Genomic DNA, 57,671 nt, shown 5'->3' with positions numbered 1-57,671 from the left:
CTTGACGGTGGCGACGTAGCCCTCGGCGTCCTGCATGAGGCGCCGCGCGCCGGTGGGCAGGTCGTAGACCATGTAGGGCACGCCCAGCTTCAGGCGCGGGAAGTCGATGACGTTGAGGTCGGCGAGGTAGCCGGCGGCCACGACGCCGCGGTCTTCGAGGCCCACGGCGCGGGCGGTGTCGAGGGTCTGGGCGCGGATGGTGCGCGCGAGGTCCAGCTTCGGCCCGCGGGTGCGGTCGCGGCACCAGTGGGTGAGCATGAAGGTCGGCAGGCTGACGTCGCAGATGGCGCCCACGTGCGCGCCGCCGTCCGAGAGGCCCGAGAGGCAGTTCGGGTTGGTCAGCATGGCGTGGACGTTGTCGAGGCTGCCCTCCACGTAGTTGTGCATCGGGAAGAACAGGAAGGCGCGGCCCTCGTCGGCGATCAGCGCGTCGTAGACCAGCTCGTCGGGGTCGACGCCCAGCGCCCTGGCCCGGGCGCCCAGGCTGGTGGCGGGATCGGGCTCGTAGTCCACCGCGCCGCCCTCGATGGCGTACATCTTGTGGTGGGCGCCGGCGAGCGAGTTGATGAACGGGTGGCCCTTGGCCGGCGCCTCGGCGATGAGGCGCGCGCGGAAGGCCGGGTCCTTCATCCGCGCGACCTTCTCGCTGAGCGGCAGGTCGGCGATCCCGGCGTAGGACGGGCGGCTGATGAACGGGTGCGCCGAGCCCTGGAGGCCCAGCATCAGGCCCACCGGGCGTCCGGCGACCTGGGCCTTGATCGGGTAGCCCTCCGCGACCGAGGCGTCCATGCGGGCCATGAGCTCGCGCCAGCGGTCGGGGACCACGTCGGCCTGCACGAGCGAGAAGCTCAGCGGCTGGCCGGCGATCTTCGTCAGATCGCGGATGAGGGCGAACTCCTCGTCCATGTCGGCGAAGTCGCTGACCCATTGCAGGACGCCCGAGCCGGCGTCGGCGAGGCCGGCCGCGATGGCCTCCATCTCGGCGCGGGCGGCGCCGATGGTGGGGGTGAGGTCGCCGTCGGCGGTGCGGTGGACCATGGTGCGGGTGGTGGAGAAGCCCAGCGCCCCGGCGCGGACGGCCTCGGCGGTGAGCGCGCGCATCCGCCGGGTCTCGTCGGGCGTGGCCGGATCGCGGTTCGCGCCGCGCTCGCCCATGACGTAGACGCGCAGCGCGCCGTGCGGGACCTGGACGGCGACGTCGATGTCGTGCGGCAGGGCGTCCACCGCGTCCATGAACTCGGCGAAGCTCTCCCATTCCCACGACAGGCCCTCGTGCAGGGCCGCGCCCGGGATGTCCTCCACGCCTTCCATGAGGCGGATCAGGGTGTCCTCGTCGCCCTTGCGGACGGGCGCGAAGCCCACGCCGCAGTTGCCGGTGACGACGGTGGTGGCGCCCAGGGTGGACGAGGGGGTGAGCCGCGAGTCCCAGGTGACCTGGCCGTCGTAGTGGGTGTGGATGTCGACCCAGCCGGGGGTGACCATCAGGCCCGCGGCGTCGATCTCCTCGCGGCCCGCGCCGTCGACCCGGCCCACGGCCACGATGCGGTCGCCGCGGACCGCGACGTCGCCGACGACGGGCGCCCCGCCCGAGCCGTCGAACACCGTCCCGCCACGGATCACCAGGTCGTACTCGGCCACGATACGCCTCCTCTCAAGCGCCCGCATCATCGCCCGTGGCGGCGCGAGGGGGAAGGCTGACGCGGGGGCGCCTCTTCCTTTCCCGCTCGCGGGAAGGGAAGTCAGGCCTTGGCGAAGCGGACGGCGTTGCGCTCGCGGGCCTTGGCGGCTTCGACGTCACGGTCGCGGGGCGGGGCCTGGGTCTCGAGGTCTTGCAGCAGGTGGTGGGCGATGTGGGCGACGTCGTGGACCGCGCGGTCGAACGCCTTCCTGTTGGCCTTCGAGGGCGTGTTGAAGCCTGAGAGCTTGCGGACGAACTGCAACGCCGCGGCCTGGATCTCGTCGTCCGTCGCCGGGGGGTCGAAGTTGAACAGGGTCTTGATGTTGCGGCACATGGCGGTCGTCCTCCGGTCGGCGCTCGGCTCATGACTTGGGGCCCGCTCGCCACGCCGCAAGCGGGACCACGGGCCCGGCTCCCGGCATTCGCCGGACCAGGGGTTCGGTCAGGCCTTCTCCGGCTCGGGGGCGGCGCGGCCGAGGCCGCCGAGCTGCCAGCCCACTTCCTTGGTCATGCGGTCGTAGAAGCTGACCTCGTAGGCCTCCTCCGGCGTCTCGCGGACCATGCGGTCCATGATGATCGCGTCGTCGCCGACCAGGATGCGCCAGCGCTCTGCCTTCACGCCGTCCAGGATGATGGTGGCGGCCTGCGCGGCGCTGGTCGGCGCGTCGTCGCGGAAGCGGCGGGCCTGCTCGACCATCATGGCCTCGATGGCCTCGTCGGGGATCTGCGTCGGGTCCATGCCCATGCGCTCGATGCGCCGGCGGGCCGTGGCGAGCTCGTCGGGGGTCAGCTTGTCGCTCCAGTCGCCGCGGGTGACCTTGCGCGAGTTGCCGGCGATGTCGGTGCCGATGTGGCCGGGCATGACCACCGAGCACTTCACGTGCGGGGCGTTGCTGCGCAGGTCGGTGATCAGCGCCTCGGTGAAGCCCTTCACCGCGAACTTCGCGGCCGCATAGGCCGAGTGGGAGATGTTCGGCCCCAGGCTGGCCCAGAAGCCGTTGACGCTGGCGGTGTTGACGATGTGGGCCTCGTCGGCGGCCAGCAGCATCGGCATGAAGGTGCGGCAGCCGTAGTAGACGCCGTACCAGCAGACGTTGAACGTGCGCTCCCAGTCCTCGCGCTCGTCGGGGTTCACCATCGAGCCGCCGCCGCCGATGCCGGCGTTGTTGAACAGCAGGTGCAGGCGTTCGGTGTCGTGCAGCCGGGCCGCCTCGTCGCGGAAGCGGACGAGGTCGTCCTCGCGGGCCACGTCGGCGCGGTGGGCGGTGATCTTCGCGCCCTGCGGGACGCCGTCCGCCTGACACAGGCGAATGGTCTCGGCCATGTTCTCCTCGGAGACGTCGCACATCGCCACCGAGCAGCCCTCGGCGATGAGCTGGCGCGCGAGCTCGCGGCCCATGCCCGTGCCGCCGCCCGTGATCACCGCGAACTTGCCGGCGAAATCCCTCATGACCTTCGTCCTCCCGCTTTTGCCCGAGGCTAGCGCAGCCCGCGCCTGACGCCACGTCAGAATGGCCGCCGCCGACGTGCCTGGGGGCGTGCAGCGGGTGCGGCCGCGGTAAGGCCGTGCTCCCTTCTGCTCCTCGTCATGGCCCGGCTTGTCCGGGCCATCCATTGGGCTGTGAGTCACCGGAGATGTGCAGCGGCGACGCCGAGAGGACTTTCGAACTCACCGCCCAGTGGGTCCCCCGGACAAGAGCCGGGGGACGACGTTCAGGGGATGACGTTCAGGGGATGGGGTTCAGGGCTGCGTGCCGGCGCTGGCGACGGCCGCGCGCTGTCCGCCGCCGCAGTCGCGGGCGGCGGCTTCTTCGGCGAGGCGGTCGAAGCGGGCGTCGAAGGCGTCGACGAGGCCAGGGTCGGCGCTGCGGGCCAGGATCTCCTGGTTCATGATCCGCGAGCCGAAGTTGTAGTTGAGGCTGCCGAACCAGGCGGTGCGCACCTGCTTGTGGTCGACGATCACGAACTTGGCGTGCATCGGGTAACCGTCGGGGTCGCAATAGCGGCGGATCTCGACGCCGGCGTCGCGCAGTTCGCTGACCACGCCCTTGGAGACGCGGCGGCGTGTGTCGTGGACCACGAGCTCGATCTTCGCGCCGCGCTCGGCGGCCTTCACGAGCTGGGCGGCGAACGGGCCCTTGTCCATGTGCGAGACCGCGGCCTTGACCTCGTCGCCGGGACCGAGGCGGGCCAGCCGGCGCTCGACCACGTCGGTCCGCAGGCGCGGGTAGTAGTAGAAGGCGAAGTCGCCGACCCGCTTGGCCTTGTTGGCGCGCCTGCCGAACCGGAAGGCGAAGCGGCCTTCCCACAGGCGCATGGCCTGGGCCTCGAGCGCCTTCACGGCGTCGGGGTCGCGGAAGTCGACCAGCAGGTTCTCGCCGCGGTCCTGGTCGCCGATGTCGTTCATCAGCTCGGGGTCGTCGACACCGCCGGAGGGGTTGTACGAGCCGATGAAGGCGGCAGGCTCCGGCCCGCCGGAGAAGGCGTAGATCTTGGCGTGCAGGTGCTGGCCGGGGAGCCACGAGCGGTGCAGGCGCAGGTCGCTGCCGAGCCCGGCCTTCAGGCGCTCGATCGTGGGGCCGTTGACCGATCCGCGCCGGGCGCGGCCCTCCAGCACCAGCCGCACCTTCACGCCGCGCCGCCTGGCGGCGACCAGGGCGTCGGCGAGGGCCGGATCGCGGAAATAGTAGGTGGCCCAGGTGATCTCGCTGCCCGGCGTGGCGGCTTCGATGCGCGCCAGCAGAAGGTCGCGCAGCGCCTGCGGCGGCTGGTCGACGCCGCCGTAGTAGAGCGTCGCGGCGGCGGGCGCCGGCGGCGGAAGGACGGGTGCGGGACTGTCGAGCAAGACCGGACTCTTGTGGACGCCAGTCGCTAGACAACCCGGCAGCCGCCGAAGTGCAAGGGCGCCGCGGCTTACAAATGTGTCAGATGGGCCGGATCAGGGGTCTCGACGGGCAGCGAGACCTCCACCCACAGCGGATCGGCGCCCGCGCCGGCATACGTCAGCCCGAACAGCGAGTTCGCGAAGGCCTGCTCCTCGTCCGCCCGCTTGCCGTCGCCTTTGAGGATGCGCTTCGCCGTGAGGTCCTCCAGGCGCTGGGCGAGGGGCCGGAAGGGCATCGCCCAGCCGGTGGGATTGTGGCGGGTCTTCTGCTCGCCCGCCACGTCCTCGACGACCGGTATCATGGCCGCCAGGTGCGGACTCGTCATGAGCTCGAGCCCCTGGTCGCGGGCGGTCGCGTTGTGGCTGCCGTGGTGGCCGACCTTGTAGAGCACCACGCGGCCCAGGATGTCGGCGGCGCTCTCGGTCCCGACCGCGCTGGCGGTCCTGGGATAGCGCTGGTCGTGCCAGGAGAGCCAGTTCCCGACCTGGGCGTCGGCCGGGAAGAGGAGGACGTGCCTGTCCCGGGTCTCGATGGCGAGCACCAGCGAGGTGTTGTTCACGTCGCCGTCGATCTTCATGGCCAGATGCTCGGCGGTCTCGAGCCACTCGCCATCGATGCGGCGGCGGCTGGATTCCTTCGCCCGGTAGAGACGCTCGGTCAGGTGCTTCGAGGTCCTGGACTCGCGCCGCCGGAAGCGCGGGGAGAACGGCAGGTCGGCCGGTCCCGCCAGGCCGGGGTCGCCCTTGGCCAGGCCGAGGCGCAGGCGGCTCTCCAGGGGCGCGGCGTCGCCCGGCCGCAGGAGGTAGACCTCGCGCCCGCCGTCGCGGCTGGGGTCCAGTTGGAGCAGCCGCTCCGCCTTGCGAGGGGGCCCCATCACCTTCGCGGTCAGCCGCTCGCCCAGGCCGAAGGTCACCACGTCGCCCGGCTCCAGGTAGGAGACCTTGCCGGTCGCCCGATGGCGCAGCCAGTCGATCGCGTTGGCGCAACTGCGGGGCCTGTCCCTGGCCGGGTCGTAGGCCGGCTTCGGCTTCGAGGTCCCGGCCGCCGCCCCGAGACCGTCGGGCTCGGGCGCCCATGCCTCGATGTCGGCGTCATAGAACTGCAGGAGGTCGCGGATGACGCTCAGACGGGCCTGCGCGTCGCCATCGACCCCGAACGCCGTGGATCGATCCGCGATGAACTTCAGGGCCGAGAGCGCCTTGCGGCCGCGCGCGCGGATGTCCTTGGCCTGGTCGTCGTCGGGATCCTCGGTCCAGGCCACCCAGACGTCGCCGAACTCGAAATCGTCGCGGAAGGCGTCGTGGCCGAGGATGAAGCCCGACAGGTGGTCGTAGTGCTCGTGCGTGGCCACCACCAGATCGAGGCGCGACCTGCCGTCGGCGCCGCGGGTGTCCTTCTGAAGGCTGGCGATGGCCTGCTTCAGGCGCGCGGCGCCCTTCCCGGTCTGCGGCTTGGCGCCGGCCGCGCCGATGCACTGCAGCACGCCGCAGTCGATCAGGGCGTGGAACCGCTGGTCTCCGATCTGGTGGCGCAGCAGGAAACAATCGCCGAGAAGGCCACGATACATCCGGACCGACACGGTCTCGCTGGGCGCCGGCATCGTCCTCAGCCCCGATGCAGCATCGCGAACGGCTCGTTCGCGAACTGGCGGTTGTAGGTGAAACCCAGGGCGTCGGCGTTGAGCAGGAAGTCCCGCTGCCGCGCCAGCCGCCGCTCGTCGCTGATCGACTTGCGGATGACGTAGCGGAGCGCCCCCTCGCGAAGGTCGATGATCAGGGTCGCGCCGCCCCGGAAGGTGAAGTCTTCGCTCCGGGACGAAGCGGCCTGTTCGTCGCGCGCCTTCTGCTCCCCGGGATCGAGGAAGCCGGCCCGGCGCTGCGTGACCTCGATCACGAGCTGGCGGACGTCCTGCCCGTCAGGGCCTGCGCGGCGCGTCGTGCGCACGCTATGCACCTCGACCTTCAGCCCGAAGAAGCTGCCCTCGATGGTGTAGAGCGGGCTCGCGCCGCGGCGCGGGCGGCCGTTCCGGCCGAGCCGGGCCGACGGCCGCTGGAAGTAGAGCCCGAGGGTGTCCTCCCAGGCGACGTCCACCGTCGGGTCGGTGCTGAGGCCCGGCACCTTGTCGCACTGCAGGAAGCCCAGCAACGCGTCCCACTGGTCGATATGGCTGCCGGCGCGCCGGAGTTCCTCCTGCAGAACCCGGATCTCCGCGTGCGGGACCTTCAGGCTGATGAGATTGCGGCGGATGCCCTCCATCAGGCGGTCGGCGACCGCGCTGCGGTCATCCGCCCCGCCGGCCGACGCGGGCGGGTCGTCGTCATCGTCGCCGCGGTCTCCGCGCTCGGCGTAGGGCAGCCCGGTCGCGGTGTCCGCCGAGAGGATCGCCCTCGCCTCGGTCAGCAGCCGGTCCAGCGTCTCGCTTTCGCGGGAGCCACGGTCGCCGACGGTCATGTAGGGCTGGCTCAGCCAGTACCAGACCTTGCGGCGGTTGCGCTCGGAGATCGGCGCGATCTCGTGGCGCTTGTAGATCGGCATCAGGTTCAGGCCGGCCCTCAGGATGTCGTCGGTCGCCAGCAACTCGGGCGGCTCGTCCCACAGCAGGTTGTCGGGCGACATCGACAGGCACGCGTCGGGGAAGATGCCCCGCCGGCGGAACGCCTCCACGAACGCCAGGCGGTAGTTCAGGCGGTCGTCGGGGATCAGGTCGTTGTCGGCCGTTATGACGGCGCGCAGGAACTCGCCGAACTCGACGTCGACCGGCGGCAGGTAGTCCAGCGCCCGGATGCACATGCGCAGGACATGGTCGGCGCTCCTGGTGGCCTCCTTGGTGAGGCGGGCGACGAGGTCGGGGTGCAGGTGCTGGCTGGTTCCGAGGCGGGTGCCGCTCATCCGCAGCAGGTCCTCGGTGCGGGCGGTGTAGATGCTGAGGAAGGCGTCGAAGACCGCCGCCACCAGGATGGCGCCGCGCTCGTGCGCTTCGGTCGTGGTGGCGATGAGGTCGGGATCGGGATCCTTGTCGATATAGTCCCGCAGCGAGGCGCGGCCGGTGGTGCCCTTGGCGAACTGGCCGGCCAGGCCGCTCAGGAGGCCGCTCTGGTCCAGCCGCCCGCCGCTGTCGGCGATGAAGTCGTAGACCGCCTCGTAGAGCTGGAAGTGCGAGAACAGCGCGGCGATGTCGGCGAAGGCCTCGTGGAAGGCCAGGCTGTCGACGCTGGTGGGCTCGGAATAGCGCGGGTGGATGCCGTCCAGGATGGCGTGGGTCGTCTCGTGGACGATGATGTCGTGCGACAGCGCGCTGAAGATCCAGCTCGCGCCGGCCGAACGCTGCCTGGCGTTGAAGTAGCCGAACAGCAGGGCCCGCTTCTGGGGGCTGTAGTAGGCGTTCGCCTCGCGCAGCGCATGGGGATAGACCCGCAGCCTCGGGGTCGGATCGTACGTGCGCCTCTCGCGGTTCCATTGCGGCCGCCAGATCACCCTGCGGCCCAACGCCCGCTCGAACAGCTTGATGGTGTTCATCACGACCGCGAACACCATCTGCTGGTGGAACCGCGGGTCGCCCTCGGAGGGCGGCAGGCCGTCCTGCGCCAGCACCTCGGGGGCGTTGAGGTCGATGGGCTCGTAGAACTGGTTGCTGCTCGGATCGACGTCGATGACTTCGAGGTATTCGTTGATCGGCCCGGGGAATATCCGCTCTTCCGCGCCCTTGCCGTCGATCTCCTCGCCCCGCCGGGCCGCCTCCTCCCAGGGGAGCGAGATCGTGGCGTGGCTGAACTTCGCCGAGGCGAGGTCGAGCGAGGCGTTGGGGTCGAAGGCGTAGACGCGCAGGCGCCTCGCCGGCGGCGGACGGAACCGCGCGCTCACCTGACGAACGTCCCGTCGCGGTTGAACGGCAGTCGGGGCGCGGGCTCGAGACGGTCGAAATAGGAGCGCATCGAGGAGTCGCAGAGGCTGTAGCCGTGGTTGGCGAGGCGGGCGAAGGCCTTCAGGCCCAGCGACCAGAGCCGCACCTCCTCGCCCTGGGCGGCGCGGATGTCGTCGTCGGGCGGGCGCACGGGCGAGGGCTTGGGGTAGTTGTCGTTGAAGTTGCGCAGCGGCCAGTAGCCGACCTTCCGGTGGCCCAGCTTGGCGAGCAGCATCAGCGGCCGCTGGCGGTTGTTCTCGGCCTGGCGGTGCATGAGGCCGATGATGCGCAGCATCAGGCCGGCCCAGTTCGACGGGTGCTCGTCCTCGTCGATGGCGTCGCCGGCGTTGCTGACCAGGAGCGTGCCGTAGCGCTTCCAGATCGGCTCCAGGCCCATGTTGTCGTAGATGCCGCCGTCGGCCAGCAGGGCGCGCTTGAGGAACCGGCCGCTGTTGCGGTCGGCGCCGGGGGTCGGCTTCACCGTCTGGCCGGCGAGGTCGAGCTCCAGCGGGCAGAAGAAGGGCGGGAAGGCCGACGAGGCGGCCACGATGCGGGCGAGCGGAAAGGTCGGCTGGTCGATCCGCCCGACGCGGTAGTCGGCGGCGTAGGGCTTGGAGAACCGCCAGAGCGAGTTCAACTCGTAGTTGGTGGCGAGCAGCACGAAGCGCGGACGGCCGGGCCCCGGCGTCGGCAGCGACTGCAGCGAGGCGCCCTTGAAGAGGTGCTTGTCGTAGCCCTTGGCCACCCCGTCGGCGCCCGAGCGGAACGGCAGGAGCAGGCCCAGGATGCCCTGGGCCACGTCGAGGTTCACCTCCGTCAGGAAGTCGTGCAGCGGCTCGACGATCGCCCGGCCGAAGTTGGTGGCGACGTCGTCGGCGCCGAACGCCAGGTCGTTCCAGTGCAGGCCGAGGTAGCCCGCCGCGATGGACCCGCCCGACACGCTGGCGATGCGCGAGATGTTGCGCAGGACGCCGAGTTCGTTGAGCCGGATCAGCGCGCCGATGTGGAAGGCCGCGGCCTTGTATCCGCCGCCCGAGAGCGCCAGGCCCGTGGCGTCCTTCTCGAAGCCGGGTGAGTCGAAGAGGCCGACGGTCCCTTCGTCGTCCTGCACGGCAAACTGCCCCTGGGCATCGGGCACGGCCCACCCCCTTTGCAAACCGACCGCCGGCCATATTGGACCGCGGCTGGCGGAGCGCAATTGAAAATTGTGCAGGATACACAATTCCACCGTGGCGGGCGCGCGGCGGCGGGCGTCCTAGCGCGCGGCGCGGCAGGGCTTGATGTCGGCGGGCCTGGGCCGTTCCTTCGGCGCCTCGAAGACGGCGAGGTAGCCGACGCCGCCCTCCATCAGGCGCGCCGAGACCTGGCGGTAGCCCACGGCCTCGAACTCGCACTTCAGCAGCGACGGCGGGATGCCGTGGTTCTGGGTCGCGCGGTCGAGATCGATGACGCCGACGCGGGCGCCCGGCTTCAGCGACGTGGCCAGATGCCAGAGCAGCGCGTAGGGGCTCTCGACCTCGTGGTACATGTGGACCAGCACGGCGCGGTCGATGGCGCCGGCCGGGAGCTGCGGATCGTCGCCTTTGCCGATGACCATGCGGACGTTCTTCAGCCCCCGCCGCTCGGCCTCGCGCTTCAGGCCCGAGATATAGGACTCCACGATGTCCTCGGCGTAGACCACGCCGGTGGGGCCCACCGCCGGCGACAGGCGCAGCGTGTGGTAGCCGGAGCCCGCGCCGACGTCGGCGACGTGCATGCCGGCCTTGATGTCGAGGCCGCGGATCAACTGGCCGGACTCGTCGGCGGCGTCGCGGTCGGGGCCTGAGGACCACTCCGGAGCAACGATCCCCGCGACGGGGCGGTCGGGCTTCGGGAAGCCGTCGGGGAACCGCTCGACCTTGCCGGGCGGCGCGCCCTCGCTCGGCTTCGAGCAGGCGGCGATCGCAAAGGCTGCCAGAAGGACGAGACCCAGTCGCATCCATCCCCTTTAGCGGGCCGCGACGACGGACGCGATACCGTCCAGCACGCCGCACCGCGCGAAACGGAACGGGAACGTGCTATAGCGAGGGGATGGCCGACGCCTCCGGGCTCCCCTCCGACCTTCTGCCGCCCGCGTTCCAGGCGTGGTTCGCGCGCCGGGGCTGGAGCGCGCGCGCGCACCAGCTCGAGATGGTGGAGAAGGCTCGCCAGGGGCGCGACGCCCTGCTGATCGCGCCGACGGGCGGCGGCAAGACGCTGGCGGGCTTCCTGCCCAGCCTGATCGAGCTTTCGCAGCGGCCGCCGGCGAACACGCCGCGGGGACTGCACACGATCTACATCTCGCCCTTGAAGGCGCTGGCGGTGGACGTGGAGCGGAACCTGGGCGCGCCGATCCTGGAGATGGGTCTGCCGATCGTGGCCGAGAGCCGCACCGGCGACACCGGCCTCTCGCGCCGGCAGCGCCAGCGGGTGAAGCCGCCGGACATCCTGCTGACCACGCCCGAGCAGCTCGCGCTGCTCTGCGCCTGGGAAGGCGCGCGGGGGTTCTTCGAGGACCTATCGTGCGTGATCCTGGACGAGATCCACACCCTGCATGCGAGCAAGCGCGGCGACCTGCTGGCCCTGGACCTGGCGCGGCTGCAGGCGCTCGCGCCGCGCATGCGCCGCGTGGGCCTGAGCGCGACGGTGGACGACCCAGAGATCATCAAGACTTGGATGGCGTCGCATCGGGGCGCCGACTCGATCTCCTCTCCCCCGCGAAGCGAGAGGGAGAGGGTAGGGAGAGGGCGGCTGGGCGACGTCGGCGGTGACCCGGCGAGGCGCGGCGGGGCCTCGCCCCACCCTCCTGCCGGCGAAGCCGTCGGCGCCGCCCTCTCCCTACCCTCTCCCTCTCCGGCTTCGCCGGGGGGAGAGGAGGCGCACGGCCCTCGGTCCATCGACCTCGTGCGGGGCCCGCCGGGCGCGGAGCCGATCGTGGACGTGCTGCTCTCCGAGGGCCGGGTGCCGTGGAGCGGGCATACGGCGCAGCATGCGATGGCCGAGGTGTACGAGGTGATCCGGCGCTCGCGGATCGCGCTGGTGTTCGTGAACACCCGCTTCCAGGCCGAGTTCGCGTTCCAGGAGCTGTGGCGGCTGAACGAGGACGCGCTGCCCATCGCGCTGCACCACGGCAGCCTGGCCGCCGAACAGCGGCGCAAGGTGGAGGCCGCGATGGCGCGGGGCGAGCTGCGCGCCGTGGTCTGCACCTCGACCCTGGACCTGGGCATCGACTGGGGCGACGTGGACCTGGTGATCCAGCTCGCCAGCCCCAAGGGCGCGTCACGGATGGTGCAGCGGATCGGCCGCGCCAACCACCGGCTGGACGAACCCAGCCGCGCCCTCTTCGTCCCGGCCAACCGGTTCGAGATGCTGGAGTGCCAGGCGGCCCGCGAAGCCATCGCCGAGAACCGGCTGGACGGCGACCCGCCGCGCGCGGGCGCGCTGGACGTGCTGGCCCAGCACGTCATGGGCTGTGCGGTCAGCGAGCCCTTCGACATGATCGAGCTCTACGAGGAGGTCCGCTCGGCCGGCCCCTACCGCGACCTGTCGTGGGAGGACTTCGAGCAGGTGGTCGATTTCGTCTCCACCGGCGGCTACGCGCTGAAAACCTACGACCGGTTCCGACGTATCGTCCGGCTACCCGACGGGCGCTGGAAAGTACGGGACCTGAACGTGGCGCAGCGGCATCGGCTGAACGTGGGGGCGATCGTCTCGCCGGCGATGCTTTCGGTCCGGATCGCCAGCCGCCGCGGCCAGGGCGGGCGCAAGGTGGGCGAGGTCGAGGAGGGCATGCTGGAGATGCTCGATCCCGGCGACACCTTCGTCTTCGCGGGCCAGGTCTGGGAGCTGGTGGGCGTCACCAACCTCGACGTCCTGGTGCGCCCGGCCAACCACAGGGACCCCAAGATGCCGTCCTGGGGCGGCTCGAAGTTCGCGCTCTCGACCTACCTCGCCAGGCGCGTGCGCCAGCTCATGTTCGACGAGGCGCACTGGACCGTGCTGCCCGACGACGTGCGCGAGTGGCTGGAGGTGCAGAAGGAGCGCTCGCTGATCGTCGGCGAGGACGAGATGCTGCTGGAGACCTTCCCGCGCGGGAAGCGCAACTTCATGGTGGTCTATCCTTTCGAAGGACGGCTGGCGCACACCACGCTCGCCATGCTGCTGACCAAGCGGCTGGAGCGGCGGGGGATCGGGCCGCTGGGGTTCGTGTGCAACGACTACGCCATGGCGATCTGGGCGCTGAACCCGATGGACCGCGTCGATTTCGACGAGCTGTTCGCCGAGGACATGCTGGGCGACGACCTGGAGGACTGGCTGCACGAGAGCTTCATGATGAAGCGCGCCTTCAAGGGCTGCGCGATCATCGCCGGGCTGATCGAGAAGCGCTTCCCGGGCGAGCAGCAGAAGACCGGGCGGCAGATCACCTTCTCCACCGACCTGATCTACGACGTGCTGCGCCGCCACGAGCCCGACCACCTGCTGCTTCGCTGCGCGCGGGCCGATGCGGCGACCGGCCTCATCGACGTGACGCGGCTCTCCGACATGCTGGCGCGCATCAAGGGGCGCATCCGCCATGCGCCCCTCGACCACCTTTCGCCGTTCTCGGTGCCGATCCTGCTGGAGATCGGCAAGGAACGCTCGCCCGGCCAGGCCGGCGAGATGATCCTGGCCGAGGCGGAAGCCGACCTGATCGCCGAGGCCGTCCAGTGAACGAGTTGAGCGTCCGAATTCCAGTTCCTCCCCCTCGGGGGGAGGTGGCGGCGCATCGATATGCCTTCGCCGCGGCCGCGTGCGGCGGGTTGGCGACGGCCGTGCGGGGCGTCGACGTCGTGATGCGGGCGTCAGGCGCGCTGTGGATCGCCGGCGAGCGGGCGCTGGTGGTGGCGGACCTGCACCTGGAGAAGGGCTCCAGCTACGCCGCGCGTGGCCAGATGCTGCCGCCCTACGACACGCGCGAGACCCTGCGGCGGCTGGCGGCGGAGGTGGCGGCGCTGGCGCCGAAGGTGGTGGTGCTGCTGGGCGACACCTTCCACGACCGCCGGGCCGAGGGGCGGCTCGCGGCGGACGACGCAGAGCGGCTCCGGGCGCTTGCGGTGGGCCGCACGCTGGTCTGGGTGGTCGGCAACCACGACGCGGACGGGCCGCAGGCGCTGCCGGGCGAGACGGCCGACGATCTGGCGCTGGCGGGGCTGATCCTGCGCCACGAGCCGCGGGCGGGCGTGCAGCCGGGCGAGCTGGCGGGCCACCTGCACCCGGCCGCCAAGGTGCGGGCGCCCCGTGGAACGATCCGCCGGCGCTGCTTCGTCACCGACGGCGAGCGCGCGATCCTGCCGGCGTTCGGGGCCTACGCGGGCGGCCTCAACGTGCGCGACCCCGCCTTCGCCGGCATGTTCGTGCGCCCGCCGCTCGCCGGCGCGCTCGGGCCGACGAACGTGCGCGCGATCGGCTGGCGGCGACTGGCGGAGGACTGAAGGGTGGCGCTGGAGAAGCGGGAGACGCCAGTGATCGCGAGCCTGGCGATCGAAGCGCACTTCGCCGATGGCACGACGACGCCAGTGACCATCGGGATCGGGACACCCTACCGCTGTACGACCGGCGAGTGGGCCTGCCCGGTCAAGCTCACCGGGCTGTACGAGAGCCTCGCCGACGCCCGGGGCGGAGACTCGCTGCAGGCGCTGTGCTTGGCCCTGAGCCTGGCGTTCGACCTCCTGCAGGACGTCCGCGACAGAGGCGGCAGGCTGAGCTTCGAGGGCGGTTCTGAGTTCCCGCTCGAAGCCTACGCCTTCGGCGTCGCGCGGAAGGCATGACCTGCAACCGCAGAGCCTTGCCTTTCCCGCGAGCGGGAGAGGAAGGGCCGGGGCTCGGAAGTTAACGCTCTTTGGCAATCTCTCGTTAGGACGCCCCGGGCAGCCTGGGGTTTATGAAACGTAAACAGCCCTGGCTGGCCTGGCTCTCGGAGAGCAACGCCGAGATCGCCGCGGCGTGGATGGAGGCGTGGTGGCTGGACGGCCGCAGCCATGCGCCCACGGCCCGGATTCCGCGCCACCTGCGGCGTGAGATCGAGCAGTTGCGCTATGTGCTCATCGACCTGGCGGCGAACGACCCGGCGCGGGCGCTGGAGGTCGCGTTCATCGTGGCGCGCCACGCCGAGCATCCGGGCATGATCGCCGAGATCGGCATGGGCGTGATCCAGGACGTGACGGCGGCCGACCCGACCCTGTGGGACGCCGTGGCGGTGGAAGCCGCGCAGAACCGGCGGCTGCTGCACGCGATCGGGCTGGTGTGGGGCGCGAACGTGCCGGTACCGGCCCGCGACGCGTTCCGTCGGCTGGTGCGGCCGGAGGAGGCGCCGGGCGCCGAGGCGCTCCCCAGCCTGCTGCGCGGCCAGGACGTCGAGGCGCCGCGGCCGACCGCGCCTTGACAGGGCCGGCCGGCGGCGCTCGCATCGCCGCGTCGGGACGGGTGAGGTGCGGGCGTGATCCGAAGACTGTTGGGCGTGGCCGCGGGGCTGCTGATCGCGGGGCCCGCCGCAGCCCAGCCCGTGCTCTACCGCAACGCCACGCTGATCGACGGCACGGGCGCGGCCGCGCGGGCCGGCGTCTCGGTGCTGGTGGACGGCGAGCGGATCGCGGCGGTGGCGCCCGACGGGCGATTGGCGCCGCCGACCGGAGCGCGGGTGGTGGACCTGTCGGGCAGGTTCCTGACGCCCGGCCTGATCGACAGCCACGAGCACCTGGCGACGCCGCCGAACCGGCGGCAGGCCGAGGCCAGCCTGCGGCGCGACCTCTACGGCGGGGTGACGGCGGTGCGCGACATGGCCGACGACCTGCGCAGCGTCGCCGAGCTGACGCGGGCCAGCCGCAGGGGCGAGATCGCGGCGCCCGACATCTACTACGCGGCCCTGATGGCCGGGCCGTCGTTCTTCGCCGACCCGCGGACCGTCGCGGTCAGCTACGGCTACACGCCGGGCAGGACGCCCTGGATGCAGGCGATCGACGCCAAGACCGACCTGCGCGAGGCGGTGACGCTGGCGCGCGGCACGTCGGCCACGGCGATCAAGATCTACGCGAACCTGCCAGCCGGCCTGGTGAAGAAGATCGCCGCCGAGGCGCATCGCCAGGGCGTCAAGGTGTGGGCGCACGCGGCGGTCTATCCGGCGACGCCGGCGGATGTGGCCGCCGCCCGGCCCGACGTGATGAGCCACGCCTGCTCGCTCGCGCACGCCGCCGCGGGCACGCCGGCCAGCTACCAGTCGCGCACGCCGATCGACGCCGCGCCCTTCCTGGCGAGCGACGATCCCGCGGTGGGGAAGGTCGTCCGGAAGATGGCGGCCGACGGGATCATGCTGGACGCCACCACCAGCCTCTACGGGCGCCTCTCGGCCGAGGCGGCCAGCCACCCCGGGGCGCGCAGGCCGCTGTGCAGCGGCGAGCTTTCGGACGCCCTGGTGCGGCAGGCGCTGAAGGCCGGCGTCGAGATCTCGGCCGGCACCGACTGGGTGGCGCCCTGGGACGAGCCGTGGCCGACGCTGTTCCAGGAGATGGCGGCGCTCACGAAGCTGGGCCTGACGCCGGCGCAGGTGATCCGGGCGGCGACCCTGAACGGCGCGCGGGCGGCGGGCCAGGAGGCCGACATGGGTTCGATCGAGACCGGGAAGCTGGCGAACCTCGCCGTCTTCGCCCGCGACCCCAGCGCCGACATCGCCAACCTGAAGAGCCTGGAGTTCACCGTGAAGCGCGGCCGCGAATACCGCCGCGCCGACTTCAAGCCGCTGACGAAGGACGAGATGTTGGATGCGGAATGAACCCCGGCGACCGCGCGACGTGGGGCGCGTGACGCCCGCGGCTCTGCTAGGCTGGGCGCCGATGAAGCCGACCGCCGCCCTCCTCGCGCTGGCGCTTGCCGCGCCCGCCCTCGCCCAGCCCGCGCCGAAGACGCCCGACGGCCATCCGGACCTGTCGGGCAACTGGTCGAACGTGTCGCTCACCAAGCTGGAGCGGCCTGCGACCCTCAAGGGGCCGACGATGACCGAGGCCGAAGCCAGGGCGCTGGCGGCGAACGACCCGCTGCGCCGTGCGGCCGAGGCCGACCGCAAGCCGTCCGATCCCAGCGCGGGCGCGCTCGCGCCCGGCGGCAGCCTGGGCCACGACGCGGTCTTCCTCGACGGCGGCGAGGCCTATGCGAAGATCAACGGCGAGTACCGCACCGCCTGGATCGTCGACCCGGCGGACGGCCGCATGCCGCTGACCGAGCTCGGCCAGCGCCGCAAGCGCGAGGCCGCCGCCATGAGCAACCGGATGGACCCGGCGGGGCCTGAGGACCTGGCGCCCAACGACCGCTGCCTCATCGGCTCGCGCAACTCGGGCGGGCCCGGGATGCTGAACAACATCTACAACTCGAACTACGAGTTCCTGCTGACCCGCGACGCCCTGGTGGTGATCGTGGAGATGGGCTTCGGGGTGCGGATCATCCCGATCTTCGCCGACAGGGCCGCCGCGCAGGCGGCGCACCGCCCCGCCGTGCTGGGCCGCTGGATGGGCGACTCGACCGCGTGGTGGGAGGGCGGCACGCTGGTGGTCGAGACCGTCGACGTCCGGCGCGAGCAGGGCCAGTTCGGGCCGATCTTCCTGTCCGAGAAGGGCAAGGTCACCGAGCGGCTGACGCGCGCGTCCAGGGACGAGATCGCCTACGCGTTCACCGTCGAGGACCCCGTACACTACACCCGCCCCTGGCGGGCCGAGATGGTCATGACCGCCCTGCCCGGCCAGATCTACGAGTACGCCTGCCACGAGGGGAACTACGCCATGACCGGCATCCTGGGCGGCGCGCGGGCGGCCGAGGCCGAGGCGGCCAAGGCCGCGAAGGCCGGCGGCGGCGGAAGGTAGGGCCGCCTGCCGGTCGATCGTCGCACGCTGATCGGGTTCGGGCTGGCGCTGGGCGCCGGCGCGGCGCTGTCGTCGGGGCTGAAGGCGCTGTGGCCGGAAGGCCGCGAACTGCCGATGGACTCCGACGTGGTGCGCGGCGTGCTCGGCGATGCGGGCTCGCCCGTCGTGGGCGCGGCGGACGCCGACGTCACGGTGGTGGTGTTCACCGACTACCTCTGCGGCGTCTGCAAGGAGACCGACGGCGCCGTGCGCGTGCTGCGCGCCGAGGATGCGCGCGTGCGGGTGATCTGGAAGGACTGGCCGATCCGCGGGCCGGTGTCGGACTTCGCCGCGCGCACGGCGCTGGCCGCGCACCGGCAGGGCGCCTACGCCGTGGTCCATGCGGCGCTGATGGAGGCGCGCGGCGCGCTCACGCCCGAGCGGATCGACGCCATCGCGGCCCACGCCGGCGCGGACGGCGCCCGCCTGGCGACCGACCGCAAGGCCTTCGCCCGCGAGATCGACGCCCAGCTCGCGAAGCACAACCTCCAGGCCTTCGGACTGGGCATCGCCGGCACCCCGGCCTACATCATCGGCGACCGGCTGATCGAGGGCGGCCTCGACGCGCGCCGGCTGAAGAACGCGGTGGAGAGCGCGCGGCGCGGGTAGCATGCGCCCTCCTCTCCCCCCGCGAAGCGGAGAGGGAGAGGGCAGGGAGAGGGCGGCTCAGGCGCCTTGGTTCCTCACGGCGGCGGCCCGGGGTTCCTCGTGGAACCTGCCGGGATGTCCTGAGACCGGCGCCGCCCTCTCCCAGCCCTCTCCCTCTCGTCGCGCTGCGCGCGCGGGGGAGAGGAGATGGCCCGCCCTTGCCTTCGCCGCCCCTTTCGGCTACTAGCCCGCCCCTTCGGAAGCGCCTGGCCCCAAGGCATGCCATGGCGCTTCATCAACACGACCAGAGGACGGGACCTTCGGGGCCCGACGTGAAATGCCCAAACTGAAGACCAAGTCGGGCGTGAAGAAGCGCTTCAAGATGACGGCGTCGGGAAAGCTGAAGGCCGGCGTGGCCGGCAAGCGCCACCGCCTCATCAGCCACAACGCCAAGTACATCCGTCAGAACCGTGGCACCAAGGTGATGAGCGAGGCTGATACCAAGATCATCAAGCTCTGGCTCCCCTACGGCCTCTAGGGAGAACTGACAGATGGCACGCGTTAAGCGCGGCGTGGTCGCCCACGCAAAGCACAAGAAGGTTCTCGAGCAAGCCAAGGGCTTCTACGGGCGCCGCAAGAACACCATCCGCACGGCCAAGGCCGCTGTGGACAAGGCCGGCCAGTACGCCTACCGCGACCGCAAGGTCCGCAAGCGCAACTTCCGCTCGCTGTGGATCCAGCGGATCAACGCGGCGGCGCGCCTGGAAGGCTTCACCTACTCGCAGTTTATCCACGGCCTTGAGAAGGCCGGGATCGAAATGGACCGCAAGGTCCTCGCCGACGTCGCCGGCGCCGATCCAGCCGCTTTCAAGGCCATCGCCGACAAGGTTCGCGCCGCGCTGGCTTAAGCCTTAGGTCTTCCGAAGACCCTGAAGCTTTCAAGAGCCCTCCGGCCGAACCGCCGGAGGGCTTTTTGCTGCTCCGGCGACAAGAACCTCCCCCGCTTCGCAGGGGAGGTTTCCCTCGGAACGAACGTCATCTAGAGCAACCCCCTCATGACCGACCTCGCACAACTGGAAGCCGACCTCTCGGGGCGGATCGCCGTGGCCGCCGACGTGGCCGCGCTGGAGGCCATCCGCGTGGAGGCGCTGGGCAAGACCGGCGCGATCTCCGAGCTCCTGAAGACCCTGGGCCGGATGAGCCCGGACGAGCGCAGGACCGAGGGGCCGAAGATCAACGGCCTGCGCGACGCCGTCGCCTCCGCCATCGCCGCCAGGAAGGCCGCGCTGGAGGCCGCCGAGCTGGACGCGCGGCTGGCGTCGGAACGGGTCGACCTGTCGCTGCCGCCCAGGCCGGAACGCAAGGGCCGCGTACACCCGACCATGCAGGTGCTGGACGAGATGATCGCCGTCTTCGCCGACATGGGCTTCTCGCTCGCCGAAGGCCCGGACATCGAGGACGACTTCCACAACTTCACGGCGCTGAACTTCCCGCCCAGGCACCCGGCGCGGGAGATGCACGACACCTTCTGGCTGCCCGAGGACGCGCGCGGCGAGCGCAAGGTGCTGCGCACGCACACCAGCCCGGTGCAGATCCGCACGATGCAGCGGCTGAACGAGAAACTGCCCGCCTGGATCGCCAACGGTCAGGAGCCGCCGATACGCATCATCGTGCCGGGCCGCACCTACCGCTCGGACTCCGACGCCACCCACACGCCGATGTTCCACCAGATGGAGGGGCTGGTCATCGACCGGGCCATCCACATGGGCCACCTGAAATGGACGCTGGACCAGTTCATCGCCCGGTTCTTCGAGACGCCGGCGGTGGAGTCGCGCTTCCGCCCGCACCACTTCCCGTTCACCGAGCCGTCGGCCGAGATGGACGTGAAGTGCGACCGCTCTGGCGGCGACGTGAAGATCGGCCAGGGGAACGACTGGATGGAGGTCGTGGGCTGCGGGATGGTGCATCCGAACGTGCTCCGGAACTGCGGCCTCGATCCCGACCAGTGGCAGGGCTTCGCCTTCGGCTTCGGCATCGACCGCCTGGGGATGCTGAAGTACGGCATGCCCGACCTGCGCGACATGTTCGCGAGCGACGTGCGCTGGCTGGAGCACTACGGCTTCTCGGCCTTCCAGGCGCCGAACACGTCGACGGGGCTGTCGTGATGGACATGTGGAACGGCCTGGAGGCCCACATGTTCGGCGACGGACCCGAGCTAGCGAACGAACTTCTGGCCCTGATCCTCGAAGGCAAGAAGACGGCGACCTGCTGGGACGCGGCCGAGGGGCTGAAGGGCGCCGCGGTCGGCAAGCCGTGGGCGGTGAAGGACGGCGCGGGCGTGGTGCGCTGCGTGCTGGAGACCACGGAGCTGACCCAACGCCGCTTCTGCGAGGTAGACGCCCGGTTCGCCTTCGAGGAGGGCGAGAACGACCGTTCGCTCGCGTCCTGGCGCGCCGCGCACGAGCGCTACTTCACCCGCAACGGCGGGTTCGCGCCGGACATGCTGCTCAACTGCGAGCGCTTCCGCCTCGTCGAGGTGGTCTCCCCTCCCCCTTGCGGGGAGGGGTCGGGGGTGGGGGTGTCAACGCCCGCGCCCTCCGTTGAGCACCCCCACTCCCAAACCCTCTCCCCGCAAGGGGGAGAGGGCTTCAGCGAGCAATCCCGATGAAGTTCACGCTTTCCTGGCTGAAGGAGCACCTCGACACGACGGCGAGCGTCGATGAGGTGGTCGAGGCCATGACCATGGCCGGGCTCGAGGTCGAGCACGTGGAGGATCCGGGCCGCAAGCTCGCGGCCTTCACGGTGGCGAAGATCGTCGAGGCCGTGCAGCACCCCAACGCCGACAAGCTCAGGGTCTGCCAGGTCGACACCCGGGACGGGCGGCTGGAGATCGTCTGCGGCGCGCCGAACGCGCGGGCGGGGCTGACCACCATCTACGCGCCGATCGGCGCCTATGTGCCCGGCAGCGGCATCACGCTGGAGGCGCGGCCGGTGCGCGGCGTGGTCTCCAACGGCATGCTCTGCTCGGCGAAGGAACTGGAGGTGGCCGAGGAGTCCGACGGCATCGTCGAGCTGGCCGACAGCCTGCCGGTGGGCGCGAGCGCCGTCGAGGCGTTCGGCCTGGAGGCCGCCATCGACTTCGAGGTGACGCCGAACCGGCCCGACTGGCTGGGCGTGCGCGGCATCGCGCGCGACCTGGCGGCGGCGGGGCTGGGGACGCTGAAGCCCGACCCGGTGAGGCCGGTGGCCGGCAAGTTCCCGAACCCGGTGGAGATCAAGGTCGACGGGCAGGCGTGCCCGGTGTTCGCCGGCCGGCTGATCCGGGGCGTGAAGAACGGCCCCTCGCCGGCCTGGCTGCAACGGCGGCTGGCGAGCGTGGGCCTGCGCCCGATCAACGCCCTGGTCGATGTGACCAACCTGATCTCCTACGACGACTGCCGGCCGCTGCACGTCTACGACGCGGCCAAGCTGACCGGCGGCTTCATCGAGGCCCGCCTGGGCCGCGAGGGCGAGACCCTCGAGGCGCTGGACGGCGAGACCTATGAGGCCGGCCCGGAGATCTGCGTGATCGCCGACGGCTCGGGCGCCATCGGCCTGGGCGGCGTGATGGGCGGCGAGTCGACCAAGGTTCTGGACGAGACGACGGACGTCTTCGTCGAGGCCGCGTGGTTCGACCCGATCCGCACGGCGCAGGCCGGCCGCACGCTCGGCATCACCTCGGACGCGCAGTACCGCTTCGCCCGCGGCGTCGACCCGGAAAGCCCGGTTCACGGGATCGAGCAGGCGACGCAGTTGATCCTGGCGCTCTGCGGCGGCGAGCCGTCGGAGGTGCGCGTGGCCGGCCGGGCGCCCGCGCCGCCCGCGCCGTTCGCCTTCGACCGGAGCTACGTGAAGAAGCTCTCGGGCCTGGACGTGCCGGCGGCGCGGATCGACGAGATCCTGACGAAGCTCGGCTTCGCCGTCTCGGGCGACACCGTCCAGCCGCCGAGCTGGCGGCGCGACGTGGAGGGCAAGGCCGACCTCGTCGAGGAGGTGGCGCGGATCGAGGGCTTCGACAACCTCCCCGCCCTGCCCCTGCCCGAGATCGCCCGCCAGCCGGGAGGGGCGCTGACGCTGCGCCAGCGGCGCATGCGCGACGCGCGCCGGCAGATGGCCGCCCGCGGCTATGCCGAGGCGGTGACCTGGAGCTTCATGCGCCGCGAGTGGGCCGAGCTGTTCGGCGGCGGCCAGCCCGAGCTGGTGCTGACCAACCCGATCGCCTCGGACCTGTCGACCATGCGGCCCACGGCGCTGGGCAACCTGATCGAGGCGGCGGCGAAGAACGCCCGCAGGGGCTTCGCCGACGCAGCGCTGTTCGAGGTGGGCCCGAACTTCCGCGGCGACCAGCCGGGCGACCAGTGGACGGCGGTGACGGCGCTGCTGGCCCCGCATGCGCCGAAGCATTGGGCGAAGGGGGGCGGCGATGCGCTGTTCGACCTCAAGGCCGACCTGATGGCGTTGCTGGACGAGATGGGCGCGCCGCCGCTGCAGGTCGTGCAGGGGCAGAACGCCGGCTGGTGGCATCCGGGCCGCTCGGCGCGGCTGCAACTGGGGCCGAAGGTGGTGGTCGCCGAGTTCGGCGAACTGCACCCGCGCATCCTGAAGGCGCTCGACGCCGACGGGCCGATGCTGGCCTTCGAGGTCAGCCTCGACGCGCTGCCCGAGCCCAAGCGCAAGGGCGTGAAGACCAAGGCCGCGCTGGAGCTTTCGCCCCTGATGCCGCTCAGCCGCGACTTCGCCTTCCTGGTCGCCGCCGACACCCCTGCGGGCGACCTGGTCCGCCCGATCGCCGGCGCCGACAAGGCGCTGATCGAGGCGGTGCGGGTGTTCGACGTCTACGCCGGCGCGGGCGTGCCCGAGGGCATGAAGTCGATCGCCGTCGAGGTGGTCGTCCAGCCGCGCGAGAAGACGCTCACCGACGCCGAGATCGAGGCGCTGTCGGGCCGCATCGTGGCCGCGGCCGAGAAGGCGACGGGCGCGAAGCTGAGGGGTTGAGGCCCTGCGGCGGCAGCGCCCCCTCCACCACTTCGTGGTCCCCCTCCCCCGCTTCGCAGGGGAGGTACGCGGCGTCGACGGCTTGAGAACCTCCCCCGCCTGCGGGGGAGGGGGACCACGAAGTGGTGGAGGGGGCGCTGCCGCCGCAGGGCTGCCGCCCATGGAACTGAGCCTCCGCCTACGCGGAGGCCCGAGGTCAGAACGGGATGACGCTGCGTTTCCGCGTATAGGCGAGGTAGCCGACGTTGGCGCCCAGGCGCAGGCCGACGCCGGCGCGGATGGGGGCGAGCGTCACGCCCTCGGCGCGCTGGTAGTTCACGCCCAGGCCGCCCACGAGGTAGGCCGACCCCTCGACGCCCGGGTAGCGCTGGAAGATCACTTCCGGGACCTGGAGGTTGTAGCACAGCGTGAAGACGCGGCTGGCGTTGCCGCCCCAGTCCCAGCCGATCGACGGGCCCTGCCAGAAGACCTCCATCGGCGGGCGGTCCTTCATGTAGAGCAGGCCGCGGCCGTAGCGCAGGCCCAGCACGAACGAGCCCGAGCCCTCTTCGCCGGCGATATAGGCGGTGGGGCGGCCGTTGTTGGCGAACAGGCGCTCGACGGCGGCGCCGGCGCTCTCGGCGGTGACGCCCAGGAAGTCCGAGACGTTCGTGACGATCTCGTCCTGGGTGTAGGTCCGGGCGCCCGGCGCCTCGCCCGTCGGGCCGGCCGACGGATAGCTGGGCTGGCTGTTCGGCGGCGGCGGTCCCCCGGCGGGCGGCAGCGGCTGGGACTGCACGGTCTGCGCGCGGGCCAGGACCGGCGCGGAGAGGCCGACGAGGCCGGTAGCAATGAGTTTCCGACGATCCATAGGCGCTGTTCCCGCCTCCCAAACTTCGTGAATCAAAATCCGCCCAGCGCCCTTGCATCGCCGAGCCCGCATTAATGGGCGATTAACCACGTCCATACCCAACGCCTGTCATCCCGGTTTCGCGAAGCGAAGACCGGGACCCAACCGTCGGGCGTATCGATGGCAGGAGGGCGGCCCGGACGGTCGGGCCATGCTGGCCAGCTCAGAGCACCGGAAGGTTGGGTCCCGGTCTTCGCCTGCGGCGAAACCGGGATGACACTCGGTGGGGGGGCCCGACGCCCCGCGCACCTATGTTGCGCCGCGAGATGTGCTAGAGGGGCGCCGCAATGACCACGCCTCTCTCCAAGATCCGCAACTTCTCGATCGTCGCGCACATCGACCACGGCAAGTCCACGCTCTCCGACCGCCTCATCCAGGAGACCGGCGGGCTGACCCAGCGCGAGATGACCGAGCAGGTGCTCGACAACATGGAGATCGAGCGCGAGCGCGGGATCACCATCAAGGCCCAGACCGTCCGCCTCGACTACAAGGCCGACGACGGCGAGACCTATGTGCTCAACCTGATGGACACGCCGGGGCACGTGGACTTCGCCTACGAGGTCAGCCGGTCGCTGGCGGCGTGCGAGGGCTCGATCCTGGTGGTGGACGCCTCGCAGGGGGTGGAGGCGCAGACGCTGGCCAACGTCTACCAGGCCATCGACAACAACCACGAGATCGTGCCGGTCCTGAACAAGATCGACCTGCCGGCCGCCGAGCCCGAGCGGGTGCGCCAGCAGATCGAGGACGTGATCGGGCTGGACGCCTCGGACGCGGTGGTGTGCTCGGCCAAGTCGGGGGTCGGCATCCACGACGTGCTGGAGGCGATCGTGCATCGCCTGCCGCCGCCGAAGGGCGACCCGGACGCGGCGCTGAAGGCCCTGCTGGTCGACGCCTGGTACGACCAGTACCTGGGCGTGGTGGTGCTGGTCCGCGTCTTCGACGGGGTCCTGAAGGTGGGCCAGAAGGTCAAGATGATGCAGACCGGCGCCCAGTATCAGATCGACCGGCTGGGCGTGTTCAAGCCGAAGCAGACGGACGTGGCCGAGCTGGGGCCGGGCGAAGTCGGCTACATCACCGCCTCGATCAAGGAGGTGGCGCACGCCGCCGTGGGCGATACGATCACCGACGAGCGCCGGCCCACCGACAAGCCGCTGACCGGCTTCCGCGAGGTGCAGCCGGTGGTGTTCTGCGGCCTCTTCCCGGTGGACGCCGCCGACTTCGAGGACCTGCGCGCCGCCATCGGCCGCCTGCGCCTGAACGACGCCTCGTTCAGCTACGAGATGGAGACGAGCGCGGCGCTCGGCTTCGGCTTCCGCTGCGGGTTCCTGGGGTTGCTGCACCTGGAGATCATCCAGGAGCGGCTCAGCCGCGAGTTCGACCTCGACCTGATCGCGACGGCGCCCTCGGTGGTCTATCGCGTGAAGCTGACCAACGGCGAGACGATCGAGCTGCACAACCCGGCCGACCTGCCCGACCCGGTGAAGATCGACACGATCAGCGAGCCCTGGATCAAGGCCACCATCTTCACGCCCGACGAGTACCTGGGCTCGATCATCAAGCTCTGCCAGGACCGGCGCGGCGAGCAGCGCGAGCTCAGCTACGTCGGCAGCCGCGCCATGGTGGTCTACGACCTGCCGCTGAACGAGGTGGTGTTCGACTTCTACGACCGGCTGAAGTCGATCTCGAAGGGCTACGCCAGCTTCGACTACTCGATCGAGGGCTACCGCGAGGGCGACCTCGTGAAGATGTCGATCCTGGTCAATTCCGAGCCGGTCGACGCGCTCTCGATGCTGGTCCACCGCGACCGGGCCGAACAGCGCGGCCGCGGCATGGTCGAGAAGATGAAGGACCTGATCCCGCCGCACATGTTCCAGATCCCGATCCAGGCGGCGATCGGCGGCCGGATCATCGCGCGCGAGACCGTCCGCGCGCTGCGCAAGGACGTGACGGCCAAGTGCTACGGCGGCGACGCCACCCGCAAGCGCAAGCTCCTCGACAAGCAGAAGGAGGGCAAGAAACGCATGCGCCAGTTCGGCAAGGTCGAAATCCCGCAGGAAGCCTTCATCGCCGCCCTGAAGATGGACGAGAACTGAGCGGTCGCGACGAAGCGCTCGCCGATAGGCTAGTATCGCGGCCGATGCGCCAGGCCCGAGCCAGCGAGGACCAGACATGACGATTTCCCGACGCCTCATGACCGCGACGATCGCGGCGCTCCTGGCGGTCCCGGTCGCGGCGACGGCCCAGCCGGGCGGCGCGGCGAAGCCCACCGCCGAGCGGCCGATCTTCCTCCTCGACCAGATCCGCAGCGGCCCGGTCCCGGGCAAGCTCATGCCGGCCCTCCAGCCGTTGAAGAAGCTGGAGCAGATCGAAGCGCTGCTGAAGGCGAACGGCGTCGCCTACCGGCGCGGCGTCGGCATGATGGACTCGCGGAGGGCGCCGGCGAACCTCGTGCAGGTCGTCACGAGCCTGCCGCCCGGCGAGGTCTTCGTCCTGCCGGAGAACGGCGGCGCCAGCTTCAACCAGATCCTGCGTCTCATCAGCCCCGCGGAAGCGGCCAGTATCGCGAAGGCCGCGACGCCGGCGCCGGCGCGGGCGCCCAAGACCTGACCGCGCTGAGGATCGGTGCGGCGCGGCTGCACCACCTGGCGCAGAACGCCGCAATCCCGCCCCGGGCTTGACTGTAAGCTCCGCTCCAAGCGACTTCAGACCGTTCGGAGGAGGTTCCCCCCATGCGCAAGCTTTCGACCCGCAAGCTCATCGTCCTGGCCGCGGCGGCCGCCGCGCTCGTCGTCTCGGCCTGCAATACCGTCTCGGGCATCGGGCGCGACGCCCAGGCCGCGGGCCGCGCCGTCACCGGCGCCGCCGAGGACGCCAAGCGCTAAACCATTCGGCGCTCAGGTGGGTCCGAGGTCGGGAAGCCGAATGGTCTGTTCTTGAAGCGAAGGTCTTGAGCAATCGACGGTTCAGGCGAACCGCCGGTTACTCTGGCCGCCATCCGCGGCGAATCGACCGCGAGGGCTTCCACGCCGGCGCGTGGAGGCGCATATGCCGGCGATGGCCACCGAGTTCGCATATCCGCTGTTCCGCTCCATCGGCCGGGGCCTCGCGCACCGCTGCCCGGCGTGCGGCGAGGGGCGGCTCTATCGCCGCTACCTCAAGGTCGAGCCGAACTGCGGCCGCTGTGCCCACGACCTGACGGTCTACCGCGCCGACGACGGCCCGGCGTACCTGACGATCCTGCTGGTCGGCCACCTCGTGGTGGGGCCGCTGCTGTTGTTCCCGGTCGTCTGGGAGGCCTCTCCGCTCGTGGTGCTGCCGATCGTGCTGGGGTGGCTGACGCTCGTCACCCTCACCGTCCTGCCGCGGATCAAGGGCGCCTGGGTCGGCCTGATGTACGCGCTCCAGTCCACCGATCGCGACCAGCACCTCCACACCGCCGACGCGGCGGACTGAGCGGGCGACGCCCTGCGCGCCGCAGGCGCCCCTGAGATGGACCACAGAAAACACGGAAGGACACGGAAGGGGCCCTGCGTGTCCGCCGCCTTCCGTGTTTTCTGTGTTTTCCGTGGTTGAATCGAAACGGCGCCGACGCGCCCTCGACGTCGACAGGTCCCGCGCCATCTCCGCCGGAACCCCGGCTTGGCCGTACACGTTCGGTGCGGTCGAGGTCGGGGAACACGAGGAGAGAGACGCCGACATGCTGGGGACCATTCTCATCATCATCCTGATCCTGGCGCTGCTGGGCGCGCTGCCCACGTGGGGCCACTCGCGGAGCTGGGGCTACTTCCCGAGCGGCGGCCTGGGCCTGGTGCTGGTCATCGTGATCATCCTGGTGCTGATGGGCCGGATCTGACGCCCCTCGCCCGCCGCGAGGTTTGCCCCTAGCATCCTCCCGCGCCAGAACCCCTCCGGGGTCCCGCGGGAGGATGCATGACGGCGACGGAAACGGGGGTCGAGGCGCAGGTTCCGCCGGGCGCGGTCGCGACGGGCCTCACCGCGGGCCAGCGGCTGAAGGCGATCCTGGGCGGTTCGGCCGGCAATCTGGTCGAGTGGTACGACTGGTTCGTCTACTCGTTCTTCGCGGTCTATTTCTCGGCCCACTTCTTCCCCGGCGGCGACGAGCTCGCGGGCCTGCTCAAGACCATGGCCGTCTTCGCGGTGGGCTTCTTCGCCCGCCCGCTGGGCGCCTGGCTCATGGGCCTCTACGCCGATCATGCCGGCCGGCGCACGGCGTTGACGGCGGCGGTGGCCATGATGTGCGCCGGCTCGCTGATCATCGCGGTCCTGCCCAGCCACGAGACCATCGGGGTCGCCGCCCCGATCCTGCTGGTGACCGCGCGCATCCTCCAGGGCCTGTCGGTGGGCGGCGAGTACGGCGCCAGCGCCACCTACCTGGCCGAGATGGCCGGCAAGCGGCGGCGCGGCTTCTGGTCCAGCTTCCAGTTCGTGACCATGGTCATGGGCCAGTTGATCGCGCTCGGCATCCTCAGCCTGCTGCAGAACAGCCTCGGGAAGCCCGAACTCGAGGCCTGGGGCTGGCGCATCCCGTTCGTCATCGGGGCGCTGCTGGCCGTCGTGGTGTTCTGGATCCGCGCGCGGATGGACGAGAGCCAGTCCTACGAGAACGCCAGGGCCTCGGGCGCCGAGCGCGCGCGCACCATGATGCTGTTCGCGCGCTATCCGAAGGAGACGATCACCATCCTCGGCTTCACCGCCGGCGGCTCGCTCGCCTTCTACGCCTTCACCACCTACATGCCGAAGTTCCTGACCGCCAAGGCCCACGCCCAGCCGTTCGCCGAGCATACGGCCACCGCGATTACCGCCGGCGCCCTGGTGGTCTACCTCTTCGCGCTCCCCGTCTTCGGCTGGATCAGCGACCACTTTTCGCGGCGCGCCACCCTGTGGCTGGCGTTCGGCGGCGGCGGCCTCGTGGCCTATCCGGCGCTGCAGACGCTGGCGGCCACGACGAACCCGTGGCTGGCGTTCGGGCTCGTGTCGCTTCTGGTGGTGCTGCTCTCCGGCTACAATTCGGTGAGCGCCGTGGTGAAGGCCGAGCTCTTCCCCGCCAACGTGCGCGCGCTGGGCGTCGCGCTCCCCTACGGCATCGGCACGGCGATCTTCGGCGGCACCGCCGAGAGCATCGCCATCGCCTTCCAGCGGGCGGGCCACGAGGAGCGGTTCTACCTCTACGTGGCGGGCATGATGGGGCTGGCGTTCCTGACCATCTTCCTGCTGCCCGACAACCGCCGGCACAGCCTGATCCTGGAAGATTAGGGCCGTGTCGACGCTCAACATCGTCGCGCTGTCGCTCTTCGCCTTCGCGTGGGTGCTCTACGAGCCGCTGCTCACCGCCTTCGGCAAGCGGCGCGGCGGGGTGCTGAACACCGACCTCGCCGTCATCCGCATCGCCTGGATGGAGAACATGACCAGCCGCGAGGCCCGGCTGATGGACGGCCAGTTGCTGGGCCAGACGCTGAACTCGTGCTCGTTCTTCGCCTCGTCCAACCTGATCCTGATCGCGGCGGCGGCGGGCGCGCTGTTCGGCGGGCAGCAGACCTTCGCGTCGCTCTCGGCGCTGGAGGTGGTGCATACGTCCACGCGGCTGCTGTTCGAGCTGCAACTGGCGCTGGTGGTGGCGTGCCTGGCCCGCGGCCTGCTCGACTTCATCTGGGCCATCCGCCAGATCAACTACTGCCTGGCCGCCGTCGGCGCGACGCCCGATCCGCTCGCCGAGGACCAGCGGGCGAGCTACGGCGCGGTGCTGGCGCGGCTGCTCAACCCGGCGCTGGGATCGTTCAGCGCGGGGGTGCGCGGCTACTACTTCGCCCTGGCGGCGGCGGCCTGGCTGTTCGGGCCCTGGACCTTCATGGCCGCCACCGTAGGCGCCGTGGGCCTGCTCCTCTGGCGCCAGCGCTGGTCGACCGCCGCCCTCGCCATCCAGGACTTCAGGAAGCTGATCCAGCGCTAGACGCGGGACATGCGCGTCAGCGCCGCTTTTGATCGAACCACGGATTACACGGATGAACACGGATAGGCGGCGGCGCTAATCCGTGCTCATCCGTGTAATCCGTGGACAAGAATGACGACGCCTGCGGCGCGCAGGGCTCTGCCCGTCAGAGCCCCAGCTCTGCCCGCAGCTTCTTCGTCAGCTTGGCGGCGATGAGGCTGTGGGCGGTGGCGAGCCAGCCCCGGGCGTCCTCGGCGTCCATGCGCTCCAGGGCGATGTTCACCCACTGGCCCTTGGCGCAATACGGGGCCTGGCGGCCGAGGCCGTCGTGGGTCAGCACCTCGAAGCCGATCTCGGTGACCTTGAACGAGAGCCCGTCGCCGCAGATGGCGAACACCTTGCCGCCCACCTTGTAGACGTCGGACGCGCCCCACTGGATCACCTTGGTGGTCGCCGGCAGCGCCAGCGCCAGCGCCTCGATCTGTTCGCGCGTCATGCCGCGATCCCCGTGCCCGGGCCGCTAGGCCGAGACGCCGACGCCGGCCGGGCAGGCGACGCCCGTGCCGCCGATGCCGCAGTAGCCGTGCGGGTTCTTGGCCAGGTACTGCTGGTGGTAGTCCTCGGCGAAATAGAACGGCGCGGCCGGGGCGATCGCGGTGGTGATGCGGTCGAAGCCCTGCCGGGCCAGCGCGGCCTGGTAGGCCTCGCGCGAGGCCTCGGCCTCGGCGGCCTGGGCGTCGTTGGCGACGAAGATCCCCGAGCGGTACTGCGTGCCGATGTCGTTGCCCTGGCGCATCCCCTGGGTCGGGTCGTGGTTCTCCCAGAACACCTTCAGCAGCCCGGCGAAGGTGACCGCCCGCGGGTCGAAGACCACCAGCACCGACTCGGCGTGGCCCGTGCCGCCCGAGCAGACCTCCTCGTAGGTGGCGTTCGGCGTGATCCCCTGCTGGTAGCCCACCGCGGTGACCCAGACGCCCGGGAGCTGCCAGAACAGCCGCTCCACGCCCCAGAAGCAGCCCATGGCGAAATAGGCGCTCTCCAGCCCGTCGGGGTACGGCCCCTTGAGCGGCCGGCCGTTGACGAAGTGGGTCCCGGCCGTAGGGATCGCGTGCGGGCGGCCCGGGAGCGCGGTCTCGGCGGTGGGCAGGACCAGGGATTTCCTGGGGAGAAGCATCGGGTCGCCTCCGAAAAGAGGGGTCGCGGGCGGGTTCGGGCGCGAACGGCGTTATGGGCGCTTGCCAAGCCCGGCTGATCGGGCGCGACAATGGCGTTAGAATGGCGCCCGGGAATGCGCAACGACAACTCGCAAGGAGGATGCGGGATGCGGCTCTTCAGGACCTTCTGGCTCACGGGCGCGCTCGCCGCGATCGCGACGGCCTCGATGGGGGTGGGCGGCGCGGCCGCCGCGGGGGGCGGCGGCGGCGGCGGTGGCGGCGGCGCCATGCCCTCGGCCAGCCGCCCCAGCTACGACCCGGCCGAGGAATACGCCAAGGCTGTCAAGGCGATCCAGGCCAGGGAGTACAGGACGGCCGCGCTGGCCGCCGGGCGCGTCACCGAGTTGGCGCCCAGGAGCGTCGACGCCTGGCGGCTGCTGGGCGTCGCTCAGGCGGGCGCGGAGAACTGGAAGGGCGCCAGGCGGGCCTACGAGCGCGTCGTCAAGCTCGACCCCGACGACCTGGCCGGCCGCGCCGGCCTCGGCGTGGCGCTGGCCAGGCTCAAGGACCCGAAGGCGCGGGAGCAGCTCGACTGGCTGAAGGCCAAGGCGGCCAGTTGCTCCACCGACTGCGCCACGGTGAAGTCGCTGACCGCCGAGGTCGAGGCGTCGATCGCCGGCGGCGGCGCCTCGCCCGCGGCGAGCGCGGCGCTCGAGGCCGGCTCGCTGATCTTCGCCGACGCCGGCGACCACGCCTATGTCGAGGCGGTCGGCCTGATCAACGAGACGCGCTACGACGACGCGCTGGCCTCGCTGGACCGCGCCCGCATGGCCTTCGGCCCGCACCCGGACGTGCTGACCTACCAGGGCTACGCCTGGCGCAGGAAGGGCGCGTTCGACAAGGCCGAGAGCTACTACCGGCAGGCGCTGGCCATCGCGCCGGACCATCGCGGGGCGACCGAGTACTACGGCGAGCTGAAGGTGGAACGCGGCGACCTCGCCGGCGCGCAGGCGATGCTGGCCCGGCTCGACCGCATCTGCGCCTACGGCTGCGCCGAGGCCGAGGAGCTGCGCCGTTGGATCGACGCCGGCGGCCAGCCCGGGCGCTAGGGTCCGCGCTCGCCCTGGCGGCGGGCGCGGCCCTCGCCGCCGACGCCACGCCGCCCCTGCGGGCGATGCGCTGGATTCCGCATGACGCCGACGCGGTCCGGGTCTTCACCCGTCAGCCGGCCGAGTGCCTGCGCCTGCCCGCCGACCCGCAGGCGCGGCTCGGCGTCGAGGTGGGGCGCGCCGCGTTCCGCACGCCGGTGCTGCTGGGCGGCCAGGCGGCGCGGGCCGGGCTCTCCTGCGAGGCCTGCCACCGCCAGGGCCAGGGCAACCCCGACTTCCGGTTCCCCGGCGCCTCTGGCGAGCCGGGCACGGCCGACGTGACGCTCTCGCTGTTCTCCAGCCGGCGCGGCAACGGCGTCCACGACCCCAGGCCGATCCCCGACCTCACCGCGCCGCGCGGCCGGCTGAAGGTGGCCGGCGCCGACCTGCCCGCCTTCATCCGCGGCCTGGTCGTCGAGGAGTTCGACGGCCCCGAGCCGTCGGCCGCCGCGCTGGCCGGCCTCGTCGCCTACGTCCGCGCGCTGGACCCCGCCGCCTGCCCCGCCGGCGCCACCCTGACGCCGATCGGCCCCGAGGACCTGATGGCCGATGCGCGGCGCGCGCTCGCCGCGGGCCGGGCGATGCTGGCGACGGGCGACCGGCCCACCGCCGTGCTGATGGTCGCCGCCGCCCGCGCCCGCCTCGGCCTCATCGACGAACGCTACGCCGACCTGCCCGCCGAACGCGCCCGCCTGCGCGGCGCCGACGCGGCCCTCGCCGACCTGCAGGCCGCCATCCGCGCGGGCCGGACCGACACCGCAACGGCCCTCGACCGCTGGGTCGCCGCCTCCCATCCGCTGGAAGCCCGCCTGCGCGCCACGCGGGCGCGCTCGCTCTTCGATCCGGCCCACCTCGACGCCGCGGCCAACCGCCGCTTGCCGCCCCGCCCCTCCTGACGGTATATGCCCGCCTTCCGCGCGAGGGGCCCTGCCCCGGCGGCGCGTGGTGAGGTGGCCGAGTGGTTGAAGGCGCACGCCTGGAACGCGTGTATGGGGGAAACTCCATCGAGGGTTCGAATCCCTCTCTCACCGCCACCTAATTCCCTGAAAATCGGCTCTCCCGGCGTCTCCGCGCACAACCCGCGGAAGACACGCGCCTATTCCCACCGAAACCGTCGTGACCGAGCCTGAGGACGACCCGGAATCGGGCCGAAACGGCCCTCTTTCGCGCGGCCGTCTCTGCCGGCCGGGGAGACGGTGCGGTTTCCCTGTTCTCCGGGAAAGATCAGGGATGATTCGGAAAATCCAGCCTTTGCAGGTGGGGGCCCGGGCCCGCAAGCGGCTGAACACACGGCGGATTCTCGGAGCGAGGAGGAGCGATCGCCGCTCTGGAACAGGGAATTTCCGGACCAGTAACAGGGAAGAGCCCACCCGCAGCTATGACGGCGACCTACGGCCGCCACCGATACGATTGACAGACGTCGCCGAGCCGTCTCTCATCACTGCTGTGGCAGTCCCCGTCAGGGGCATTCACGACCCTCGTCGCATCCTGCGGCGGGGTGTGTGTTTGCACCTGAGAGGACACCATGACCCCCGAAAATCCGGCCGCGGCCTCTGCGCTCGAGCAGCTGCTTCCCAATGAGTTTACGCCGAAGGTCGAGCTCCGAAGCGTTGCAGAGCTTCGGCCGCTCGGACGCCGAGCGCGTCGGCATTCACCGCAGCAGATCGGGAAGGTCCGCGACAGCATCAAGCAATTTGGCTTCCTCAACCCCATTCTCGCGGACGAGACCGGAGCGGTTCTGGCCGGCCTGGCCCGGCTAGAGGCGGCCCAACAGCTCGGCATGCGGTCTGTGCCGGTGATCGTAGCCTCGCACATGACCGCAGCTGAGAAGCGCGCCTACGTGCTTGCAGAGAACAAGCTGGCTGAACTCGCCGAATGGGATCGCGAGATCCTCGGAGAAGAGCTTCGCGAGTTGGCGGCGCTGGATCTGGATTTCGATCTCGAGATCATCGGTTTCACCGGCGTCGAGATCGACGCCCTCACCGACCTGAAGCTGGACGACGGCGCCGACGACGAACCCGAGGTTCCAAGCCATCCCGTGACAGAACGCGGCGACCACTGGCAGCTTGGCGACCACCGCGCCTACTGCGGGGACGCCACCGATCCCGTGGCGCACGCCGTGCTGATGTCCGGCGAGAAAGCAAGGACGGCCTTCCTGGATGGGCCTTACAATGTGCCGATCCAGGGTCACGTCACCAGCAACCCCGCCCATCGCGAGTTCCCGATGGGAGTCGGCGAAATGGACGACCCTCGGTTCACGGGTTTCCTCGCCACCGGCCTTCGGAATGTGGCGACGCACATGATCGATGGCGGTCTGATCTACTTCTGCATGGATTGGCGGCACGCCCTCCACACGCTCAACGCCCAGATTCAAGCCGGCCTGAGCCAGGTCAACCTCTGCGTCTGGGCGAAGCCCGGAGGCGGCGGCCAGGGCAGCTTCTACCGATCGCGCCATGAGCTCGTGTTCGTTTTCAAGGTCGGCTCGAAGCCGCACTTGAATCGGGTGCAACTCGGCAAGCATGGCCGCAACCGAACCAATGTCTGGGAATATCCAGGGGTCAGTGGCCTCAACCGCGAGAGCCGCACCCAGCACGCCGCGCATCCCACGCCAAAGAACGTCGACATGGTGCAGGATGCGCTGCTCGACAGCTCGGAGAAGGGCGACGTCGTGGTGGACGTGTTCGGAGGCAGCGGGACCACGCTCATCGCCGCGGAACGCAGCGGGCGACGAGCGCGCCTGATGGAGATTGATCCTCGCTACGTCGACGTCATCATCGAGCGCTGGCAGGGGTTCACGGGTCGACAGGCCACGCTCGTCGGGAGCGACCTGACCTTCAGCCAGCTCCGCGCTCAGCGCGCCGCGCTCGTCTCGCAGCCGCCCGGGATGTCGTCCCCGCCGCCCCGCGTCCGCGTTCGCCGGCGTCCGGCTCGGTAGGACTCACAGTCATGACCAGAGTCCGTGTGAGAACGCCGCCCGCCGGCGTCGAAGAGCCTGGCTACGAGGTCGGCTATGGCAAGCCGCCTCGGGAGCATCAGTTCAAACCCAAGCAGTCGGGCAACCTGAAGGGCCGTCCCAAGGGCGCTCACAATGTCACCGAGACGGTCATGCGCCACCTCGATGGCGCAATGACCGTCCGCCAGGCCGGCAAGCCCAGACGCATGACCCGGCGGGAGGTCCTGGTCCAGAAGCTCTATGAGCGGGCCTTGGGTGGCGACAACCGGGCCGCCGCCCTCCTCCTCACCTACGACCTGTCCAGTCGCGCGTCCGTTCCCGATGGCGCCTCGGATCTGGGAGGACTCACCGACGAACAGGCGAACGCGATCCTCGACAGCTTCGTCGCCGCGCGTATCGCGGAGAGCGAGTGATGACGGCGCCACGTCCAACCCTGTCGGTGCTGCGGGCCGCGCTGCAGGAGGACTTTCATTCCTTCATCCGACCCGCGTTCGACACCCTCAATCCGGGCCAGGCTTTCCAGCCAAACTGGCATATCGAGGCGATCGCGCATGCGCTGAGTGAGGTTGGACGCGGCGACATCAACCGTCTGCTCATCACCATGCCGCCCCGCTATCTGAAGTCGATCTGCGGGTCCGTCGCCTTCCCGGCGTGGATGATGGGACGAGACCCCACGCTTCGCTTCCTCGTCGCAAGCTACAGCGCCGAGTTGGCGACGAAGCATGCGCGCGACTTCCGTTCGGTCGTCGAAAGCGGGTGGTTCCGGACGTTCTTCCCGAACTTCGGACGCCTGAAGCGAGTGGCCGACGCGGAAATCACCACCGCGCAGAACGGGTCTCGCAGATCGGTTTCCCTCGGCGGGTCTGTCACCGGGTTTGGAGCCGACATCCTGATCATCGACGACCTCATGAAGGCGGCCGATGCGAGCTCGCCGGTCGAACGTCAGCGCGTGAAGGACTTCTACGATCAGACGCTCTTCTCACGTCTCGACGACAAACAGGACGGCTGCATCATCGCCATCCAGCAGCGGCTCCACGAAGACGACCTCGCGGGATACCTGCTCGAAAAGGGTGGGAACTGGGTCCATCTGAACCTGCCCGCCATCGCGGAGGAAGACGAGGAAATCCCCCTCGGCCCCCGACGCCGACATTTCCGAAGGCGCGGAGATGCGCTGTTTCCCAGCCGGGAGCCGATCGGCACGCTCGAGTCCATCCGGCTGGAGATCGGCGCCCCCGCATTCTCGGCGCAGTACCAGCAGAGTCCGGTCTCCCTCGATAGCGCCCATGTCCGCTGGGACCGGATCCAGACCTACGAGGAGCCCTATGATCGCGTCGGCTATACGCAGGTGGTGCAGAGCTGGGACACCGCCATGCACGGCGGGGATGGCCCACAGGCCACCCGTGCCCTCCGTCCGGTTCAACTCCGAAAAGCGCTCCATCTGGCCCCGGAGCGGCGCGGCGCGCTTGTACGCCGCGCTATCCTCCGAAAGCGCCTTGACGGCGGACGCGTACTCTTGCCGAGCGGCAATCGCGTCCGGCGCGGACGACGGCCCGCCGTAGAAGCCCGATTGCACCTGGCGCGCCTGCTGCGGCGTGAGCGGCGACAGTTGGCCGTCCTCCAACCAAGCCCGCTCGCCCGTCCGCTGATTGGTGACGATCCGTCCGCCCATGCCTACCTCCACTGGTCGCCGTTGCCGGACGTGTAAACGCCAGGGCCGGAGCCTCCACCGCTCTTGCCCCGGCCAGGGCCGCCCTTGCCCGCGCCCTTGGACGCGATCCGCGCCTTACCGAGCGCGATCTGCCGGTCTCGGTAGCTCGCGAGGTCGGCGGCCTGGGCTTCCTTGATGGCAAGCTCAGCGGCTTCCGCCTCACTGATGTTGCGTTCTCCGGTCTTGGACCAGCCGCCCGGCGTTTGGGTGCCGTACACCCCGCCGTCCTCCGTATATTTCGGAGCCGTGTAAACGCGACGCCCCGGTCGCGGCCTGCGCGGTCACCGACCCCGCCGACGTGTTCATCAGGCTCTTGTACCAGTCGTCGTTCGCCCCGAGCCCGGCGGCCGCGGTGGCGGCCTGGGTTTGGAGCGGATCGGCGGCGGCCACGTAGGAGGCGGGGTCCGTCGACGTTCATATCCGCGAGCGCGCGGACGGCTTCGGTCGTCTCGCTCACGCCGCACTGTCCCCGTCGGCGACGCGATAGATCCGGCCGCCCTCGGCCGGTTCGCTGACGAGGGTCAGGCCCAGCTTCTTGCACACTACGCCCGTAAAGAACCCGCGGATGGAATGGGCCTGCCAGTTGGTGGCCTCGGCGATCGCCGGCACCGTGGCGCCACCGGGCGCGCGCAGCATCGCCAGGACCCGGGCCTGCTTGGTCTGAGCGGGCACTGGCGTAGCTGCAGCCTCTGCAGGCTTCTTTTTACGCGTCGCGCGGCTGGCTTTCGATTGGGTCATGTCTGCCTCCGTGAGAGGCGATCAGCGCCCCGCACCGAGACAAGCCCGCGTCGCGGGCCGAGCGACCCTTCGCTCCAGCCGGCGTCGAAGTCCAGTCGGCAAAGGCGGCTCGTTCAGCTTCGGTCGTCTCGCTCACGCCGCGGTGTCCGCGTCGGCGATAGGATCCGCCGCTGCAGGGCCGGTGACAGGAACGCCAGCCGGCTGAGCTTGCGTTCGTACTGAGTCTGCGGCGCCTGGGCCGCGTACCGATCCGCGGCGGATGACTGCGGCGAGACGTCGGATTCCGGAGGACCGCGATGCGCTCGCTTCAGCACGCCGGCCAGCTTCGCATCTACACGCGGACGCGCTGTGTCCGCCGCGCCGAGAATCTGCGAGCGGCCGCCGCGCAGGCGTAGCTGCTGCGGGAGCATGATGTGGGCGGAGCGGCCCTTGCCGGCCACTGGGCCTGCCAGGACTGGGCGTCTTCAGGCCTGCGCAGGACGACCGCGCAACGGCGGTCATGGGCCCCTTGTTGTGACTGTGGCTCGGCGATGACGTCTCCCCGCATGCGGCCCGCGCGAGGCGAGCGTGCTGTAACCAGAACAGGGTTCCTGTGCCCCCGCTCCGGACGCTAAGGTGTCGCCAGGAGACCAGAATTGCCAAAAGAGCCGCAAAGACGAGGACTCGCCGGACCGATGAGCGCGGAGGTTGATCTCAAGGATGAGGCGAAGATGCTTCCCGTGCCTGCTGACTGGGTTGTCGCAAGACTTCCGCCCGATCGGCCGCGCGTGGCCAGCGCCCGCCGCCGCGAAATCTATCTGCATGCCTCCCGACTATTTGTGGAGAAGGGCTACGAAGCGACGTCGATGAGCGATATCGCTCAGGCGGTGAAGATCACAAAGGCCGGGCTTTACCATTTCATGGAAAGCAAGGAGGAACTGCTCTTCACGATCATGAACTATGGTATGGATGAGCTCTATGACGAGGTGGTGAACCCGGCCCTCGCCGAGCCCGATCCTCGCAAGCGGCTGAAAATGATTGTCCGCAACCATGTCAGCAACATCGGTCGCGTCACTGGCAACCAAGGCAACCCCGTCACGATCGTGGCCGACGAACCAGGCGGCTTGGGTCCGGAGAAGCGCGCCATCATCGACAGGCGTAAGCGCGGCTACTTCCACCTGGTCCGTAACACTCTGGATGAGCTTCGCGCTCGCGGCGACCTGGTCGAGGGGCTCGATACGACCGTTACGGCCCATAACATCATCGGAATGATCATGTGGACGGCGAGATGGCGCCGGCCCGAGGGCCGCTTGTCGGTCGATGACATCATCGAGCAGATTCTCGGCTTCCTATTACACGGCGCCGTTCCGGAAGCGGCGGACGCCGCCTAGCGATCTGGTTCAGCTTCACGAGCCCCTCGTCTGCGACCGCTCGCCTGAAAGGATCGCTTCGCCTGATGGCCCGCACGGCGGACGCGAGACCTCAGGCTGATGCGGCCAGTCTCGCGGACGCGGCTCGACCCGCCAGGCCTCCGCTGATGCTGCGCCTCGTGGCTGACCCCATATCGCTCAGCCACGATGTCGGCCGTATCTGGGCCCCAAGGGCCTGGAGCGCGGCGGTGAGGAGCCGACCGAATTTCCATCCTCAACTATTCGGCGAGATGTCCATGGAGGATCCCTGCGTCTCCTGGGCGGCGATTGTCGCGAGATTGCGTTCGTGCGCCGCCAAGTCGATGCGGAAGAGCCGCCACGTCAGCATGGCGCAGGCGCTCAAGGCGAGCGACAGACCGACATAGATGAGCGCCAGGTCACGCATGACGGCCGGATCGAGTGATGCCGGCTCCGCCCCGACCGGAAAATGCACCAGCGCCAGCATCAGGCCCGGCAGGATCGTGGCCAGTCCGTTGGCCAGCTTTAGCATCAGCCGATCCGAGAATAGCACTAACCCTTCAGATCGGCGGGCCGTCTTGGCTTGGTTTTCCTCGACCACGTCCGCGATCATGGACGTGTTGACGATCGAAGCTGCTATGCCGAGCACACCGGCGAACGCGTGCGCCAGGATCAGGATCGGTAGCAGAAGAGGCTCTCCGCTGCCCGGCATGAGACCGGCCAGCCACAGCACAAGCGGGCCATGCACGAAGACTAGACTTGCGCCGTAGAGTGCGAGGTAACCTTGACGCTTCTGCAGTCTAATCGACACTGCAGCGGCGAGCGCGAAACCTATGGGCGCCGAGATCGCCTGGGTTGCCACCAACATCGCGACACTTCGGGAGGGCAGGCCGAAGATGAAGGTGTTGAAGTAGATCGAAAGGCCCGCAGCGAGGGCCGTGGGCACTGCAGCGAGGATGCCGCCTAGAACCGCGATCCGGAAGTTGCGGTTGGCGAAGATCGTAATCACCTCGCCCGCGACTTCGGCCAGGCGCACGCGGCGCCGCGGCGGGCGGTACAATTGGGAGATCCTCGAGTGTGTGCCCACATTCGAAATGAGGTTCGTGGTCATCATCAAGATGGCCACCGCAACGGCCATAGGAGGATATCCGGCCGGATTGAGCTGGCCTTGCGGAAACTCAGGCGTTTTTCTCAGGAACACGCCATATGCGAGGATCGCAGCTATCGCTCCGCCAACGGCGCCCAACGTGTAGCGGAAGCCGAACATCTGCGTGCGATCATGATATCCCTGCGCAATCTCCGGCAACAGCGCGCCGGAAGGCACCATGTACAGACTGTGACTGAAGCGGAAAATGGTCACGGTCACGAAGAGCCAGACGAAGAGCTGGTTCGACGTGAGGCCGGCGGGAGGGGTCCAGAGCGCTATGAAAGATATGCCGACGGGCAGGATCGAGGCGTACATGAAGGGGTGGCGGCGACCCAACCGCGATCGCAGGTTGTCCGATATCTGCGCGACCAGCAAATCAAAAAAGGCGTCCACGAACAGCGACACGCCAAGCGCCAGGCTCACGAGGCGCACTGGAACGCCCAGGATCTGGCTGTAGTAGAGCAAGAGAATCCCGCCCACGACGATCAACTGGGAGCCGTCTTCCACCGACCCGAGGCCAAACATTATCTTGGTTGGAAGCGACAGACGCCGGAGCCTTGCGGTCGGAATCGCGGGCGGGGATTCGGGTTGAGGGAGCGTCATCAGATTTCAGAGCCCGTCACCAACGGCGACTGCGTCGTCCATCTGCATGTGAGGCTCGCGTTCAATGGTCGCCGTGACCCGTCCGAACGTCGGCGAAGCGCCGGACCAATACTTGTCGCCGGGATTGTCTAACGTCATTCGGGCACTCTCTTGCTGCACGTCGTCCTCGCCATCTCCGCGGCGCAGGAAACTGGTACAGCGGTGGTTCGCGAGCTGTACACGCCGTTCTTTTGATGCAGCAATTCCCCACGGTTATCTCCCACCGGGGTTGCCGCCAGGGTCTGCACCACCTTCAGGCTCCGATGAGCTTGCTCATCGCAGTCCGCGCCCGCCCCGCGTCCCGCAAATTCGCTGTCAGGCTGCAGTCATCGAAGGGTTGAACGCGACCCGGGCTCGCCGCCAAGCCGCGTGGTTGCCTTGCGAATTTCAGCGCGCGCCCTTACCGACCGAAAGGTAAGGACTATCGAAAGCGGGTGAACGTTGTCATGGGGTGATCGGCTTCTTCAGGATCCATGCGGACGCACGACCGCTGCGGGACAACATCGATCTGTTGTCGCCCATCGGGCGTCGCCCTTACGGGGATTGGCCAGGTGTAGCCTGGTGCGCATCCAATAGATTTTTCCTAGTATTTTCGGAGTATCCGATGGCTTCGACCGAAGATGTCGAATTGGTTCGCCGTAACGCAGCGGAGTTCAAGAAAACATTCATCAATATCCGGGAAGAAGTCGGTCGGATGATTGTTGGTCAGGCCGATGTGGTCGACGGCGTGCTGACCGCCCTAATGGCCGGCGGCCATGTGTTGCTGGAGGGCGTGCCGGGATTGGGCAAGACCATGCTTGTAAGTTCTATCAGCCGGGCAATCGACCTGCCGTTCTCACGCATCCAGTTCACGCCGGACATGATGCCGGCCGATATCATCGGGACGACGATGCTGACAGAGGCGGAGGGGGGCGGGCATGAGCTGACCTTCCAGCAGGGACCGATCGTCTCGAACCTGGTGCTCGCGGACGAGATCAATCGCGCGACGCCGAAAACCCAGTCCGCTCTGCTGGAGGTGATGCAGGAGGGGCAGATCACCGTAGGCCGTCGCACGATCCAGGCGCCAGATCCCTTCTGCGTCATGGCGACCCAGAATCCGATCGACCAGGAAGGAACCTATCCGCTGCCGGAAGCACAACTCGACCGCTTCCTGTTCAAACTGATCGTCGGCTATCCGTCGGAGACAGACTATCACACCATCATCGAACGGACGACCAGCGGCCGCGAGGTCGTCATAAATCCCGTGACGAACGGTGAGGCGCTGCGTCGCCTACGCGGCATCGTACGGCAGGTGCCGGTGACAGAGGCTGCGAAAATCTACGCGATCCATCTGGTTCTGGCCACGCAGCCGGGTAGCGTCTATGCGCCGGCGTGCATCAACCAGAGCGTCGCCCTGGGCGCTTCGCCGCGTGGCGTGCAGGGCCTAATGCTGGCGGCCAAGGTCCAGGCCCTGCTGGACGACCGCTTCGCCGTCGCAACCGACGACGTGGCCGCAGCAGTCATGCCGGTGCTGCGACATCGCTTGATCACCAGTTTTCATGCCCAGGCGAACAGCATCTCGGTCGACACCCTCCTGGAGGAGGTGCTGGCTCATGTGAAGCTGCCGTACGCGACTGACTGACCGTCCTGTCGGTTGGCTTTGGTGACGGCAAACCGGGCCTTCACATCTTTGAGCGCGGAGCGGCGATATTCGCCATTGAGCCAAGGGGAATCTAGAAGTGAAATCACTACCGACCGTCCGGTCAATATTTCCATTGGGATTACGCCCACGCTCTCATGGCGGGCCCCGTGTTCCGTCCAGCGCGTCCGTGAACCCGCCCCTGGCGCCGCTAGATTGATGCAAACCTTCCGCAGCAGGGCCTCCCGCCAATTGCAACGGCTTAGCCGGTAGAGTGGATGATCGACGAATTTGATGAACGCCTGCGCCTCCATCTGGACAAGCTGGAGACCCGGGGGCGTCGATATCTTTTCGACGCAGGGCGACGTACGGCGTTACGCCTCGCACTGATCTGGGCTGCGCCCGCATGTCTAGGTGGGGCGCTCCTCGTTCTGATCTGGGGTTGCTTCGAGCCCCTGAATTCGATCGCGGCCATCTCCACCGCCATTCTCATTCCTGCTATCGTCGCAATAGCCAATTACCTTTGGAGACTTCCCCGCCGATCGCCGGACCGCCGAACAACACTGGCCTTGTTCGACCATCTGTTCGGATTGAAGGACCGAGCTGTAGCCAGCGACCAGTTCAGAAAATCACCGAGCCGGAACGGCTTCGAGGAAGCTGCGCTAGCCGAAGCCCACCCCTGGATCGATCGCCTTCTGGACATTCCATTGGAGCCGCCGGACCGGCCATCGCCCCTTTGGTCCTGGCGGTGGCTGTTTCCCGTGTCCGCCCTCCTGGTGCTCTGTCTGGCCATCATCGTTCCGCATCGGAGAGCGTCCGACCCCAACTCGGCAGGCGGGGTGGCGCAAGCTCCAGAACGCAACCTATCCGCAGATGTTACGACAGCTCCGCCGGCGAACTCACCCGCGCTGGGAGCCATGACGCCCAAGACCGAAACGCGGTTACTCGACGATCGCTCAAGAATGATGGCCCCCCTCGACGAACTGGGCTCGATCATGGGAGCGCGCATTCAAGGCGCGCTTGGCGCCTTGGGCCTCCGGCGAGACGGAAGCGGGCCAGAGGCGGAGGCGGGCGTCGCACCTCCGCGCTCCAGCGCGGGACACAACGCCGCGGAAGCCACTCCAGGGCTCAAGAGCACCAACGAGGGCGCCCAAAGCGAAGGTGGATTCCAGGCCACATCGGCGCGGAACAAGGAAAGTCCGGAAGCGGCGCCTTCAGTTCGATCGAACGAAGGTTTCATGCGATCCGAAGAGGCCGTCGCGCCATCTGAAGCAATCGCCTCCCCGAGCCACGCTGGCGCCATGATGCAGGATCCGTCCTCGCAGCGCTCTGCTCCACCCAAGCAGGGCGGATCCCAGCAGAGCGACGGCGACAAGGGGCAGCAGCCGGGACGTCGGCGCAGGAGCGATCAGAATAGCAATAGCCGCGAACAAGGCGCCGACGGGAGTGAGAACGGCCGGGGGGCGGGCGACGAGGCTGCCGCAAAGAAGGGAAGGGGTGTCGCCAGCCTGCTATTGGCCCTGCCGATGCAAGACCGCCTAGCTGGCGTGGCCTCCAATGGGCGCGTCGGGGTGACGATGCGCGAAGGTCGGCCACAGGCCATTCCCGTCCAGCAGGCCCCCGCCGGGGACCGCGGCGTCAACCGGGGGGGCATGGGTGTGTCGCCCTATCACAACGATACAGCCCACGAGCAGCGCCTATTGAGCGATTATTTCACGCGCTCCGGCGCTCCCGACGGGGACTAGGCCCATGCCGCCCCTGTTCTGGAGGAAGCGGACGGCGACGCCGCAGAGGCCTGATAGCCTAGCCGAGCCCCTGAACTTTGACGCGCTTTTTGAACCTGCATTCCTCACAGCGCTTCAACCCTTCGCCCTACGGATCAACCAGGCCCAGAAGGGAGGGCGGCTTGCGGAACATAGGACCGCCGCGCGCGGACAGGGCACGGAGTTCGTCGACTTCAAGCCCTACGCGCCAGGCGATGACCTGCGCGCCATCGACTGGAATATCTATCGCCGTCTGGGCCGCGTCTTCGTCCGTGCATTCGAGGAGCGGCAGGACATGCCGGTTTATTTCCTCATTGACCGATCGAGGAGTCTCTACATCGAAGATCCGCCCCGTATTCATGCGGGATTGCGAGCGACGTTAGCCCTGGCTGCAGTGGCGCTTGAACAACACGACTCGGTGAGACTGTTCCCCTTCTCAGACGGGATGACGCCTCACTTCAGGACGGCCTCCGGCAAGGCGGCCCTCCTGCGGGTGGCGCATAGCCTGGCGGGCTATGAGGCTGCGGGAGGCACCGACTTGGCGGCCTCCTTGACACATTTGACCAGTTTGAACCTTCGTCAGGGGCTCGTTGTCGTGGTTTCCGACTTCTTCAACGCGAACGGCGTTGATCCGGTAGTCCACGCTCTCGAACATCTCCGTCATCGTGTCCTGCTCGTGCAGTTGACGAAACATCATGACGCCGACCCGTCGCTCCATCCCGGCCTATTCGGTGACGTAGTCATCGAGGACGGCGAGACCGGCTCGCGAACGCCGGTGACCGTCACTCCAGATTTGGTGGGCCGATACAAGGCGGCCTATCGCCACTTCAATGATCGACTGACGCAATTCGCCAACAGGCGTGGAGCCGGCCTTGCTCGCCTCGACGCCGACAAGCCCGTGCTCGACCAACTGTCGCTTCTCTTCGGAACTGGAGGGACGGCGTTGTGAGTTTTACGACCCTGCCTGCCTGGGCGGTCGCCGCAGGCGCCGTCACGTTCGCAGCCCTCCTATACCTCCTTCAACACCTCAAGACGCGCCAGCGAGTTGTCCGCCTGCCTGCCGCTCAGCTCTGGGTTCAGGCAGCGCGCGATATGCCGCCGAAGGCGTTGTGGGATCGGTTCCGCGACTGGTTGGCCTATCTCTTCATCCTGGTCATTGCGTTGGTCCTGTGGGTGGCCGGCGCGCAGCCTGAGATTCAGGTCGGCCGAGCTAACCAGAGGCAGATCTTCTACCTTGACGCTTCGGCGGCCATGATGGGCGACGACGCTTTTGACCGAGCGAAGCGTGCGCTGATCGCCGATGTGCGGGCGACCCCTGCCGAGCAACGCGAGGTCTACCTGGGCGACGGAGGAGGAACCCGCCTATTGAGTCCGGGGGAGAATGTCGCCCTTCTGATCCGGCGGCTGAGCGGGGTCGCAGCCGCCGCGCGTCCTTCGGAATTCGAAGCCTGGGCGCTCGCGCACGTCGCGAAGCCACCGACCGCGCTACGGTACTATGGAGCCTGGGCGGCCGCCAAGGACCTGGCGGCCCGGCGACCGGATGGCGTCCTATTGAGCTACGGCTATCTCGCCCCACCCACACCAGGGAACCGAGGCGTCGTGAACCTGGGCGTCACGCCAGCCGCCTCGGGCGACTGGACGCGCGCGGACGTCCAGGTTGAAGCGGTCGCCGCCGATGGGCGGACCATCGGCGCAGGCGATCTCAGGTTTTCTCGGAACGGCACGGTGCTCGCCCCCACGGTCCTGCCCCTGGGGCGGGGCCGCTTCCGACTGGACGGCCTGGAGGCGGACGGTCGATTGCTGACCGTTACGTTGAAGGCCGGTGATGGATTTCCTGCGGACGACACCGCCTCGATACGCCTGCCGGACCATCGGCCGATCCGCGTGTCCCTGTCGCCGGGCGTTCCATCCACCATCCGCGACATAGTCCGGTTGGACACCGCCTTCCAGATCACCCCCGTGGAGAAGGCCGAGGTTGTGATGGGCCGTGAAGGGGAGTCGCTCAGGGTGGACAAGCCTGCCTTCGTGCTGACGCCGCGGCAGGAGGGGGCGACGTTCGCCTTCACCGTCACTCACCCCGAGGAGGAAGCACGGGTCCATCTGCCCTCTGGGCTGGCCCGGCTAGGCTTGGGGGAGGCCGACGCGGAAGGTTTGGCCGACCGTCTGGTGCGGCCGGTATCGGTCGACGTCGCAGTTGGGCCACGTCGGTTCGTGTCGGTCTGGTCGTCCATCTTCGACCAGGACGCTGACTTCGCCAAGTCCGCCAACCTGCCGCTCTTCGTATCGCAGAGTCTGCGATGGTTGGCGGATCGCGATCCATGGATCGCCTATGCCCAGGCGGGCGCCAGGTTGTCGGACCAATCCGGGCTCTACGGTCTAGGTGAGGATCGCCGGATCGCGGCCCGAGCGCTGAACGGAGAGGTTCGAGTAGGTGCAGCGGGCGTTGAAGACTTCGATGGCCTGCCACTCGCAGTCTCGCTAACCGATCGCCGGCAAACCCTGGCCGCCGCCGAGCCGCCGCCGCCCGATGCTGTGCGGCGGATCGAGCGCCGGGGCCTGCCGGATCTGATGTTCCGGCTTCTCGTGTTGGCGGCTGCTGGTCTGCTCCTTGTCGAGTGGCGGGCCTTCCTGCGCGGCGCCATTACCTGAGAGGACAGCCGCTGGACATCACTTTTCTTCATCCTCAAGCAGCTTGGCTCCTTCTGCTGCTTCCCGCCTTCTGGTGGTGGGGCCGCCATGCGCGGCGGATGCACCTTTTGATCCGCTGCACGATCTTCGCCGCGTTAATCGCCGCCTTGACTCAGCCCAGCCTGTTACATCACGCGGGTCGTCCGGAACCCATCGTCATCCTTGACCAGCGGTCCAGCCTGTCGCCGAGCGCACGCGTCCAAGCCGCCGAAGCGGCGCGGGTCCTCTTGAACCAGACCCCGGGCTCAGGCGTCCTGATCCAGCTCGGAGGCGCGCCTCTCAGCGTGCAGACAGCACATCGAACGGTGCTGAAGGAAGGGGCGGACGCCAACTCCCTATCCGCCGCCCTGGCGGAAGCGCTCAACGCGCTGCCCCTGGGCGGATCAGGGGAGATCACGGCAATCACCGACGGCGCCAGCCGGGACCGCCACTGGGACGGGGTCGTCGAGGCGCTGTTGCGACGCGGCGTACCTGTGAACACCATCGCTTTGCAGCCAGCGCCGCGGGAAGCCTTCATCGCCGATGTGCGGCTGTCCGCACCGGGAGCGGGGGAGCGCCTGCTTGTAACGGTCGATTTGGAGGGAGCGAACCAAGCGCTCTCCCTCGCAGTCCATGAAGGCGACCGCCAGTTGGCGGTGAGCTCGGATTTCGCGGTCGATGGAAGCCGGAGCGTGGACTTGGCTGTGCCGCCGCAGACGCCAGGCTTCCATCCCCTACGGATCGAACTGTCACATGCAGGCCAACTCGCCGACCATGTTGAAACCGTAGCGGTGATCCAGGACGCACTACCGGTGCTGTACGCCTCCGGACGGCAAGGAGGCGGCGGTCGCTTCCTGCAACAACTTCTGGGCCCCGGCGTCGCCGTCCGGGAAACGACGCCGGCGGCGGTGGCGGACCTGATCCGAGAGAGGCGATATGCCGGGCTGGTGCTCGACGATGTTCCCGCCACACGCCTGTGGCCCGTGGCGCAGCGCCAGCTCATGCACACGGTGCAGGAGGATGGGATGGGCCTATTCGTTTCAGGTGGTGAGGCGGCCTTCTCCTCGGGCGGCTACTTCGGCGCGCCACTTGCCTCGGCCTTGCCCGTGACCATCCGCCAGGATCAGAAGAGCGAGGATCCCAGCGTAGCCCTCGTCGTGGTGATAGATACTTCGGGTTCCATGCTGGGAGCGCCCCTGGACCTGGGCAAGCAGGCCGCCAGGTTGGCCATTCGGACACTGGGGCCGGCCGACAGCGTTGGCGTTGTGGAATTCTATGGCGGGCGGCAATGGGTGACGCCCCTCCAGCCAGCGCGCAATATCCCGGAGATTGAGCGCGCCATATCCCGCGTCCAGGCCCAAGGCGGCAGCGAACATCTCTTCGACGCGTTGCAGGAAGCCTACTATGGGCTGAAAAACACTGAAGCCCGTTACAAGCACATCTTGATCATATCCGACGCGGGCGTCGAACCTGACCGCTATCCGGAACTGATCCGCCACATGGCGCAGGAACAGGTCACGACCTCGACGCTGCTCGTTGGCGGTGACGTCGCGGGCGAAACGAGGATGGCGCAATGGGCGCGCCTCGGGCGCGGCCGGTTCTATAGCGTGCGGGACGAATTCAGCTTGGTGGAGCTCAACCTGAAGCAACCGCAGGAAAAGCCCGAACCTGGTTATCGACGCGGCGCATTTCCTCTCCGCACGACTTCGAACGCTCCCTGGTGGCGGGACGTGAACCTGGGCGGAATGCCGCCGCTCGAAGGCTACGCACGGGCGGGGGAGAGACCGGAGGCTCAGACTTTTTTACGGACGAGCAAAGGCGATCCGATCCTCGCCAGTTGGCAATACGGGGCCGGGCGTGTGACGGCGCTGATGACCGAACCGGTCGGAGAAGGTACGCGCTCATGGAGCGCATGGCCGACCTATGGCGCGTGGCTTTCCCGCGCAGTCGCACGCACGATGGACCGGCGCCCCGGCTTCGACGTGCAGGTGATCCGGTATTTCGACCATTTGGTGATCTCCGCCCAGCGTCTGCGCGCCACCGGCGGCGATGCGCCGGAAATCCGGCTAGTGGGGCTGGACGGCGTTGCGACTGGTGTTTCGGCAGAGGAAAAGGCGCCTGGTCTGTTCATCGCCGACCTGTCTTTCGAGCCAAGCCGTCCCGCTCTGGTCGAGGTTCAGGCGGATGGCCGCCTTGAGCGGGTCGCCAGTCCGGCCTTCTCGGACATCGTCGCCGACGGTCCCGTCCCGCAAAGCAAGGGCCTACCACTGGCGCAACTGGCGAGGCTGACAGGAGGAACTCACCTAGCCAATCCGAGCGAGGCGGACTCGTTGATCCTGAAGGCGTCCGGTGAACTGGGCGCGACCGATCTCTGGTCATGGTTGTGCTGGTTCGCTCTGGCCCTCTATCTGACCGAGTTGGCCTATCGTCGCTGGCCGTCGCGTCCTGCCTTCGCGCGACAGGAGCGGGTTCCGTGAAGTGCGCCTCCAACACGTTGCTCCTCACCCTCAGCCTGATCATGAGCGCCACGAGCGCCCATTCGGCGCCCCTTCCGCGGGCGAGCCGACTGACGGCGTCGTCGCATTTGGCCGCCGGCACGAGCCAACTGGACTTCTCCGAGGCTGCGCGTCTGCGTCGACAGGCGACGCTGGCTGGCGGTCTGGAGTCGGCTTATGCGCGACTTGACGCCATCTTCGCGGCAAGCATGGACTCTGGTGCGCGTTCGAAGGTGCTTCGGACCAGGGCGGTGATGAAGTGGTGGGACGGCGATGTCCCACCCGCCTTGGAGGCCTCGGACGCAGCCCTGGAACTCGAGGAGAGCCCGGCCGCCATCCTGCTGAAGGGACGGTTGCTGGACGTCCAGGGTCAGGCCGCCGACGCCGCCATCTGGTACGAAAAGGCGCGCGCTGGCAGCAGGGACGCGCCGAGCCGATCGTTGCTCGATTTGAGGCTGGCCGTGATCAGCGCGACCGAGCGACGCCCGGAGGCCCTTGCCGATCTCGCCAAGACGCGGAGTGTCGAAGCAAGCCGCCGGACGGCCTCGGTTCTTGCCCTCCTGGGATACCCGACGGCCGCGATCGCCCTACTCCAGGAGCGCGGCGGCAGCGCAGCTTCGTATGTCGATCAGGTTCGGCTGGCGAACTGGGCCATGGCCGCCCGAGATTCGAGTGGGGCGACCAGTTTTGCATGGCGAGCCTTCCAGGACGCGCACAATGGCGCCGACCAACGCTACGCCCTGGCCCTGATGATCGAGGCGTTCCGTTCCGCCGGCGATCTGATGAGTGCAGCCCGCTTTCTGGCGGCCCAGCCGTCAAGTCCCGAGGTCGAACAGGCGCGACTGGACTTGTTGCTGGAGTTGGGCAAGTACGACGAGGCGATCACCTTGGTTGATCGTTCGCGCGAAGACAAAATACGTCAACAGCTGCCGAGAATCCTGAAGATCTCGGGCCGAGAGACTGAGGCCGAGGCGGAATATCGCCGCCTGCTCCAGGCCCATCCCCAGGAACCCCAATGGTACGACGACCTGGCGACCCTCTACCTGAAGCAGGGGAGACGGAACGAAGCGACCGTCCTCTACAGCCGATTTTTCGAGACCAACCGGGATCGTATCGACGTCCTGACCGGCGGCGCGCGACGGATGATCGCCATGGGGCTGGGCGATGAAGCCCGCGCGCGGCTGGAGGAGATCGCCGAAGACCCCAACCTGGCCGTTCCGATAAAGCAGTTTCTGGCCGAGGAGGCGCTGGAACAAGGCCGTAACACCGAGGCGGAGGCTCTCCTGGCAGAGTTGCAGCGCCTGCGGCCGGCGGACGTATCATTGCTGATGGAGGTGTCTGACGACTATGAACGGCTGGGCCGAAAGGATCAGGCTCTCAATGTCCTCGCCGGATTGGAAGCCAGCGGCCAGATCCTAGACTACGATCAGCAGCTCCACATGGCCGACTTGGCCTTTGGCCTCGGCCGCCCTGAAGAGGCATTGGTGCGTTGGCGCAAGCTGTGGAACCAGTCCGATACCCCCGCCCGAAAATCCTACCTCCGACGTCAGATTATCAAAGGCGCGAGCCGTCTACGCCAACTGGACGAATTGGCGGCCGAACTCGAGCGTCGGATCGACGGCGAGACGAACGCTCGAAACGATCTCGATCTGCTCGTCGAAATTCGGATCTCGCAACAAGATGACATTCGGGCCCGATCGGCGGTCGAACGTTACGCAACCAAGGGGCGAATGAGCGAGACTGAACGGCTGGAGCAGCTTGCGGCTATCCATTCACGCCTGCACCAATATGCGGCGTTGGATGAGGATCTCAGCCGACTCGCTGAGGCCGACCCGGAAAACGCGGACGTTCATCTGCGACGACTGATCGTCAACACCTTGAGCCACCCCATAGAGGGCAAGGGCGAGGCAGACCGTACGCGCAGGGTTGAGGAACTGCTGGCGCGCTTACGAGAAACGGCCGGCCAAGACGACGTCGAGAACGCACGCTTCGCGGCCGGCGTCTACGCCGCCGCCGGAATGACCGACCGGGCGGTGGAACAGTATCGGCGGGTGGTGGCGCTGGCGCCTGCCGACATGGATAGTCTGCTCGAACTCACCTCCCTGCTCGGACGATCGGGACGCAGGCGTGAAGCGGTCGCCCTGCTACAATACGAGGTCGAGAGCACGGACGACCCTGCTCTGCTGAGCGCGGCGATCAGCGGCCTGCTCGACGTGCTTTCCTCCGATCCGGAAGCCCCCGCCGAACAGCGTGTTCCAGCCGACCTTGTCCAGGCGAGCTTGGCCTGGGCCAAGCGCACGGTGCTTGAACGCATGATCGGTGGCGACGACAACGCGCGCCTGTTCTCCCTGCTCGGGGACGTGGCGCAGCAACGCGGCGAATTTGGTCTGCAGCTTCGGGCGCTGGAAGCAACGATGCCGACCGCAGGCAACCAGCGCGCCGACACCCTGCGGCAGTTGATAGCGCTGACATCCGAACGAAAGCCGGACGCCAATGGCGCAGGCGACAGCTCGCAGAAGGTCATGTTCGCACGACGCCTGATCGCCCTGCAGCAACCCTTGCCACCCAAGGTATATGCTAATCTGGCGCAGGCGCTGTTGGAGGAGGGCGATCTCGCGGGCGCCGAGCGGGCCTTCGCCCTGATGGAAGATGTGGAGGGGCTGGTGAACCCGGACAAGCTCAGGGAGGACGCCTACGCTAGGTCCGGCCATCCGGATCTGGCCTTGGGCGCATACAAGATGGCCCCGCGGCGCGGCCAGGACGTCTCAGATCCGAATTTCAAAGGCGCGGTCCCCATAGAGCAGGCCGGCGAGCAGGGGGACTCGGCCAAGAGATAGCCGAACGGCCCGAAACGCCCGAAACGCATGACGGTTGGGCGGGCGGCGCACGCCCGACATCGGCGCTTACGCCGACCACGCTCGCGCGTCCGTGCCGGTGTCACTTTGGGCGCGTCAGAAAAATCGTCGCGACAGTGATAGCCAGCTTGCGCACTGAACGATCGGTCGGTAGGTGAGGGGCGATACAAGCGGCGGCGGCGACCGGGCCCGGAAAGGAAGATGTGTCCGGCTTCACCCGTCGAGTCGCCACGACCGACTTGGCCGCAGCGGTGGGCTCCGGCGAGCTTTGCCTACCACGATGCCGAAGCGCCGCTGGAACGAGCGCCCGACGACCACATGGGCATCGGACTACGCCGAAAGGCAGAGGCCTCAAGAGTTCGTTCGCCGCCCACTAACTGCGACAGCCAGGCCGAGCGACTCAAGGTCGTCCAAGACCGGGGCAACCCTCTGGCCTGGTCCGGGTCGACTTCCTACGCGTCGTGCAGGCGGCGGCCTGGCCTCGTCCCGCCCGCCTGGGTCGGCAGCGGCAGGCATGTCTAGCTCCGTCCGGATCTCTGACGGCTTCGCGATGGATGCGATCGTCAGATCTTCACCTGATCAAACACTCAACGCGGGAAGCCCAGGATGGACAAAGCCAAAGAAGTCGTTTGGTGGTCTTCGCTCTACACGGCTGATCGAGGTCGTCGGATCGCGAAAACCATCAGTGATGGTCACGATTCTATGGTGAACTGGTTCGCAGACTCCGCCTTCAACGACTACAAGCCGATCCCCAGTCCTGATGGCAGCATGGTCGCCTTCTTTCGTGTGACCAATGAGGCTGACAAGAACACGGGAGACGTGTCGCTTTGGCGGTCGAAGATCTGCGTCATGAACGCTGACGGTTCGAACCTGCGCGAACTCACGGGAGATGCCGAATTTAACGGAAATCTGCATTGGACTCGTGACGGGACCAATCGCATCACTTGGTGGCGGATTACCAACTTGAGTGGCCTGCCCGGCGATTACTCTTGGGTCAAGATTTGGCGGACGTCGCCCGACGCCAAGCCTGGCCAGGAAGAGATGCTGTCGGATCCCCGAGATCCCGCGCATTTCAGGGAATTCGGCTACTCTCATCTACGAGATGGACGCCTCTTTATGCGCCGAGGCAGCAAAAAATACTTTCTGATGACACCAAATCCAGTCGGATATCCGAAATACGATCAGATCAGCTATGCCGACTCACCGATGTATCTTCATAAGGCGACCATCTCGCACGACGAAACGAAAATCTCGTACATGAAGCAGACGCTCGAGCTGCTTCCAAAGAGCGAATATATGGGTTCGGTTATCTGCGTAGCAGATTTTGACCCTGACAACTTGTCCATCAAAAATGAAGTTGCCATCACCAAGGCGAGCTATGATCGAATCATCTGGTACACAAGCTTCTCGCCGGATGGCAGGAGCCTGATCTATGCCGATGCTGGTCGGATAATGCTCTACGATATTTCGGATGGTTCGACGCGCCAAATCTCTACCGACGACGCAATGGAGCATCGCTACCCGAATTGGGACGGCAGCGTGAAGTAATTGGAATTCGATTGTCAGCACCCCGCGGGACCAATGGAGCCGGACGGAAGAAGGAGGGACCGCTCGCCAGGGGCAGCGGATCGCCGAGTCGGCGTTCAGGACAGGACCGTCGCTCCCTCTGTTCCTGCCGGCACTGCCGCCGCTGTCCATCGGCCGATCAATGCCGGCCCTTGAACCGCGCCTGGCATCGCTCGGGTTCGGCAGGTTTGGACGCCGACGCACGACCTTCGGCGACGGAACGGCGTCCCCCGGGCGTGTAATTCGAGCGCGGGGCCTGCAGTCCGACAATTGGAATATATCGGTCAAGACATGCAACTTCGCTTGACCCTGACCGATCGGTAGGTCACCCAACGATCAAGATAGGCGCGGACGCATAGTAGTCAGTTGCTCTCTAAGGAGGACAAGTATGCATCAATGGGGTTCGAGATTCGGCGCACTGCTCGCGATCGGCGCATTGCTCACGGGCTGCGTCGCAGATTCAGCACGGACGGGGCAATCGGCTTCCGTCGCATCCGTGGCCAAGGCCCCGCGACCGAACGTCATTGTCATCATTGCCGACGACCTGGGTTACGCCGACATCTCGGCGTTCGGCATCAAACGGATCAACACCCCGAATATCGACAGGATCGGCGGTGAAGGCGCCAAGTTCCCGGTGGCTTATGCGACCGCACCGGTCTGCAGCCCCTCGCGCGCCGGCGTGCAGACCGGCCGCTACCAGGAGCGCTTCGGTTTCGAGTTCAACAACGGGCCGGCGGAACGCGACGTCCGCCAGAACCTGGGGCTGCCCGCGGGCGAGATCACAATCGCCGACGCGCTGCGCAAGCAGGGCTACCACACCGGCATCGTGGGCAAGTGGCACCTTGGCTCGAACGACGACTTCTACCCGACCAAGCGGGGCTACGACGAGTTCGTCGGCATCCTGACCGGACAGACGAACTACATCGACGCCGCGGCGCCGGGCGTGCATGTCGCACACTTCGACGTGGGGGTGACCAAGAGGGGGCGCGGGGCGCCGAACGAAGTCTTCGAAGGCCCGAACCGTACGGTCGTGAACAACTACAACGAATATCTGACCGACTACTTCGCCCGACGCGCTACCGAGTATATCAGCCGCAACGCCAGGTCGGACAACCCGTACTTCCTCTACATGGCCTTCAACGCGCCGCACGCGCCGCTGCAGGTCACACAGAAGTACTACGACCGGTTCCCGCAGATCAAAGACGAGACGGCCCGCATCTATGCCGCGATGATCTCGGCGCTGGACGACGCGGTGGGCGAGATTCTGACAGCGGTCGAGGCCAGCGGCGAGGCCGACAACACCATCATCTACTTCCTGTCCGACAACGGCTGCGCGGCCTACCAGCCTGGCGTCTGCTCGTGCGAGCCTCTGCGCGGCGGCAAGCTGACCCACTACGAGGGCGGCGTCCGCGTGCCGCTCATGATGCGCTGGCCGGCCAAGGTGAAGCCCGGCACCGTCTACCGCAATCCGGTCTCGACCATGGACATCTTCCCGACCGTGGTCGCCGCCGCTGGCGGCAGCCTGCCGGCCGACCGGCCCTATGACGGCGTCGACATCATGCCGTACCTCACCGGCAAGAACACTGGCCAGCCGCACGACATCCTGGCTTGGCGCCGCCAGCCGCTCGTCTCGATCCGCAAAGGCGATTGGAAGCTCTGGAAATCCGTCGATTCAGGAGAGTATGGCACCTACACTTTGCTCTTTAATCTGAAAGACGATCCCAACGAGAACAAAAACCTCGCGGAACAGAACCCTGAGAAGGTCAAGGAACTCGAGGAGGCGATCAAGCAGTGGGCAAAGGACCTCAAGGATCCACTGTGGCCGACTAAGAACAGCGTGCAATACGACGTCTGCGGTACGCCGTTCGTCGTGCCTGTCTAAACCTGGGTGAGGACGACCGGCTGACGGCGCGTGGGCAGCGCGCCATCAGCCGGCGCTCCTAGTGGCGCCCCCCGTTCTACGCTCCATCGAGGAGGGCGGCATGATCCGTCGGGCCTTGCCTATCGTGGCTGCAGCCACCGCCTTGGCGGCTTGCGCGGGCCAGGATGCGACCCCGGACGTCCGTTCGGTCCGGCAGGCGGACTTGGTGCTGATCCCGGGCGGCACAGTGCAGATCGGCGACAACACGAGCCAAGCGGACGAGCGTCCGGCCTTCATCTACCAGGCCAAGCCGCTGCTGATGGATCGCACTCCCGTTACGGTGGCGCAATTTGCGCGCTTCGTGGCCGAGACTGGCTACGTCACCGAAGCTGAACGGCTGGGCGAGTCCAGCGTGTTCGAACACGACACGGATGCTTGGGCCAAGATCAAGGGCGCCACCTGGCGTCGGCCGCAGGGACCGCAACGTCCGGCGGCCTATGCAGATCATCCGGTGACCCAGGTGAGCTGGAACGACGCGGCCGCCTTCTGTGCGGCGTATGGCGCACGTCTTCCGACCGAGTTTGAGTGGGAACGTGCCGCGCGCCTCGGCCAGACCCCGGACGGCCATGTCTTCGGAATGGGTGAGCCGCCGCTATTGTCGAACGCCAAGGTGATCAACATCTGGCAGGGTGCGTTCCCGATCTATGATTCCGGGATCGACGGCTACAAGCTCACGTCGCCGGTGGGAAAGTTCGGGACCGCGCCGTCGGGTTTGACCGACATGGCCGGCAACGTGTGGGAATGGACGAGTTCCTGGTATCGCCCTTACGGGCGCCCAAACTGGAAACCCACCAAGACCTCGGAGCGTGTGCAGCGCGGGGGTTCGTTCCTGTGCGATCCCACGCTCTGCGCGGGGTTCCGCGCGACTGCGCGGGCCCATTCCACGCCGGACAGCTCGCTCATGCACGTGGGATTTCGGTGCGTCATGGACCCGAAACGTCCCAGACCTCTCGCAGGGCATATCGTAGCGTCGGCCCGGCCAGCGGCGCCCAGCGCCTGAGCGTCCACGGCCGTAGGGCTTTGCTATGGTGTGCGGCGGATTGTACTTCTCTGCTGCCTACTTCGCGGCACATCAGATGAGTCTCAATTGACAGCCAAGTCCGCCCCGAAAAGGTCGCCTCGCCGCGCGCGCCCCCCGCCGGTGGCCGGCCCAGGGACGGCAGCAGACCTGCTGTTCGCCGAATTGGACCTGAGCCCGCGGCAGCGACAAATCTACCTCGAAGCGACCAAGCTGTTCGCCGCGAAGGGTTTCAGCGGGGCGTCCATGAGCGACCTTGCCCAGGCGGTGCAACTCACCAAGGCCGGCCTGTATCATTTCGTCAGCAGCAAGGAGGAACTGCTGTTCACGATCCAAAGCTATGCGATGGATCGCATCGACGAGGACGTCACCCGGCCTGCGCTGGCGATCGATGACCCTTTGGCCCGCCTGACGACGATCATCAGGAACCATACCCGCAGCATCGGCCGCTCGGTCCTGGACAACGGCGCCTTCCTCTCCGTCGTCGTGGATGACTCCAGCGGCCTCGACCCAGAACACCGCAGACGTATCGACAAGCGCAAGCGCGACTATTTTGCGCTCCTCCGGGGAACGCTCGACGCGCTTGCGTCCGAAGGCCGCTTGACGCCAGGCGTCGACACGACAGTCCTCGCCTTCACCCTCCTTGGCATGATCTCGTGGATCGGACGCTGGCGGCGTCCCGGCGGGCGCATGCCGCTCGATTCTGTCGCCGACCAAATTCTTCGTGTCGCTCTCGCAGGCGCAGTGAAGGCTCCCAAACATCCCTGACCTCTGGCGAGACAATCCAGCGCTCTCAAGGCACTTGCGTTGGAGACCGACCGTACGGTAAGCGAGGCGCAAGCGCTGACATCCGGCGCTGAAAGAACGCGACCGGCGACATCGCTCGGCGACCCAGGGGGGAACATGCGATCGAGAACTAAATTCCTGCGGCACGCCTCCATGGCGGCCTTGGCTGCCGCGCTCGCGACCCCTGCTCTGGCCCAAAGCGGCGGTCGCGCCGTGGACTCGACCGAGCTGGACGCGCTGATCGTCACGGCGCGCAAGCGT

At 68.3% G+C, this 57,671-nt stretch carries 49 protein-coding genes and 1 tRNA gene (1 of these 50 running past the window's edge); 36 read left to right on the top strand and 14 right to left on the bottom strand.

Annotation, left to right across the window (positions count from 1 at the left end):
• The 8 genes from KF737_RS16765 to KF737_RS16730 form a co-directional block, all read right to left on the bottom strand.
• On the bottom strand, positions 1-1,638 hold the 5' portion of the coding sequence (locus tag KF737_RS16765; RefSeq protein WP_296457420.1) for an amidohydrolase family protein. Its footprint begins 102 nt before the window's first position; only the first 1,638 of its 1,740 coding nucleotides appear in the window; the start codon lies at positions 1,636-1,638; the stop codon falls past the left edge of the window.
• A gap of 101 nt (positions 1,639-1,739) precedes the next feature.
• Positions 1,740-2,012 carry a DUF2277 domain-containing protein gene (locus KF737_RS16760; protein WP_296457417.1) on the bottom strand — a complete coding sequence of 91 codons (273 nt, stop codon included), beginning with the start codon at positions 2,010-2,012 and terminating at the stop codon, positions 1,740-1,742.
• A 108-nt stretch (positions 2,013-2,120) separates the two neighbouring features.
• The gene (locus KF737_RS16755; protein WP_296457413.1) at positions 2,121-3,128 is read right to left on the bottom strand and encodes an SDR family NAD(P)-dependent oxidoreductase; all 1,008 of its coding nucleotides are present in this window, start codon (positions 3,126-3,128) and stop codon (positions 2,121-2,123) included.
• Between the two features lie 291 nt (positions 3,129-3,419).
• A complete protein-coding gene (locus tag KF737_RS16750) occupies positions 3,420-4,523 on the bottom strand; it encodes a phosphatidylserine/phosphatidylglycerophosphate/cardiolipin synthase family protein (protein ID WP_296457410.1) in 1,104 nt (367 codons plus the stop codon).
• Between the two features lie 68 nt (positions 4,524-4,591).
• Complete coding sequence (locus KF737_RS16745; RefSeq protein ID WP_296457407.1) at positions 4,592-6,163, bottom strand: hypothetical protein; 1,572 nt, start codon at positions 6,161-6,163, stop codon at positions 4,592-4,594.
• A 5-nt stretch (positions 6,164-6,168) separates the two neighbouring features.
• The gene (locus tag KF737_RS16740; RefSeq protein WP_296457404.1) at positions 6,169-8,424 is read right to left on the bottom strand and encodes a hypothetical protein; all 2,256 of its coding nucleotides are present in this window, start codon (positions 8,422-8,424) and stop codon (positions 6,169-6,171) included.
• Positions 8,421-9,602 carry a patatin-like phospholipase family protein gene (locus KF737_RS16735; RefSeq protein WP_296457401.1) on the bottom strand — a complete coding sequence of 394 codons (1,182 nt, stop codon included), beginning with the start codon at positions 9,600-9,602 and terminating at the stop codon, positions 8,421-8,423. Before KF737_RS16735 ends, KF737_RS16740 begins: the two co-directional genes overlap by 4 nt.
• A 117-nt stretch (positions 9,603-9,719) precedes the next feature.
• Positions 9,720-10,442, bottom strand: coding sequence for a methyltransferase domain-containing protein (locus KF737_RS16730; RefSeq protein ID WP_296457398.1), 723 nt, complete (start codon positions 10,440-10,442; stop codon positions 9,720-9,722).
• 92 nt (positions 10,443-10,534) lie between these two features.
• Between KF737_RS16730 and KF737_RS16725 the strand changes: the two genes are divergently transcribed.
• From KF737_RS16725 to pheT, 12 genes are all read left to right on the top strand, one after another.
• On the top strand, positions 10,535-13,192 hold the full coding sequence (locus KF737_RS16725) for a ligase-associated DNA damage response DEXH box helicase (RefSeq protein WP_296457395.1): 2,658 nt from the start codon (positions 10,535-10,537) through the stop codon (positions 13,190-13,192).
• A 44-nt stretch (positions 13,193-13,236) separates the two neighbouring features.
• The gene (pdeM, locus tag KF737_RS16720) at positions 13,237-13,953 is read left to right on the top strand and encodes a ligase-associated DNA damage response endonuclease PdeM (RefSeq protein ID WP_296457393.1); all 717 of its coding nucleotides are present in this window, start codon (positions 13,237-13,239) and stop codon (positions 13,951-13,953) included.
• 3 nt (positions 13,954-13,956) lie between these two features.
• Entirely contained in the window at positions 13,957-14,289 is a 333-nt protein-coding gene (locus KF737_RS16715) for a hypothetical protein (RefSeq protein ID WP_296457390.1), read from the top strand.
• 113 nt (positions 14,290-14,402) lie between these two features.
• On the top strand, positions 14,403-14,903 hold the full coding sequence (locus KF737_RS16710; protein WP_296457386.1) for a hypothetical protein: 501 nt from the start codon (positions 14,403-14,405) through the stop codon (positions 14,901-14,903).
• Between the two features lie 54 nt (positions 14,904-14,957).
• Positions 14,958-16,286: an amidohydrolase family protein gene (locus KF737_RS16705; RefSeq protein WP_296457383.1), complete on the top strand. Its 1,329-nt coding sequence runs from the start codon at positions 14,958-14,960 to the stop codon at positions 16,284-16,286.
• Positions 16,287-16,347: 61 nt separating this feature from the next.
• The gene (locus KF737_RS16700) at positions 16,348-17,367 is read left to right on the top strand and encodes a hypothetical protein (protein ID WP_296457381.1); all 1,020 of its coding nucleotides are present in this window, start codon (positions 16,348-16,350) and stop codon (positions 17,365-17,367) included.
• Positions 17,368-17,481: 114 nt separating this feature from the next.
• The gene (locus KF737_RS16695) at positions 17,482-18,015 is read left to right on the top strand and encodes a DsbA family protein (protein ID WP_296457378.1); all 534 of its coding nucleotides are present in this window, start codon (positions 17,482-17,484) and stop codon (positions 18,013-18,015) included.
• Positions 18,016-18,331: 316 nt separating this feature from the next.
• Positions 18,332-18,532, top strand: a complete 201-nt coding sequence (gene rpmI, locus KF737_RS16690) for a 50S ribosomal protein L35 (protein ID WP_068875274.1) — start codon at positions 18,332-18,334, stop codon at positions 18,530-18,532.
• 13 nt (positions 18,533-18,545) lie between these two features.
• Positions 18,546-18,902 (top strand): 50S ribosomal protein L20, encoded by a 357-nt coding sequence (rplT, locus tag KF737_RS16685; protein ID WP_296457376.1) that lies wholly within the window; start codon positions 18,546-18,548, stop codon positions 18,900-18,902.
• Between the two features lie 147 nt (positions 18,903-19,049).
• The gene (gene pheS / locus KF737_RS16680) at positions 19,050-20,159 is read left to right on the top strand and encodes a phenylalanine--tRNA ligase subunit alpha (RefSeq protein ID WP_296457372.1); all 1,110 of its coding nucleotides are present in this window, start codon (positions 19,050-19,052) and stop codon (positions 20,157-20,159) included.
• A complete protein-coding gene (locus KF737_RS16675; protein ID WP_296457369.1) occupies positions 20,159-20,662 on the top strand; it encodes an ASCH domain-containing protein in 504 nt (167 codons plus the stop codon). Before pheS ends, KF737_RS16675 begins: the two co-directional genes overlap by 1 nt.
• Positions 20,659-23,028 carry a phenylalanine--tRNA ligase subunit beta gene (gene pheT / locus KF737_RS16670; protein ID WP_296457366.1) on the top strand — a complete coding sequence of 790 codons (2,370 nt, stop codon included), beginning with the start codon at positions 20,659-20,661 and terminating at the stop codon, positions 23,026-23,028. The genes KF737_RS16675 and pheT overlap by 4 nt, the downstream gene beginning before the upstream one ends.
• Positions 23,029-23,224: 196 nt before the next feature.
• Here the strand turns inward: pheT and KF737_RS16665 are convergent, their stop codons facing one another.
• Positions 23,225-23,878 carry a DUF1134 domain-containing protein gene (locus KF737_RS16665; RefSeq protein ID WP_296457363.1) on the bottom strand — a complete coding sequence of 218 codons (654 nt, stop codon included), beginning with the start codon at positions 23,876-23,878 and terminating at the stop codon, positions 23,225-23,227.
• A gap of 326 nt (positions 23,879-24,204) precedes the next feature.
• On the opposite strand from KF737_RS16665, the gene lepA reads away from it, so the two are divergent.
• From lepA to KF737_RS16630, 7 genes are all read left to right on the top strand, one after another.
• Positions 24,205-26,010, top strand: coding sequence for a translation elongation factor 4 (lepA, locus tag KF737_RS16660; protein WP_296457361.1), 1,806 nt, complete (start codon positions 24,205-24,207; stop codon positions 26,008-26,010).
• Positions 26,011-26,086: 76 nt separating this feature from the next.
• On the top strand, positions 26,087-26,524 hold the full coding sequence (locus KF737_RS16655) for a hypothetical protein (protein ID WP_296457357.1): 438 nt from the start codon (positions 26,087-26,089) through the stop codon (positions 26,522-26,524).
• Between the two features lie 122 nt (positions 26,525-26,646).
• Positions 26,647-26,799, top strand: a complete 153-nt coding sequence (locus KF737_RS16650) for an entericidin EcnA/B family protein (RefSeq protein WP_296457354.1) — start codon at positions 26,647-26,649, stop codon at positions 26,797-26,799.
• Positions 26,800-26,971: 172 nt separating this feature from the next.
• Positions 26,972-27,370 carry a DUF983 domain-containing protein gene (locus KF737_RS16645; RefSeq protein ID WP_367273247.1) on the top strand — a complete coding sequence of 133 codons (399 nt, stop codon included), beginning with the start codon at positions 26,972-26,974 and terminating at the stop codon, positions 27,368-27,370.
• 244 nt (positions 27,371-27,614) lie between these two features.
• Positions 27,615-27,770, top strand: coding sequence for a DUF3309 family protein (locus tag KF737_RS16640; RefSeq protein WP_296457348.1), 156 nt, complete (start codon positions 27,615-27,617; stop codon positions 27,768-27,770).
• Between the two features lie 77 nt (positions 27,771-27,847).
• Positions 27,848-29,191, top strand: a complete 1,344-nt coding sequence (locus tag KF737_RS16635) for an MFS transporter (RefSeq protein ID WP_296457344.1) — start codon at positions 27,848-27,850, stop codon at positions 29,189-29,191.
• Positions 29,192-29,195: 4 nt separating this feature from the next.
• The gene (locus KF737_RS16630; protein ID WP_296457341.1) at positions 29,196-29,885 is read left to right on the top strand and encodes a DUF599 family protein; all 690 of its coding nucleotides are present in this window, start codon (positions 29,196-29,198) and stop codon (positions 29,883-29,885) included.
• Positions 29,886-30,030: 145 nt separating this feature from the next.
• On the opposite strand, the gene KF737_RS16625 is transcribed toward KF737_RS16630, so the two are convergent.
• Together KF737_RS16625 and msrA are read right to left on the bottom strand one after the other, a co-directional pair.
• Complete coding sequence (locus tag KF737_RS16625; RefSeq protein WP_296457339.1) at positions 30,031-30,360, bottom strand: MmcQ/YjbR family DNA-binding protein; 330 nt, start codon at positions 30,358-30,360, stop codon at positions 30,031-30,033.
• Positions 30,361-30,384: 24 nt separating this feature from the next.
• Positions 30,385-31,038: a peptide-methionine (S)-S-oxide reductase MsrA gene (gene msrA / locus KF737_RS16620; protein ID WP_296457336.1), complete on the bottom strand. Its 654-nt coding sequence runs from the start codon at positions 31,036-31,038 to the stop codon at positions 30,385-30,387.
• A 147-nt stretch (positions 31,039-31,185) separates the two neighbouring features.
• Between msrA and KF737_RS16615 the strand changes: the two genes are divergently transcribed.
• The 6 genes from KF737_RS16615 to KF737_RS16590 all read left to right on the top strand — a co-directional run bounded on the left by KF737_RS16615 (position 31,186) and on the right by KF737_RS16590 (position 36,824).
• Positions 31,186-32,127 (top strand): tetratricopeptide repeat protein, encoded by a 942-nt coding sequence (locus KF737_RS16615; protein WP_296457333.1) that lies wholly within the window; start codon positions 31,186-31,188, stop codon positions 32,125-32,127.
• Positions 32,094-33,062 carry a hypothetical protein gene (locus KF737_RS16610; protein ID WP_296457330.1) on the top strand — a complete coding sequence of 323 codons (969 nt, stop codon included), beginning with the start codon at positions 32,094-32,096 and terminating at the stop codon, positions 33,060-33,062. Before KF737_RS16615 ends, KF737_RS16610 begins: the two co-directional genes overlap by 34 nt.
• 48 nt (positions 33,063-33,110) lie before the next feature.
• Positions 33,111-33,200: transfer RNA gene (locus KF737_RS16605), tRNA-Ser, on the top strand.
• Between the two features lie 491 nt (positions 33,201-33,691).
• Entirely contained in the window at positions 33,692-35,101 is a 1,410-nt protein-coding gene (locus tag KF737_RS16600; protein WP_296457328.1) for a DNA methyltransferase, read from the top strand.
• 11 nt (positions 35,102-35,112) lie between these two features.
• Positions 35,113-35,532, top strand: a complete 420-nt coding sequence (locus KF737_RS16595) for a DUF5681 domain-containing protein (RefSeq protein ID WP_296457325.1) — start codon at positions 35,113-35,115, stop codon at positions 35,530-35,532.
• The gene (locus KF737_RS16590) at positions 35,532-36,824 is read left to right on the top strand and encodes a hypothetical protein (RefSeq protein ID WP_296457323.1); all 1,293 of its coding nucleotides are present in this window, start codon (positions 35,532-35,534) and stop codon (positions 36,822-36,824) included. Before KF737_RS16595 ends, KF737_RS16590 begins: the two co-directional genes overlap by 1 nt.
• Here KF737_RS16590 and KF737_RS16585 read toward each other — a convergent pair.
• Positions 36,791-37,045, bottom strand: a complete 255-nt coding sequence (locus tag KF737_RS16585; protein ID WP_296457320.1) for a hypothetical protein — start codon at positions 37,043-37,045, stop codon at positions 36,791-36,793. The two genes, KF737_RS16590 and KF737_RS16585, sit on opposite strands and share 34 nt — an antisense overlap.
• Positions 37,046-37,280: 235 nt before the next feature.
• Positions 37,281-37,565: a DUF3489 domain-containing protein gene (locus tag KF737_RS16580; RefSeq protein WP_296457317.1), complete on the bottom strand. Its 285-nt coding sequence runs from the start codon at positions 37,563-37,565 to the stop codon at positions 37,281-37,283.
• A gap of 674 nt (positions 37,566-38,239) precedes the next feature.
• Here KF737_RS16580 and KF737_RS16575 point away from each other — a divergent pair.
• The gene (locus KF737_RS16575) at positions 38,240-38,935 is read left to right on the top strand and encodes a TetR/AcrR family transcriptional regulator (RefSeq protein ID WP_296457315.1); all 696 of its coding nucleotides are present in this window, start codon (positions 38,240-38,242) and stop codon (positions 38,933-38,935) included.
• A 253-nt stretch (positions 38,936-39,188) separates the two neighbouring features.
• On the opposite strand, the gene KF737_RS16570 is transcribed toward KF737_RS16575, so the two are convergent.
• Positions 39,189-40,604: an MFS transporter gene (locus tag KF737_RS16570; RefSeq protein ID WP_296457312.1), complete on the bottom strand. Its 1,416-nt coding sequence runs from the start codon at positions 40,602-40,604 to the stop codon at positions 39,189-39,191.
• A gap of 721 nt (positions 40,605-41,325) precedes the next feature.
• On the opposite strand from KF737_RS16570, the gene KF737_RS16565 reads away from it, so the two are divergent.
• The 10 genes from KF737_RS16565 to KF737_RS16520 all read left to right on the top strand — a co-directional run bounded on the left by KF737_RS16565 (position 41,326) and on the right by KF737_RS16520 (position 57,392).
• On the top strand, positions 41,326-42,342 hold the full coding sequence (locus tag KF737_RS16565) for a MoxR family ATPase (RefSeq protein WP_296457310.1): 1,017 nt from the start codon (positions 41,326-41,328) through the stop codon (positions 42,340-42,342).
• 275 nt (positions 42,343-42,617) lie between these two features.
• Positions 42,618-44,084: a hypothetical protein gene (locus tag KF737_RS16560; RefSeq protein ID WP_296457305.1), complete on the top strand. Its 1,467-nt coding sequence runs from the start codon at positions 42,618-42,620 to the stop codon at positions 44,082-44,084.
• Between the two features lie 4 nt (positions 44,085-44,088).
• Entirely contained in the window at positions 44,089-45,051 is a 963-nt protein-coding gene (locus KF737_RS16555; RefSeq protein WP_296457302.1) for a DUF58 domain-containing protein, read from the top strand.
• Positions 45,048-46,751 (top strand): hypothetical protein, encoded by a 1,704-nt coding sequence (locus KF737_RS16550; RefSeq protein ID WP_296457299.1) that lies wholly within the window; start codon positions 45,048-45,050, stop codon positions 46,749-46,751. Before KF737_RS16555 ends, KF737_RS16550 begins: the two co-directional genes overlap by 4 nt.
• A gap of 98 nt (positions 46,752-46,849) precedes the next feature.
• Positions 46,850-49,246 carry a VWA domain-containing protein gene (locus KF737_RS16545; RefSeq protein WP_296457296.1) on the top strand — a complete coding sequence of 799 codons (2,397 nt, stop codon included), beginning with the start codon at positions 46,850-46,852 and terminating at the stop codon, positions 49,244-49,246.
• Complete coding sequence (locus KF737_RS16540) at positions 49,243-52,101, top strand: hypothetical protein (protein WP_296457293.1); 2,859 nt, start codon at positions 49,243-49,245, stop codon at positions 52,099-52,101. Before KF737_RS16545 ends, KF737_RS16540 begins: the two co-directional genes overlap by 4 nt.
• A 624-nt stretch (positions 52,102-52,725) precedes the next feature.
• A complete protein-coding gene (locus KF737_RS16535) occupies positions 52,726-53,667 on the top strand; it encodes a hypothetical protein (RefSeq protein WP_296457290.1) in 942 nt (313 codons plus the stop codon).
• A 406-nt stretch (positions 53,668-54,073) separates the two neighbouring features.
• Positions 54,074-55,567: a sulfatase-like hydrolase/transferase gene (locus tag KF737_RS16530; protein ID WP_296457287.1), complete on the top strand. Its 1,494-nt coding sequence runs from the start codon at positions 54,074-54,076 to the stop codon at positions 55,565-55,567.
• Between the two features lie 100 nt (positions 55,568-55,667).
• Positions 55,668-56,606, top strand: a complete 939-nt coding sequence (locus tag KF737_RS16525; RefSeq protein ID WP_296457284.1) for a formylglycine-generating enzyme family protein — start codon at positions 55,668-55,670, stop codon at positions 56,604-56,606.
• A gap of 141 nt (positions 56,607-56,747) precedes the next feature.
• Positions 56,748-57,392: a TetR/AcrR family transcriptional regulator gene (locus tag KF737_RS16520; RefSeq protein ID WP_296457281.1), complete on the top strand. Its 645-nt coding sequence runs from the start codon at positions 56,748-56,750 to the stop codon at positions 57,390-57,392.
• Positions 57,393-57,671 lie beyond the last annotated feature (279 nt).

Source organism: Phenylobacterium sp., from assembly GCF_019636135.1.
Classification (GTDB): domain Bacteria; phylum Pseudomonadota; class Alphaproteobacteria; order Caulobacterales; family Caulobacteraceae; genus Phenylobacterium.
Note: the sequence above shows the minus strand (reverse complement) of the source record. Positions and strands in the feature narration are given on the sequence as shown.

What these genes read in the sequence shown, in the direction of transcription:
- KF737_RS16760 (WP_296457417.1), bottom strand. Translation starts at nt 2,012, where the DNA reads ATGTGCCGCAACATCAAGACCCTGTTCAACTTCGACCCCCCGGCGACG.
- KF737_RS16755 (WP_296457413.1), bottom strand. Translation starts at nt 3,128, where the DNA reads ATGAGGGATTTCGCCGGCAAGTTCGCGGTGATCACGGGCGGCGGCACG.
- KF737_RS16745 (WP_296457407.1), bottom strand. Translation starts at nt 6,163, where the DNA reads ATGCCGGCGCCCAGCGAGACCGTGTCGGTCCGGATGTATCGTGGCCTT.
- KF737_RS16730 (WP_296457398.1), bottom strand. Translation starts at nt 10,442, where the DNA reads ATGCGACTGGGTCTCGTCCTTCTGGCAGCCTTTGCGATCGCCGCCTGC.
- KF737_RS16725 (WP_296457395.1), top strand. Translation starts at nt 10,535, where the DNA reads ATGGCCGACGCCTCCGGGCTCCCCTCCGACCTTCTGCCGCCCGCGTTC.
- KF737_RS16710 (WP_296457386.1), top strand. Translation starts at nt 14,403, where the DNA reads ATGAAACGTAAACAGCCCTGGCTGGCCTGGCTCTCGGAGAGCAACGCC.
- KF737_RS16700 (WP_296457381.1), top strand. Translation starts at nt 16,348, where the DNA reads ATGAAGCCGACCGCCGCCCTCCTCGCGCTGGCGCTTGCCGCGCCCGCC.
- KF737_RS16695 (WP_296457378.1), top strand. Translation starts at nt 17,482, where the DNA reads ATGGACTCCGACGTGGTGCGCGGCGTGCTCGGCGATGCGGGCTCGCCC.
- rpmI (WP_068875274.1), top strand. Translation starts at nt 18,332, where the DNA reads ATGCCCAAACTGAAGACCAAGTCGGGCGTGAAGAAGCGCTTCAAGATG.
- rplT (WP_296457376.1), top strand. Translation starts at nt 18,546, where the DNA reads ATGGCACGCGTTAAGCGCGGCGTGGTCGCCCACGCAAAGCACAAGAAG.
- pheS (WP_296457372.1), top strand. Translation starts at nt 19,050, where the DNA reads ATGACCGACCTCGCACAACTGGAAGCCGACCTCTCGGGGCGGATCGCC.
- KF737_RS16675 (WP_296457369.1), top strand. Translation starts at nt 20,159, where the DNA reads ATGGACATGTGGAACGGCCTGGAGGCCCACATGTTCGGCGACGGACCC.
- pheT (WP_296457366.1), top strand. Translation starts at nt 20,659, where the DNA reads ATGAAGTTCACGCTTTCCTGGCTGAAGGAGCACCTCGACACGACGGCG.
- KF737_RS16665 (WP_296457363.1), bottom strand. Translation starts at nt 23,878, where the DNA reads ATGGATCGTCGGAAACTCATTGCTACCGGCCTCGTCGGCCTCTCCGCG.
- lepA (WP_296457361.1), top strand. Translation starts at nt 24,205, where the DNA reads ATGACCACGCCTCTCTCCAAGATCCGCAACTTCTCGATCGTCGCGCAC.
- KF737_RS16655 (WP_296457357.1), top strand. Translation starts at nt 26,087, where the DNA reads ATGACGATTTCCCGACGCCTCATGACCGCGACGATCGCGGCGCTCCTG.
- KF737_RS16650 (WP_296457354.1), top strand. Translation starts at nt 26,647, where the DNA reads ATGCGCAAGCTTTCGACCCGCAAGCTCATCGTCCTGGCCGCGGCGGCC.
- KF737_RS16645 (WP_367273247.1), top strand. Translation starts at nt 26,972, where the DNA reads ATGGCCACCGAGTTCGCATATCCGCTGTTCCGCTCCATCGGCCGGGGC.
- KF737_RS16640 (WP_296457348.1), top strand. Translation starts at nt 27,615, where the DNA reads ATGCTGGGGACCATTCTCATCATCATCCTGATCCTGGCGCTGCTGGGC.
- KF737_RS16635 (WP_296457344.1), top strand. Translation starts at nt 27,848, where the DNA reads ATGACGGCGACGGAAACGGGGGTCGAGGCGCAGGTTCCGCCGGGCGCG.
- KF737_RS16625 (WP_296457339.1), bottom strand. Translation starts at nt 30,360, where the DNA reads ATGACGCGCGAACAGATCGAGGCGCTGGCGCTGGCGCTGCCGGCGACC.
- msrA (WP_296457336.1), bottom strand. Translation starts at nt 31,038, where the DNA reads ATGCTTCTCCCCAGGAAATCCCTGGTCCTGCCCACCGCCGAGACCGCG.
- KF737_RS16615 (WP_296457333.1), top strand. Translation starts at nt 31,186, where the DNA reads ATGCGGCTCTTCAGGACCTTCTGGCTCACGGGCGCGCTCGCCGCGATC.
- KF737_RS16600 (WP_296457328.1), top strand. Translation starts at nt 33,692, where the DNA reads ATGACCCCCGAAAATCCGGCCGCGGCCTCTGCGCTCGAGCAGCTGCTT.
- KF737_RS16595 (WP_296457325.1), top strand. Translation starts at nt 35,113, where the DNA reads ATGACCAGAGTCCGTGTGAGAACGCCGCCCGCCGGCGTCGAAGAGCCT.
- KF737_RS16590 (WP_296457323.1), top strand. Translation starts at nt 35,532, where the DNA reads ATGACGGCGCCACGTCCAACCCTGTCGGTGCTGCGGGCCGCGCTGCAG.
- KF737_RS16580 (WP_296457317.1), bottom strand. Translation starts at nt 37,565, where the DNA reads ATGACCCAATCGAAAGCCAGCCGCGCGACGCGTAAAAAGAAGCCTGCA.
- KF737_RS16575 (WP_296457315.1), top strand. Translation starts at nt 38,240, where the DNA reads ATGAGCGCGGAGGTTGATCTCAAGGATGAGGCGAAGATGCTTCCCGTG.
- KF737_RS16570 (WP_296457312.1), bottom strand. Translation starts at nt 40,604, where the DNA reads ATGTTTGGCCTCGGGTCGGTGGAAGACGGCTCCCAGTTGATCGTCGTG.
- KF737_RS16565 (WP_296457310.1), top strand. Translation starts at nt 41,326, where the DNA reads ATGGCTTCGACCGAAGATGTCGAATTGGTTCGCCGTAACGCAGCGGAG.
- KF737_RS16560 (WP_296457305.1), top strand. Translation starts at nt 42,618, where the DNA reads ATGATCGACGAATTTGATGAACGCCTGCGCCTCCATCTGGACAAGCTG.
- KF737_RS16555 (WP_296457302.1), top strand. Translation starts at nt 44,089, where the DNA reads ATGCCGCCCCTGTTCTGGAGGAAGCGGACGGCGACGCCGCAGAGGCCT.
- KF737_RS16545 (WP_296457296.1), top strand. Translation starts at nt 46,850, where the DNA reads ATGCACCTTTTGATCCGCTGCACGATCTTCGCCGCGTTAATCGCCGCC.
- KF737_RS16535 (WP_296457290.1), top strand. Translation starts at nt 52,726, where the DNA reads ATGGACAAAGCCAAAGAAGTCGTTTGGTGGTCTTCGCTCTACACGGCT.
- KF737_RS16530 (WP_296457287.1), top strand. Translation starts at nt 54,074, where the DNA reads ATGCATCAATGGGGTTCGAGATTCGGCGCACTGCTCGCGATCGGCGCA.
- KF737_RS16525 (WP_296457284.1), top strand. Translation starts at nt 55,668, where the DNA reads ATGATCCGTCGGGCCTTGCCTATCGTGGCTGCAGCCACCGCCTTGGCG.